Raw genomic sequence first — 57,671 nt, forward strand, 5'->3', positions numbered from 1 at the left:
GGAGCGGATTCATCATTATTCTGGATGGTCCGGGCAGGCTCGGGGCTGAGCTCCGCGGTCAGCATCGCTGCAAGGATGCAAAGACAGCCCAGTCCAGCGGATAAGCCCAATGTCTCGCCGCCGAAGACAAGCCCTGTGAAAGCGGCGAACACCGGCTCCATCGCATATATGATGGCTACCCGGGACGGCGTGGTGTATTTCTGGCAGGCCGTCTGAATCCAGAAGGCAAAGGCGCTGGTCGGTCCGATCGAAATCAGCAGCGCCCACAGCACATCCGGCTTCATGACCAGCTCAGCACTGTGCGCTAGAGGTGCGGTTCCGTCAACAATCAGTGAGGCAAGCGTACTGAGCAGGCCGACAAAAGCTAACTGCAGCGTTGCCAGCGGCAGGGCCGGATAACGCGGCGCATACACGCCGGTATAAGCGACCTGCAGGGCAAAGGCGATGGCACAGAGCAGGATCAGAGCGTCGCCTTTATTGAGCGAGAGCGCGGAGCCGGTGAAGGTGAGCAGATACAATCCTGCCACTGCAAGTCCCGCACTGAACCAGGTATACCGGGAGATGGAATGCTTCAGCAGCGCCAGAGACAGGAAGGGTACGATCACTACCGACAGGCCGGTGATAAAGCCGGTGTTGGAAGTGGTTGTATACAGCAGGCCCATCGTCTGGAAGCCGTAGCCCATAAACAGAAAAAGGCCCAGCAGCAGAGAGTGTCCCACCATGCGCCAGCTTAGCATTCTCCATTCATGGCGGTAAAAAACAGCCGTGATCAGGGCCAGCAGCAGGGCGGCTCCCGTAAACCGGATGCTGTTGAAGGCAAGCGGCGGCAGCACTCTGACGGCATGCTGGACAATCAGAAAGGTGCATCCCCACATCATTGCCACCAGGAGCAGACTAAGATCGGCTATTCGGGAGCGATTCACTGCGGTCATCCTTTCATGAAATACAGAAAACGTATCAAGTTGTCCAAATTGTATCCTAAAACCAGGGGAAGGACAAGCCAAAACTATGCCCGGGCCAAGCCGGTAACAGGATTCTTAATCCTACATAAATGTTCCGGCTGGACAAAAAAACGCTCTCTTGGTATACTTCGGTAACCGCACATTTGTTCTTATTTTGACATCCTAGAAAGGGGCGGTTTCCAAGATGATGGGCAAATCCCATTTAGTAATCAGCACCGGGGTTACGCTCTCTGTGATGAATCTGCTCGGATATGAAATCACGATCCCGGCGGTTGCCGTGGCGGCGGTCAGCGCTTTGCTGCCCGATATTGATGAGCCGAACTCGCTGCTGGTCCGCAAGGCTGTCCCCGAATCACTGCTGCGGCTTCTGCAGGTGACTTTGATTGGGGCAGCGGTTTATCTCTATTTTGCCGGTATCGCCGCTCCGCCGTGGAATATCGCCCTGGCTCTGCTGGTCGGCAGTGTGTCGTTTCTGCCGGGCCGCAGGCTGCGGCATCTGTTCATGCTGCTGATCGCCCTGGCGCTGTTCGCGTTCGCAGAAGATTACGATCCATGGAACTACATCGCTGCCTGCCTGCTGGTCGTATCCTCAGTGGTCCCGCACCGGGGAATTACGCATACGCTGTACGCGGTTGCCGGCTGGGGAGCGCTGCTCTACTTCGCCTCTCTCGGCATGAATGACGGCGGCAGCCTGTGGATCGCCGGAGGCATGTCGTACCTGCTTCATCTGCTGGCCGACTCGCTGACCCAGCGCGGGATTACCCCGCTGCCGCCGCTGCCCTTCAAGCTAAGGTTCAAGCTGATGAGCACCGGTACGAAGAAGGGCAGTAAGGTGGAGCATCTATGCATGGTGCTCACCTTGGCCTTGGCCGTTTATGTGTTTGTGCTTACCCCTTGAGGTAGAAGCGTCAAAAAAAGAAGCCCTGCTACTAACTGCGCAAGCTGCGCGGGAGGTAGCGGGGCTTTATTTAAATATAAGAATTCAGAAAAGCCGTTTCTTCTTATATACATTCCAGTTGGACAGCTCAGCCTATTCTTCCAGGAAAATAAGCCCGATAAAGTCCTCCGGCTCAATCCGCCCGAAATAATGCTTCAGGTCTAGCCCGGACAGGGCTTCTCTGACCTCTGCATTCTCATAACGTTTGCCGCGCAGTGCGTTCTCCACGTCAGCCACATCGCCGACGCCGAAGAAGTCACCGTAGATTTTGATATCTTTAATGTAGGAATCTTCAATGTCCATACGGATATCGACGAGCCCTGCCGGGAATTTGCGGGTGTGCTTCACATTGCTCTTCGGCGACAGGCCGTAGTTCCAGTCCCAGTTCTGGTAGTGCTCCTTGGAGATTTCTTCTATCCGCACCCAGTCATCCATGGTCAGCTTGTACTGCGGAACCTCAGAAGGCTCCATGCCGAAGATGGAACGCAGCAGCCCGTCGCGGAATTCCTCGATGGTCATGTCAGTGCCTAGCAGCTCTTTGATGTTGGCTACGCGGCTGCGCACGGATTTGGTGCTCTTGGATTTGAATTTCTCCGGATTGACGTTCAGGGATGCCTGCACATCGTCAAGGTTCAGGTCAAACATCAGGGTGCCGTGGCTGAACATGCGTCCGCGCGTGGAGAACTGGGCGTTGCCGGAGATTTTGCGCTCACCGACCTGGAGGTCGTTGCGGCCGCTCAGCTCTGCATTGACACCCATGGACTGCAGATAGTCGATGACCGGCTGGGTAAATTTCAGGAAGTTATGAAACGACTGGCCGTCGTCCTTGGTAATGAAGCTGAAGTTGAGATTGCCAAGATCATGATAGACAGCCCCGCCGCCGGACAACCGGCGCACGACCTGGATGTTGTTGTCTTTTACATACTCCTGGTTGATCTCTTCGATGGTATTCTGGTGTTTACCGATGATAATGGACGGACTGTTGATATAAAAGAGCAGGTAGCTGTCGTCCATCGGCAGATTCTTAAGCGCAAATTCCTCGATCGCCAGATTAATTGATGCGTCTGTGATTCCTGTGTTATCAATAAAAAGCATAGTGTATTCCTCCGCCTGTGCATGGTTAACTACTGCATTTATTCTAAACTATCTAAGCTGAATTTGAAAATAAACATGCAGGGAAAAGTGGCGGAGGGGAATTTGGGAATTGTGGGAGCGTTAGCTAAGGCCTGCAGATTTAAAATTGACAGTAAAAAAATCAGGAAATCTGTAGACGGCCAGCGGCCGGAAATCCCCTAAACATTCCCTGTAGTCACGGCAATCCCAAAATAGAAATATCACAAGTTCAATCTATATATGAGCCCGCATTTCACGTTAATAGAAAGCATTGACGTACTTCTGCGATAGAGGCAATAATTGGGTCAATGAGCTTAAATGCGAAAGAAGATTAAAGGGAGTGTAAGCATGCTTGAAAAATATGGCCACGGTGGCGATCTGCTAACGGCCGCGGAACTCTATGGTGCGGGGAACGGTTCTTTCCTTGATTTCAGCGCCAATATCAATCCGCTCGGTCCGCCGCCCGGTGTGCTGGAGCTGCTGCAGGATGCAGCGGCTGCTATTACAGCATATCCCGATCCCGGGCACCGCAGATTAAAGGCTCTGCTGGCCGGGGCGCTTGGGGTTGGCGCTGATTGGATCACTGTAGGCAACGGGGCTGCGGAATCGATGGCGCTGCTGCTGCTGGCCGTGGCTCCGCGCCAGGTGGGAATTGTAGAGCCCTGCTTCTCCGAGTACCGGCAGCTGTCCGAACAGTTCGGAGCAGAGGTGCTCTCCGTCCAGGGAACGGGGGAGCAGGAGTACCGGGCAGGGGTGGAACAGATCGCCGGGCTGCTGGAGCAGGTCGATCTGCTGTTCCTCGGACAGCCGAACAATCCGAACGGCGTCCAGTACGCTCTTGAGGATGTGCGGCTGCTGGCCCGCAAAGCGGAAGCCTGCCGCACAATCCTTGCCGTGGATGAAGCGTTCATCGACTTCATCCCGGAGGAGCGGCGGCAATCCCTGCTGCCGGAGCTGGGGGCTTACCGGCATACGGTGCTGATCCGCTCAATGACGAAGTTCTATGCCATTCCGGGGCTGCGGCTGGGCTTCACGATAGCAGCTCCGGAGCTTGCCGCAGCCATGACCGGCAAGCAGGTGACCTGGAGCGTGAACGGCCTGGCGCTGCTGGCCGGGGAAGCCTGCCTGCGCAGCGGGCGCAGCTACGAAGAGCGCACGCGCGGGCTGATCGCAGTGGAGCGGGAGCTGCTGCGCGAGGGGCTGCTGCGCCTCGGCTGCACTGTGCCGCCGGGCGAGGCGAACTTCCTGCTCCTGGAATTGCCCGCAGCGTGGAACGCTGCGGCTATGCAGGAGCAGCTTGGCCGCAGGGGCATCCTGGTGCGCAGCTGCGCCATGTACCCGGGCCTTGCAGCCGGACATCTCCGCGTTGCGGTTAAGGGGCATGAGGACAATGCCCGGCTGCTGCGGGAGATGGGAGAGATCCTGGAGGGTTGATTGTATTTTGTACAGCAGAGTACGCTCTGCAGAGGCAAATGATTCAGCATAAAGGCAGGCATGAAGTATTCTGTTGTATTTCGTACAACAGAATGTAAGCTGCGGACACATTAATTGAAATCTATTGCACTTTGTACAGTTGAAATCAGAGCAAAGTGCGATTTCTGAGTGATTTGCGGAAATCTAGTGTACGAAATACAGCAGAATGGATTTGGCGGGTGAAATTGGCCGGATCTGTTGTACAAAGTGCAGGCTTGTTCAGACGATGTTTTGAGGGGACGGAGACACAGCAGAAGTAGCGGGATTTTCTCCCGCTAACTCACTATAAAGGGAACGGAGACAGATTCTAGTGGGATTTTCTCCCGCTAATAGTTTCCCTATAGCTAGAAATACGTTCTTCTCTTGAAATTAGCTGGAGGTTTTCCCGCTATAGTCCGGTTTTAGGCGAAAATGAAAGAATTAGCTGGAAGTTTTCCCGCTATAGTTCAGCTAATGGGCTGGGGATAACATCAGATAGGCGGGATAGCATCAGATAGACGGGGATAGCATCCGATAGGCTGGGGCTAACATCAGATGGGCGGGTTAAGATCCGATTGACGGGGATAGCATCAGACATAGAGCGGATCGATTCTGCGCCAAGGCCAGATAGGCAGATCCCTGTAAGCACACAATGACAACACTATAGTTACGAAAGGAGCGGATTAGATATGGAAGTGAAGATTCCTTTTGAGCTTGCCGGAGGGTTGAGGGCGTATCGCTCAAAGGTCTGGCCGGGGCTGGCTCTGGAATGGAAACAGGAGCATCTGCTGCTGGAATTCCCGGCTGAGGCGGACAGTATATCGAGTGCGGTGTATGGCGGGGGAATGGGCCGGCTGAAGCGGGCCGTGAACCAGTACGTCAGCCGTGATTATGAGTGCAGCAATCCTGTGCGCGATATGGAGAACAAGCTGGCGGAATGGGGATATCCGCCGGAAGGCTGCGCGGGGCTGATGACAGCAGTGCCGCTTGAGCATGCGGCTGTAGCCGAAGAAGATACAGGCTCGGCAGGCATTTTCTGCTGCGTAACGGCAGCCGCAGGCAATGCGGCCCGGGCCGGGGTGGAGCGGAGCGTGCTGAAGGCCTACCGCCCGGGCACGATCAACATCATGCTCGGCATTGACGGCCTGCTGACACCGGCAGCGATGGTCAATGCCGTGATGACGGCAGCGGAAGCCAAAGCTGCCGCCCTGGCCGATCTCGGGATCACCGATCCCGAGAATGGCCTGATCGCTACGGGCACGACGACCGATGCGGTCGTGCTTGCGGCCAGCGGGAGCCGCCGCTACGGGGCGGAGCATGTCTATGCCGGCACAGCCACTGACCTTGGCGGCGCTGTCGGCAGGCTGGTCTATGCCGCTGTGACAGGCAGTCTCCAGTCGGTGAAGGCTGTGCAGGAGCAGGCAAGGAAGAACGGCGAATGAGGCCTTATCTGAGCCGGATGCGGATGAACGGGCCAATAGGCGCTGTGCTATGCCGGTCGTGGAGGGACCAGCCATGACAGTTGCTCTGCTATTACTGGCAGCCTATGTGCTGGACCGGATGGTCGGCGATCCCCGCAGCCTGCCCCATCCTGTGGTGCTCATGGGGAAGGCGATTACAGCACTGGAGCGGCTGATCCGCCGCCTCGTCCGGCAGCCGCGCAGCCTGAAGCGGGCCGGAGTGCTGCTGCCGCTGTTCGTTGCGGGCGGCAGCTGGCTGCTGACAGCAGCGCTTCTGTGGCTGCTGTCCGAGATCTCGCCTTGGCTGGCACTGGCGGCGGAAGCCTGGCTGATCTCCACAACTATAGCCGCCAAGGGGCTGAAGGATGCCGGGATGGCTGTCTATGTGGAGCTGCGCAAGGGAGATCTTCCAGCGGCCCGGCAGGCCCTGGGAATGATTGTCGGCCGGGACACGGCTTCGCTGGACAGTCCGGAAATTGTGCGCGGCACCGTAGAGACTGTTGCCGAGAATATCGTCGATGCGATTATCTCTCCGCTGTTCTACGCTTTGCTCGGCGGTGCGCCGCTGGCGATGGCCTATCGTGCCGTGAACACGCTGGATTCCATGGTCGGCTACAAGAACGATAAATACCGCGACCTCGGCTGGGCCTCCGCCCGGCTCGATGATGTTGCCAATTACATACCGGCGAGGATTACAGCGCTGCTGTTAACCCTATGTGCAAAGCTGCTGCGGCTGGACTGGCGCAGATGCTGGCGCACCGTGCGCCGCGACGCCCGCCTGCATCCCAGCCCCAACAGCGGCTATCCGGAATCAGCTGTAGCCGGAGCGCTCGGCATCCGGCTGGGGGGAGTCAACGTTTATCACGGCGTAGCCTCGTTCCGTGCCTATATGGGCGAACCGCTGCGCAGTCTGGAACCGGAGGATATTATCGTCACCTCCCGGATGATGATGCTGTCTTCTTCAATATTTGTAGTCCTTTGTGCAGCGCTGGCCCTCATAGGGACGGGGGGCTGAGAAGCATGGATAATTCCGGACGTGAGAAAGCAAGCAGTTTGGAGGAAGGACAGGCTACTGTACGTGCGGAGAAAGAAACAGAACAGCAGCAGTCCCGAAACCATGCAGAGCAGCAATATCAGTGCCAAACAGAGCTGGAGCTGGTATTGCTGCGCCATGGGCACACGAAGTGGAACAAGGAGAACCGTTATCTGGGCAGCAGCGATCTGCCGCTGCTGCCGGAGGAACGGGAGAAGCTGGCTGCACGAAGAGAACAGCCAGAACTGGCGGGCAGCTTCTGGCGTGTATACTGCAGTGATTTGCTCCGCTGCCGGGAGACTTTGCACTGCATCGCTCCCTCGCTGGAAGATGAAGCTGTCTATGATGCCCGCTTACGGGAGATGTGTTTTGGGACGTGGGAAGGCTGCACGTATGAGCAGCTGAAGAATAATCCGCAGTACAGAAGCTGGATTGATAATCCGGTGGCGGTTACGCCACCGGGCGGGGAACCCTGGGAGGCGTTTACCTCCAGGCTGGAGCATTTTATAGGCGGTTTGGTGCTCGAAGCGAAAGCCGGGGAGAGCTTATCAGGGAGTTCCGGCTCAGCTCAGCGGGAGAGCAATGAAGATACCAGCCCGGGAGCCGCTGTATACCGCGAAGAACCGCTGAAGCTGCGCGTGCTGATCGTTACACACGGCGGTGTCATCCGCCAATGGCTGGCGAAGGCCGGGTCCGGGTTGACGTTCCACACCGCAGCAGCACCGCCGCCGGGAACGGTGGCGGTGCTGCACCTGGTGTTACAGGCAGAAGGCTGGGCATTAAGCAGAACGGAAATGTGAATTTAAGCTGCTGCGTTCGGTGGGAGTCATGATGCAGGCGCTGTAAGCTCAATCAGGCTTCTGTTACCCCGCTGCCTTTTTTAACGCAGATTCATCTTTTACCATGGCTGCCTCCTTCCCGTCTGGCAATAACAGTGCCGGAAGGAAAGAGACCACAGCAAAACCGATCGACCACCAGAAGGCGACATTATAGGCCCCGGCAACGGTAAGGGCGCCCGAGGCAGCGTGGCTTGAGAGCTGATGCGATATGACGGTGGCCAGGATGGCGGCGCCGAAGGCTCCCCCGATCGTCTGGAAAATCCGCAGTGCAATGCTGGCATCGGCCACCTGGTCTTTGCGCAGTCCGACATAGGCGGAGACCATAACCGGGATGAGCAGGCCGTTCAGTGCCGCCCCCCGGAGCACGAGTGCAGCCGCGAGCAATATCTGATTGGTATCAGGACCGGCAAAGGCAAAGGGCAGTGTGGAAATAATAGTAACCGCAAGACTTAAGATCACGATGAGCCGTGAACCGATACGGTCGGACAGGCTGCCGATCCAGCTTCGGGTCAATAACATCCCGATTCCTTGCGGAATCAGCAGGACTCCGGTAAACAGCACGCTTTCACCCCGTACCTGCTGATAGTATAATGGCAGAAGCAGCAGGGCTCCGTTCATGACCATGCCTCCAAGAAACACGGTAGCATTCGAAGCGGAGAAAATACGGGATTTAAACAAGCGAAGATCAAGCAGCGGTGTTCGGTTAGTCCGTAGTGCGTAAACAATAAATGCAGCCATAAGCACAAGACCTATCACCAGCGGAATGCTGACTTCCTTGCTGTTCAAGCCGCCATATTGGCTGATTTGGGCAATGCCATATATTAGGATGGCGAATGCAGGGGACAGCAGCAGGAGGCCGGTAAGGTCGAGCGGCTGTTTGCGCGCAGAAGGCTGATCTGCAGGGATTCCCCGTGAGGCCAGCCACAGGGCGATTAAGCTGATAGGGATATTGACGTAAAAAATCCAGCGCCAGCTCAGGCCGTTAATAATTACCCCGCCCAGTACCGGGCCGAGAATCGGACCCAGCAGGGTCGGAATGCCGATAATGGATATGACGCGTCCAAGACTTTTGCCGGCGGACTGGACAAGCACGGTTTGCAGCGTGGGGATCAATATGCCTGCACCCACCCCCTGCACCAGCCGGAAGGCGATCAGACTGCCCGGATTCCAGGCGATCGCGCAAAGAATGGAACCGGCTAAAAATACGGTGAGTGAAAATAGATACACCCTTTTACCGCCAAAACGGTTAACCGCCCAGCCTGAGACCGGTATAGATATACCCATAGTCAGTACATATCCTGTTACCACCCATTGGATCACAGAAACAGTGCTGCCTAAGTCCAGGGTAAGCGTCTCGAGGGCTACGTTGACCATGGTCGAGTCAAAAAGCGGGGCGAGTGCACCGAATACCAGAATAAGAGCTACTTTTAGAATGGCCGGGTCGATTTTTTCAGCAGATTTACTTTTTGCCATGGAAATACTCCTCTCCTATCTCTATAGGGTACGGTACGTACCGTACTCTATGTGATTAAGATAGTTCAATTTGACTTGAAATGCAAGGATAAATTTATGAAAATAATGAAGGGGGGAACTAAATAATGGCCGAGAAAAAGAAGAACTCTTCTGCAGAGCCTGCAGACGGGGAAGAACAAACCACAGGCGGACGCCGCCGCGGAGATGTTCTGGAGAATGCCATTTTGCAGGCTGCGTGGGATGAATGGAATGAAGTCGGATATAACCGCCTGACCATGGAGAATATCGCGCTGCGGGCAAAAACCAATAAGAATGCGGTCTACCGCCGCTGGCCGAACAAGACTGCAATCGTCGCTGCCGCCATAGGCAAACATCTGGTGAAGCCGGACAGCTTCGGTGTTATACCGGATACCGGCGATTTACGCGGTGATATGCTAGCCCTGCTGCTTGGCATTGTGAAACCGATGGAAATGATCGGGGCCGAGACCATTCATGGTCTGATGACCGAATATTACGGGGGAAGTCTCATTGCTTCCCTGCCGGAAATGATGCATAGCCAGACTGAAAATAAGCTTACGGCGGCTATCCAAGCCATTCTGCAAAATGCCGAGAAACGCGGGGAGCTCAAGCTCGCAGACGTGAGTCCCCGCGTCATCTCGCTTCCTGCGGACCTGCTGGTGTATGAACTCCTTACCACCCATGAGCCGATAGCGGAATCCACGATTACAGGGATTATCGATGACATTTTCATGCCGCTTGTAAGGCCGAAGCAGTGATATGCATATGCTGAACACCCCTCCCTGGAGATAAGGAGGGGTGTTCATATTTACGGATTTCCGTAAGAGAGCTATTCGGTCCAGGAACGGTAGATGCGCCGCACCTCCCGGAATGACTGCTTAGGTTTGCGGTATTCATTAACAAGGCCCTTATTGTTGAAGCCGCGGGCGCGGTCACGGAAGCTCTTGCTGGTGCTCTTCAGATCGCCGCGGATGTCTGCAAACTGCCAGATGAAGGTTCCGCCGATCCGGGGATCGTTACGGAAGATCGCCAGTGCCCCGGTAACAATATAGGCCTGATAATCCTCGCTGAACAATCGGGGCTCCCAGCCTACATCGCCGGACAGCCCTGCACCGCCGAACTCGGTCATCAGCACCGGCCTGTCACCGGCTCCCAGCCGCTCTGCCCGCTCATGGAACTGCTCCAGCATGTCTTTAAAGCCTCCCACCTCACCTTCGTACCAGCCAAAATATTTATTAATGCCGATGACATCGAACAGGGGCAGCAAAATATCTTCCAGCGGGTGCATGGTCGCATAGGTAACCAGCCTGGAAGTATCGAGACTTCTCACCAGGCCGACCAGAGCCTGTGTGAAGACATAGGCCTCCTGTGTGCGGCTGTCAATCTCATTATGAACCGACCAGAAGATGACAGACGGATGATGAACATGCAAGCCGATCATTTCTTCAATCATGGTAAGTGCACGCTGCTGAAAGAGCGGCTCACTTACCGTTTCGTTCGGCAGGGCAGCTCCCCAGATCGGGATTTCGCTCCAGTACACCAGGCCGTGTTCATCGAGCAGATCAAGCCAATAAGAGCTCTGGGGATAATGCGAGCCCCGGACGGAATTGCAGCCCAGCTCCAGTATGATATCAAGCTCTTTGTGCATCAGCTTCGGGGGAAAGGCAAAACCCCACTCGGGATGCTCCTCATGACGGTTAACCCCCTTTAAATAGACCGGAGTGCCGTTAATTAAGATGCGCTGATCCTTCGTCTCAATCCGGCGGAAGCCGATCCGTTCGGTCTTGTCGTCTTCCTCTGTCCGTACCTGAAAGGAATACAGTTCCGGATGGCCGACATTCCACAGGCGCACCTCAGGCATGAGAAGTTTGAAGGTGTGGCTGAAGGTCTGGCCAGCCTCAATCCGGACTTCTTCCGAGTGCAATTCATGTCCGCCTTCGCTAAGTGTCAGTCTAGTCGACTGCTGCACCTGCAGGAATGAGCGGATCTGTACATGAACAGAGACATCGGCGTCCGCGCCATGGAGCGCATAGTCAATTTTCAATTGTTCAATATACAAATCGGGCAGATATTGCAGCTCGCAAGGCCGGATGATGCCGCCGTAATGGAACCAGTCCACCTGCTCGGTCGGAATCGTCAGGCGGTCCAGCGTGCTGTCCGTCCGGACGACAAGCTCATGCTCACCTGCGGCCAGGGAAGGAACAATGAATTCAAAGGGGGTAAATCCGCCGTAGTGGTAGCCAAGATGCCGGCCGTCCAGATACACATCAGAATGGCCCAGCACAGCATGAAAGATCAGCCGGACATGCTGCGCCGCCTGAATCTGCACTTTTTTCCGGTACCAGGCGACTCCTTCGTATTCGTACATACCCAGTTCATTATTCCAGCAGGAGGGTACATAGAGAGATTGTGAAGAATGTGGAAAACGCTCATACCATTGTTCTTGAATCCCTGCATTAAGCGGATCCTGCACAAAGTCCCAAGGCCCGTCCAGTAATTCTGTTCTGCGAATCTGATGCTGGCGAAAAGTCCTTAACAAGCCGATTCCTCCTCATTATTGTCCGGTGTATTGTCAAATACAGGCATCCTGATAATATGGATAGTAACATTCTGCGTTTCAGCATTGAATGGAAAAAAACGCTAATGTCTTGTATAAATCGCGCTTTAAGCTACAGGGGGAGACATGACTTGGAAGCGGCCGGCTACAACTTGAATGACCTCAACGTGCATATCCATTTCGTACTGGACAAGGTTACCTATCCGGGCTGGGAGGATATCCGCAATATGGTGAATGTGCATAGCCTGTACTGGGTTCATGAGGGAGCGGGCATTTTCCGGACCAATGTTGAACATCAGGTGCAGGCTGGAATGCTGATCTATTTGAAACCGGGCCTCCAGTTGTCCATGCGTTCGGAGATGGATGCTCCGCTCCGCATGACGATGCTGCTGTTCGATTGTGCAGAGCTCGGCTATGATGCGGTTTGGAAGGATGTGCAGCCCATCGGTACCCTGAGACTTCCCTTCTTAAGCCAGTACTGTGACCAGCAGGCAGAGGAATTAGGCCGGTTGTTCCGGGAGATTCATCAGGACTGGCTGCCCGGACTGACCGCCGGTACAGCCGTATCCCGGGCTAAATCGCAGATTCTGCTGCATAAGCTTCACCAGACCGTACAAGCCGACTGGAATCTGCCGGAGTCCGGAGCCTTCGCTGCCTTTGAACAGATTAAGAGTAAGCTCGAGAACGCTTATATGGAACATCACCGGATCGAAAAGCTAGCTGATGAATATGGCATTTCCGCTTCTTACTTGCGCAAGCTGTTCCTGAAGCATACAGGCATGGGCCCGAAGGAATACCATATGCATATACAGAACCAGCAGGCCTGCCGCTATCTCATATTTACCGGTTATCCGGTCAGAGAAATCGCCAAATTATGCGGCTTTTACGAGGAATATCATTTCAGCAAAATATTCAAGCAGTTAAACGGTGTCTCCCCGACCCTTTACCGCAGCAGACAGAGAAATGGAGAATAAATTACCTATAGAACCACAGGCGGAGAAAAAGCCGGGGCTGTGGTTCTTTTTTTACGGGAAAGACTATGCCATGATAGCTATGGGGGGCGACTTACGCATGTTTAAGGATTTCAAGCTCATTGCCGGACGGCCGGTATATATTCAGGTTAAGGATTATATGAAAAGCCTCATTCTGAGGGGCGCCCTCCAAGGGGAGCAGAAGCTGCCCTCTACCCGGGAACTGAGCCTGCTGCTGAAGGTGAGCCGCAATTCCGTCATTTCCGCCTACACGGCACTGGAGGATGACGGTTTCGCCTACACGGTGCAGGGGCAGGGCAGCTATGTGGCGCCTGCGGCGGCTTCGGACAGCACGGCAGCCTCGGCCTGGACGATGGACTGGAAGACCCGCTTGAGCAGCAGAGCGCTGCTGGCGGAGGAGCTGGATATTATGAAGCGCGGCATCCGCGCGGGCAAGGATACGATTTCTTTTACGAGCATCGCACCTGATGAAAGCCTGTTCGATCTGGACAATGTAAAACGGGCTTTTCTGGACCGGATGTCCGTGGAAGGCAATGTTCTGCTTAATTATGGATATGCCAAGGGGTATAAGCCTTTAATAGATTATTTGCGGCAATACATGGAGCACAAGGGCGTAGACATGCGCGGCAAGGATCTGCTGATTACGAACGGGTTCACGGAGGGCTTTGATATCGTGTTGTCTGCGCTGGGACAGCGGCACGGAGCGGTGCTCTGTGAGAATCCGACCCATCATACGGCACTCAAAAATCTGCGGCTGAACGGCTTTGACATCAGAGGAGTGGCTATGGAGCCTGACGGCATTCACCTGGGTGAGCTGAAGAGGGCGCTGGAGGAAGGGGAGGTTGACTGTGCGTACTTCGTACCTTCCTACCATAATCCTACCGGTATTGTGATGTCTCCCGAGAAAAGACAGGGACTCATGAAGCTGATGGCAGAATACAGGGTGCCGGTGATTGAGGACGGGTTCAACGAGGAGCTGCGTTATTCGGGCTCCCATGTGGCTCCGCTGATCGCAGCGGCCGGGAGCGGCAACAGTGTTGTCTACCTGGGGAGCTTCTCCAAGGTGCTGTTTCCCGGGCTTCGGGTAGGCTGGGTGCTGGCGGATCAGGAGCTGATCTATTATCTGGAAAGCGTCAAGCGGGCGCGCAGCATTCACACCTCGACGCTGGATCAGTCGATTCTGTATCAGTATCTGCTAGGCGGCCATTTGGAGAAATATCTGAAACGGGCCAGAACGGAGTATAAACGGAAATACGAGCTGACAATGGCCTGCTGCAAAGAATTTCTGCCCTATTCCCGGATAAGCGGAGATGGGGGCCTGCATCTTTTTGTGACCTTCCCCGAAGGCTTCAGTACAAGAGCGCTGCTGGCGGCCTGCCGGGAGCAGGGGGTTATTTTTACAGCGGGGGATATCTTCTTCACGGACGGAACCGGACAACATACGCTGCGGCTGGGCTTCTCCAGGGTAGCGGATGAGGATATACGCAGGGGAATTGAGATTATCGGCAGGACAGCACGGCAACTACTGGGATGAAGAGGGGTATGGAGATGTTAAAAGTAGGCGTAATTATGGGCGGGGTATCCTCTGAATATGAGGTGTCGCTGAATACCGGCAGAGAAATGCTGAAACACTTGGACCGGAGTAAATATGAGGCGGTGCCGGTAGTCATTACAGAGCGCGGACAGCTGATTGATCAGGTAAAAGGGCTGGATTTCGCACTGCTGGCGCTCCACGGCGCTTACGGCGAGGACGGAACGGTGCAGGGCACGCTGGAGACGCTCGGTATCCCTTATTCCGGGAGCGGCGTGCTGTCCAGCAGCCTGTGCATGGATAAACATCTGTCCAAAACCATCCTCAGAAGCAAGGGGATCCTGACCCCGGATTGGCTGTGCTGGGACAGCATGGATGATTATGCACCGGAAGCGGTGGAACGCCTCGGATATCCGGTCATGGTTAAGCCGAATTCGGGCGGCTCCAGTATCGGCATGTCGAAGGTGAACAATTCACAAGAGCTGCGGGGGGCGGTGGAAAAAGCTTTTGCCGCAGACCGTTCCATTCTGATTGAAGGATTCACCGAAGGGCAGGAAATTACCTGCCCGATTCTAGGCGGAGACCTTCTGCCGGTCATTGGTATCCGCTCGCTGGGTGCGGACTGGTTCGACTATAGCGCCAAATATGCGCAGGGCGGAGCGGATGAACGTGTAATCCAGCTGTCTCTGGGGACTCACGAACGGGTGCGTACGGCGGCATTTGCCTGCTATAAGGCGCTGAAGTGCTCTGTCTATGCTCGGGTGGATATGCTGCTGCAAAATGGCGTTCCCTATGTCCTTGAAGTGAACACCCTGCCGGGGATGACCGAAACCAGCCTGCTACCGCGAAGCGCACTCGCTGCCGGCTACACCTTCAGCAGCCTGCTCGATGCCATCATTGCCGGTTCGCTGCAGGTGCGGGGAGATCAAGCGGGGGAGGTGCAGGCGCCGAAGGAGGAAGAGGCAGGGCAAACAGGGCGGATACAGGCTGCGGGAGAATCAAACGAAGCGTGTGCGGAAGCCGGAGAGCAGGCAGCGCAGGCAGATGAAAAAATGCAGGAGGTGATAAGCCATGCTTAAAGAGTCTTCACTTCAGCGCACGCAAGGGCAAGAGTGGATTGCCCCGCGTGTGCGGGAGATTGCGCCTTCGGGCATCCGCGCTTTTTTTGATCTTACTGCCGGTAACAACGATATTATATCACTTGGTGTGGGAGAACCCGATTTCGCTACACCGGAGCATGTGAGAGCCGCCTGCATCCGGGCGCTTGAGCGCGGAGAAACCATGTATACGCCAAATGCCGGGCTGCCGGAGCTGCGGGAGGAAATTGCCCGTTATCTGCACAACGGGTTCGGGCTGCAGTATGATGCTGCAGACGAAGTGATCGTCACTGTAGGCAGCAGTGAAGCGCTGGATCTGGCACTGCGCGCCTTCACCGCTCCGGGCGATGAAGTTATTATCCCTTCGCCCAGCTATATCGCCTACTCCCCGATTGCCCATCTGAACGGGGGCACACTGGTAGAGGTTGAGACCCCGGCGGAGCTGGGCTTTAAGCTGACGGCCGAAGCGCTGGAGAAGGTCATCACCCCGCGCTCCAAGCTGCTGATGCTGAACTTCCCGAGCAATCCTACGGGCGCGGTGATGTCTTACGAAGACTGGCTGCCTATCGCCGAACTGGTGAAGAAGCATAACCTGCTGGTACTCTCGGATGAAATCTATGCCGAGCTGACCTATGACAGTAGACATGCCAGCATTGCCGCGCTTCCCGGCATGAAGGAGCGGACCATAGTGATCAGCGGCTTCTCGAAGGCCTTCGCGATGACCGGCTGGCGCGTAGGGTATGCCTGCGGCAACCGTGAGCTGCTGGCTGCAATGCTGAAGATCCATCAGTACACCGCGATGTGCGCGCCGGTGCTGGGGCAGATTGCCGCCCTCGAATCCCTGCGCAGCGGACTGCGCGACAAGGACCGGATGAAGGAGTGTTTCCGGCAGCGCAGAACGCTGTTTGTGGAAGGCCTCCGGACCATCGGACTCCACTGCCATGAGCCGCAGGGGGCATTCTATGCCTTCCCGTCGATTGCCCATACCGGAATGCAATCCGAGGAATTTGCCGTGCGGCTGCTGAGGGAAGCAGGCGTTGCCGCCGTTCCCGGGCATGTGTTCGGAAGCGGCGGCGAGGGGCACATCCGCTGCTCCTATGCGGCCTCTACGGCCAAGCTGAACGAGGCACTGGAGCGGATGGAAGGGTTTATGAAGGTTAGAATATAACGGATTCCATCACGGATTCAATAATGGTAAAAATGTAATTGTACGATCCTGTTATATCCCCTATAATCCTAAAGGAAGAAACAGGGATATGCAGTATAATAGCTTGCGGCAGCAGCATGGCAGCGATCGCCCCCTTCTTCGGAGAAGGGGCCTTTTTGCGTATGGAGCAGAAACATATGAACAGAGCCGGCGACAGTACTTGGAGCACCAAAATATGCGATTACACACCAGCACAGGAGGAATAATCAATGATCTCAGCAATTGAAGCAGTAATCGGACGGATTGCCCCGGCCGATCAGGAAGCAATCCGGCGCGCGGAGCAGCGGCTGGATATACTGACTAAGCCGCCGGGCAGTCTCGGCCGGCTTGAGACGCTGGCCGTGCGGCTGGCAGGCATCTCCAAGACGGAGCAGCCGGCTTACGGCAAACGCACGGTGGTGGTTATGGCTGCCGATCACGGCGTATGCCGTGAAGGGGTCAGCGCTTTTCCGCAGGAGGTCACAGTGCAGATGGCCTACAATATCCTCAGCGGCGGTGCAGGGGTGAATGTACTGGCCCGTCAGGCCGGTGCTGAGGTGAAGCTGGTGGATATCGGTGTGGGCGCGGACTTGAGCCATCCCGAGCTGATTGACCATAAAGTACGCTACGGCAGCGGGAATATGGCGCAGGGGCCTGCGATGAGCCGGGAGGAAGCGGAACGGGCTATTCTGGCCGGGATAAGCGTGGCGGAGGAAGCGGTGAAGCGCGGGACGGAGATTTTTATTACCGGCGAGATGGGCATCGGCAATACCACGGCCAGTGCTGCAGTTCTCTGCGCGCTGGAAGGCATTCCTGCAGAAACGGCAGTAGGCCGGGGCACAGGGATCGACGATGAGCGGCTGCGTCATAAAATCGCCGTTGTGGAGCGGGCGCTTCGGCTCAATGCCCCGGATGCTGAGGATGCCATCGATGTATTGTCCAAAGTGGGCGGGCTGGAGATTGCCGGTCTTGCCGGTCTGATTCTCGGTGCGGCAGCGGCCGGAGTTCCCGTCGTTCTGGATGGCTTCATCTCCGGCGCAGCGGCACTCGCTGCCAAGTCCCTTGCTCCGGAGTCCATCCATTATATGATTGCCTCCCATGTTTCCGGCGAGCAGGGCCATAAGCTCATGCTGGAACATCTGGGGCTGGAAGCGCTGCTCGATCTTGGGCTGCGCCTTGGCGAAGGAACAGGGGGAGTTCTCTGCCTGCATCTGATTGAAGCGGTCAGCCGGATTATGCGGGAAATGGCTACCTTCGAAAGCGCGGGGGTCTCCGGAGCGGAGAGCCGATGAGCATTCTCGTAACAGGCGGGGCGCGAAGCGGTAAGAGCAGCTTTGCTGAGCGCCTGACACTGTCGCTGGCGGATGAGGCGTTGTATGTAGCAACCGGGCAGGCGTTCGACAAAGAAATGAAGGCGCGGATAGCCCTGCACCGCCGGCAGCGTGAAGCAAACGGTGGCCAGTGGGAGACGCTAGAGGAGCCGCTTGATCTGCCGGCATTGCTTGAGCGCCTCTCCGGGGGAAAGGCGGTGCTTGTGGACTGTCTGACGCTCTGGCTCTCCAATGTGCTGCTGGACGTAGAGGGTGAGACGGACAGACAGGAACGGGTAGAACGGGAGATTGCCCGGCTTGAGCAGAGCGTAGCCGCTTTCGAAGGGACGCTCGTTCTTGTGACGAATGAGGTCGGTGACGGCATTGTGCCGGAATACGCACTCGGGCGGCTGTACCGGGATTTGGCCGGCAGGATGAATGCGCAGCTGGCCAGGCAATGCCGGCAGGTCTTTCTGGTCACCGCCGGGATTCCTATTGAGCTGAAGAGCAGGGAGTACAAGCTGTGAGCGCAAGGAGGGATGCCGCCGCTGCGTTTCAGTTTCTGTCCCGCTTCCCGGTTAAGGATGGCGGGGACTTCTCGCCGGAGCTGCTGCGGCGCAGCGTGGTCTATTATCCGCTGGTCGGTGCGGCAATCGGGCTTGTCACTGCGCTTGGTGCCGCCGCTGCTGCCTGGCTGCTGCCGGCCTGGCCCGCCGCTGTAATTACCCTCATCCTATGGGTGGGACTTACCGGCGGGCTGCATTTGGACGGCTGGATGGACAGCGCCGATGCGCTGCTCAGCTACCGTTCGCGGGAGCGGATGCTGGAGATTATGAAGGACAGCCGGGTGGGGGCTATGGGCGTGCTGGCCTGCGTGCTGCTCCTGCTGCTGAAGGCTTCCTTGCTGGCAGCCTTTATCGGAGGCAGCCATTATTATGCGCTGCCGATGCTGCTGCTGCCGCCGGTCTGGAGCCGCTGGTACATGGTGCGGGCGATGGCCCGCTACCCTGCTGCCCGCGGCAGCGAAGGCCTGGCAGCGGGCTTCGCCGCGCTGCCGCTGCGGCAGGAGCGGCGCGCGCTGCTGCTCGCCGCCCTGCTGACACTGCCCGCCGCCGCTGCGCCTTTGGCGCTTGGCGCGGGAGGCACGGCCTGGCCGCAGCAGCTGGCGGCGGCTTGCCTGGCGCCGCTTGCCGCCGTGGCCTGCGGCACCTTGGCGGCACGGCGGATCAGCAGCCGGCTCGGCGGGCTCACCGGCGACGTGTACGGCGCGCTGAACGAGCTGCTGGAAGCAGCGGTACTGCTGCTTCTTGTGCTGCTGCAGCACAACCTAATGTAGCTGGCGGCTTAGCCGCAAGCTACACCCCGCAAGCTACACGCCGCAAGCCACACACCGAAAGCAGGAAGAGAGCGTGGATCCATACATGGAACAACAAACTGAACTACAAACCAAGCAGCCAGCGGCTGTGCTGATGATACAGGGAACGGCCTCGGATGTCGGCAAGAGCCTCGTTACTGCTGCCATTGGCCGGATCCTGGTACAGGACGGCTATCGTACTGCCCCATTTAAATCCCAAAACATGGCGCTCAATTCCTATGTCACACTGGACGGCAAAGAAATCGGCCGGGCCCAGGGCATGCAGGCCGAGGCTTTCGGCATTACAGCTACCACCGACATGAATCCGATTCTGCTGAAGCCTTCAGGGGAGATGAGCGCACAGATTGTAGTACACGGCGTGCCGCATGCGGCGCTGAGTGCTCGGGAGTACCGCGAGAAGTTCCTTCCGGAGGCGAAGGAGACGGTGATGTCTGCACTCGGACGGCTGCGTGACAGCTATGATGCCGTGTTGATGGAGGGCGCCGGCAGTCCGGCCGAGATTAACCTGAAGGCGCGGGATATTGTGAATATGAATCTCGCAGGCTGGGCTGACGCTCCGGTATTACTGGTTGCGGATATTGACCGGGGAGGCGTCTTCGCATTTCTGGTTGGAACCCTGGAGCTGCTGGAGCCGCAAGAGCGGGCACGTGTCAAAGGCTTCATCATCAACAAATTCCGCGGTGATCTCTCACTGCTGCAGCCGGGGCTGGACTGGCTGGAGGCGCGCACGGGAATTCCGGTGCTCGGGGTGCTGCCGTTTCTGCCGCAGCTGCGAATTGAGGCGGAGGACTCTGTAGTTCTGGAAGGAACCTCGGGCCGATTGCAGCCCGGCAGCACCAGGGAGCTGGATATCGCGGTCATCCGCTATCCGCGAATCTCGAATTTCACCGATTTTGATCCGCTGGAGGATGAGCCGGATACGGTAGTTCGTTATGTGACCTCAGCTCTAGAGCTCGGCACACCGGATGCCATTATCTTGCCGGGCACGAAGAATACAGCAGCTGATCTTGTGTTCCTGAGACAGCAAGGATTCCCGGAGGCGATAGCGCATGCGCTCCGCCAGGGAACCCTCCAGCTCGCGGGAATCTGCGGCGGCTATCAGATGCTCGGGCAGAAGCTGCTGGATCCGGACGCCGTGGAGAGCCCGGAGCCGGGTGAAAGCAGCGGGCTTGGCTATCTCCCGCTGTCGACAGCTTTTCTGCAGCATAAAACGACCGTGCGGGTGAATGGTGTCCTGGCCGACGGCCATCCGCTGCAATTAAGCGGGATCTCTACGACGGCAGCGGCCCATACTGCTGTAAGCGGATATGAAATCCATATGGGAACAACGACGAATCTTGAGCCTGACGCTGTGCGCAGCCTGTTCCGGCTGGAAAGGGCGGATGGGCAGGAGCAGCTAGAAGGCTGGGGCTCACCTGACGGCAAGATATGGGGGACATACCTGCATGGCCTGTTTCATAATGATGAGCTGCGCCGCAGCTGGCTTGACGGCATGCGGAAGGCTAAGGGGCTGACACCGCTGGCAGCAACCTTCTCTTCGGCAGCGCTGCGTGAACAGGAGTTCGATAGGCTGGCTGCATCCGTACGGGAGAACCTTGATATGGAGGCTGTGTACACAATTATGGGGCTGTCCGTGAAAGAGGAATAAGGATGTTTATGGCGATTCTGCTGTAATGGTGGCCGGACTGGCCGAGATCGGCGGCGGATATCTCGTATGGCTCTGACTGCGGCTCTATGACTGGATCGGAGCAGGCATCTGCGTAATCGGAGTGTCGGTGATCCTCTGGGCACCAAGAAGCTAGTATTAGGAGTCTTGCCAAGAACAGGAAGATTCATGTGAAAAAAGGGACTCTCCGGAAGCCGGCAGCTTCCAGAGAGTCCCTTGGTTTGATTGCAGATGTTATGCTCGCGGCGGGGCTAAATTTTGAACTGCCGCACGGCTTCCTGCAGTCTGACTGCTTGTTCGTGCAGATGCTCTACGGTCAGTGCATGACCTTCAAGCTCCTGGTACTGCCGGGAAGAGTTCTCAGCCAGCGAGTCCGCGTTGGAGCGGGACTTGGCAGTAATCTGTGCGGCTTCCTCCACAGAGGCGCTGACTTCTTCGGTTCCGGCAGAGATTTGCTGAGTGGCTGCCGAGACGGACTGAATGCTGTGGTTGATGCTCTGAATAAGAATGAGCAGATGGTTGAAGGCATTTCCTGCTTCAACTACTTTGCTGACACCGGAAGAGACCTCCGAGTTTACGTGATTCATCTCTTCTACCGAACGGTTCATATCCTCCTGCAGACCCAGCAGGAAATCGCGGATTTGCTCATTGGATTCCTTCGACTGCTCGGACAGCTTGCGTACCTCTCCGGCAACAACGGCAAAACCCCGGCCATGCTCGCCTGCACGCGCTGCTTCAATCGAGGCATTCAGCGACAGCATTTGGATCTGTTTCGTAATCTCCGTAATTCCCTGGACAACCTCGCCAATCATTTGCGACCGCTCGTTCATGATGCGGAATTGCTCCAGTGAATGCACAGATGCGACCTCTACCTGGCGCATTTGCTCTACAGCACTCTGGGCAATCTCATTGCCGCCCGTAGCCTCTGCGGAAGCTTCACTGATCTGCTCGGTAACCTCGCCGGCGGCGGAAGCGATATGCTGGATACCGACATTGATTTCATCCATGGCCCGGGAATTCTCCATAGCACTGCTGGCAATCGTGGCGCTGCCTTTGCTGATCTCACTTACGGACTCGGAGGAACGCTGTGCCATTTCGTTCAGCACATCAACACGTGCTTTCAGATCATTGGCATCCGTGACGACTGTATTGGAGGTATCGAGAACCTGTCCGATCATATCCTTAAGCTTCTGACCCATGCTGCGGAAGCTTTCAGACAGCTGGCTGACCTCATCGTTTCCTTTAATCACCAGTTCCTGAGTAAAATCACCGCTGGCCATTTTGTTGCTGTATGCCGTAAGCTGGGAGAGCGGGCGGGTGATTCTGCGGCTCATGTAATAGGCGGCGGCAAGGCCGATAATCAGCGAAGCAAGTGTAATGGCTACACTGGTCCAGATGATGCTGTTGATTTTGTCCTGAACAAAACCTACATCATAACTCACACCAATAACCATCGTGCTTCCGGGAATGCCAATATAGGCAGTTTTATGTATACCGTGACTATCGCTATATGTATCGCTGAGTCCTGTTTTTCCTTTGGCGGCCTGCTGCATTGCAGAGGTTACGGTAAGGCTTTCTTCGGCCTTCAGCTTAGAGCCTTGGTCGGCAGTCAATACTGAAGCTTTACCTTCGGCCAGATTAATCAGAAAGACTGTTTCTACATCATGCTGCTCTTTTTTATCTTTAAAATAGAATTGAAGATTGGTTGCAGACTGTTCGCTTTTATTCAGGGTCTGCTGTGCATGTGTTGCATTGATATTCTTGAATACATCTTGGGCAGCGCCAGACAGGAGTTTATTAATCTGCGGCATGACGTAGTTGTCGATCGTATTCATGGAAATAAAGTAGAAGCTGACACTTAGCACAAGAGACGTAAGCAATAATACGACAAACAATAAGAGCGTGAACTTGCGGCTGATCGAATTTTTAAAACGTACCATTTCATTCTCTCCTTCTTTTGTTTGGATGCATCGTATATCCCATTGCCCATACTTCACAGCAGGGCAGGCAGCAATATATTCCGTAGGTCCAGGTCATATATCAGGCTATCGTTTTCCGGGAATCTGACTGATAACTATTCTATAGAATTAACCTCCGGTTGAATAGTGAAAAATTGAATTACAAAGCATAATTTTCAGAAAAATATGAATAATTATCGAAGGAAATGCTAGATTTACGAAAATAGGCGGACACCGCACTGGATTTACAGAAATTAAATTTCCATGGCTTGTTAGCTTTATATATGATAGAGTATTTATGTTTTTGTTTCTAACAAACTAAATAACCGCGGTTCGTAACCATCCCGCGTAACCAAAACTAGGAGGCTTCAGAGATATATGTTTAATTTGCTGTGGGGTATTTTGTTTGTGGTTGTCAATTTTGCTTTCTTTCTGCTCTGCTACCGCCTGTTCGGTAAAAAAGGCTTATATGCCTGGGTCGGAGTTGCGACGGTTATTGCCAATATTCAAGTGGCTAAGACAATTGAAATGCCGCTGGGAATTGTAATGACGCTCGGCAACACCATGTATGTCACGCTGTATATGACCAGCGATTTGCTTAATGAGAAATACGGGCGTTCAGAAGCTCGCAATGCGGTCTGGTTCGGTTTCTTCACACTGCTGATGACGACAGTGATTATGCAGATGGTTCTGAAGTTCGAGCCGCAGGAGACGGATATAGCCCAATCTTCCCTGGAGACTATTTTCGGCATGATGCCGCGTCTGGCATTGGGCAGTCTTACAGCCTACTTTATCAGTCAGTTTCTGGACGTGCGCCTCTACTCCTGGATACGTAAATATTTCAGCAGTTCACGCCAGCTCTGGATTCGTTCGAACGGCAGCACTATGATCAGCTCCTTTGTAGATACGCTGATTTTCTGCTTGATTGCTTTTGCCGGATTTTACGACCTAAGGGTATGGACCGAAATTTTGCTGACGACCTACTTATCGAAATTCCTGCTGACCGCTGCAGGTACGCCGATCCTTTATATTGCCCGTTCCTTCCGCTTTGCTGAAGAGACTGAGGCCCGCAGGGACACGGAAGCACGGATTGATTTATAGAACGGGTTTAGCGCCCAGATAGAAAAGCAGCAAGCCTCCGAAAGCGGGGCTTGCTGCTTTTTGATAACCCTAACAGCATTAACCGGCTGGCTACAAATGAAGAACAGTCAGTTCCTTTGGATAGCTGGTCAATGTGACCGGACCGTCAGCCGTAATTAACACATCATCTTCAATGCGCACGCCGCCCAGGCCTGGTACATAGATGCCGGGCTCGACAGTGAACACGTTCCCGTTCTCGATAATATCTTCATTTAAGCCGTGCAGTGAAGGATATTCATGGGTATCCATGCCAAGGCCGTGGCCGACCCGGTGCATGAAGTATTCACCGTAACCGGCAGCGTCAATGACATCACGTGCTGCCTTGTCGACCGAACCGAAGGTGGCTCCAGCTCTCGAGGCTGCGATGCCCGCCATATTGGCAGCGAGAACGGTGTTGTAAATTTCCACCAGCTTGGCATCAATTTCACCCACAGCAAAGGTCCGGGTAATATCGGAGGCATAGCCTGCGGCATACACGCCCATATCGAACATCAGCAAATCACCTTGCCGGATAACCCGGTCTCCGGGCACGCCGTGCGGCAAAGCCGTTTTCGGTCCGGAGAGCACCATCGTATCGAAGGAGGGGCCGGAAGCGCCAACCTTTTTCATCAGATATTCAAGCTCTGCAACCAGCTCGATTTCGGTGACCCCGCTCTTAATGTGGCTCAGGCCGCGGCGGAGGACTTCCTCCACGAGCTCAGCGGCATGCTTCATCCGCTCGACTTCCTCCGGCGTTTTCTTGGCCCGCATAGCCCGCAGCAGGTGTCCGATGTCGCTGAATTGTCCGGCCGGAACCGCCGCAGACAGCAGCTCGTAACGGCTCACGGAGAAGTGTTCCTTCTCGATGCCGAGTGTTCCCGGGGCAGTGCCGCCAAAACGCGACTTCAGCAGCTCATAAGGATTATCCGTATCACTGTGCGTTAGGATCGTGGTGACGGAGGAGGCTGCATGGGCAGCTTCGGCATCGAGCGCCGGCACAATCAGTACAGGCTCCTCTCCGCGGATCAGTAGCAGGCCCAGAAACCGCTCATGCGGGTTGCTGGAAAAACCGGTCAAATAGTATACATGCTTGGGATCAGTTACGAGCAGGGCATCCAGCCCGTTACCCGCCATTCCTTGCTCCAGGCTTTTCAGAGCCTCGTTCATTTCAGGTGTTCCCCTTTCGTCTACACGTTAAAAAAACAACGTTATCATTATAGATCATAACCCGGCGGGGTGCACCTGCCAGTGTAGTTGCCAGTGTCCGGACCAACGCTAAGCGTAAAAAAACTGCCCCGCCGCAGGAATCCCGGACGGGGCAGTAAGTGCAGACTCCTCTATGGGCGTAGTTGCCTACAGCGCCTCGGTCAACGACCCGATAAGCGCCTGCGGGCTGCCTTCATACAGCCCGCCGTGATAGCAAAGGACAGACCGGATGGGCAGGTCTTTCAGCTTCAGCAGGCTGCGGAGGGCCAGCGGCATGTCCGGTGTAGCGGCATCCCAGGGGCCTGCCAGCTTGCCGTCCACCACGCGCAGCTCATCGGCGGCGAGCAGCAGCTCCTGCTCCGGCAGGTAGAGGCAGATATGGCCCGGGGTATGGCCAGGGGTATGAATAATCTCAAGCCCTCCGCCCCAAGGCAAGTGCTCACCGTCATGCAGCTCCGTGATGTCTTTCAGCTGCTTCAGCTGCTCCAGGAATTGCTGGAACTCCTCTTGACGCGCCTCCGGCAGCTGGGCGACCCGTTCCGGGGTCATTTTGAGCATCGGCTGGCTCCCGTTAATGACAGGCAGATCACCGGGATGGGCGAACAACCCGACGTCCGGAAGGTCACGGGCCAGAGCAGGAAGATTACCGATGTGATCCGTGTCCTGATGGGTAAGGATAATCCGTTTGATGTCCGAAGGGGCTTCTCCTGCATCCTTGACCGCTTGAATCAGCGCATCGTACTGGTCGAACATGCCAGTGTCAATCAGAGTCAGACCATCCTCGTCCTTTAGCAGTACCGGATGAACCTCCGATGGGCCAAGAGGTATCGTAAGCGCAATAACATTGTGTCCTATATTCATCCTGAACTCCGGGAAAAGGATTCCCGGAAATCACCTCCTGAAACTTTTGTGGGCGATCCTTTTCTTCAACCCCTGATATGATGTAACATAATCTTAATACATCTGTTTATTAAAGGCCAGGCCAGGGCTGAAGCTGGCAGGTTCTGCGCACGGGAGGGGAATTCGGCCATGCAGGGAAAAACGGTACTCGTAACCGGCGGCAATTCCGGGATGGGACTGGCAACAACAATCGAGATGGCCCGCCGGGGGGCAAAGGTAATTATGGCCTGCCGCAGCCAGAGGCGCGGTGAGGAAGCACTGGTGGAAGCCCGGCGGCAGAGCGGTTCGGACGACATTACGCTGATGCTGTGCGATCTGGCTTCGTTCCAGAGTATCCGCAGCTTTGCCGAGCACTTTTTAACAGAATATCCGGTACTTGATGTGCTGATTAATAATGCCGGAGTCGTGACTGTCAAACGTGAGCTTACGGCAGATGGCTTCGAAATGGATCTCGGTGTCAATCATCTGGGGCATTTTCTGCTGACGAATCTGCTGCTGGATCCGCTGAAAGCAGCCGAGCAGGGCCGGATCGTTGTTGTAGCTTCAGGTGCCTATAAGATTGGCAGGCTGCATCTGGACAATCATACGTTATCACGCGGCTTCAATCCGGCTAAAGCCTATGCCCGTTCCAAGCTGGCTAATATTCTGTTTACCAGAGAACTGGCTGCCCGCCTGCAGGGAACTGCGGTTACGGCCAATGCGGTGCATCCGGGAGCGGTGGGGACAAGCATCGGAGTGAATCGCGAAACAGGGTTCGGCCGCTCCGTGCTGAAGCTGCTCTCGTATTTTTTCCTGACTCCTGAGCAGGGGGCAGACACAGCCATTTATCTGGCGACCGCACCGGAGCTGAGCAGAGTAACCGGACAGTATTACTACCGCCGCCAAATCCAGCAGCTGTCGCCAAGGGCGACCAATGAGCAGGAAGCAGCACATCTCTGGCAATGGAGCCTGGAGCAGACCGGATTGAGCCGGGAGCATAGCTAACCATAGGCAGACTGTACCCTATCAGGACAGACTTATATCTTTTGACGTAGATTACACTTTGGGAGGAATGGCAGAATGGCTTGGCAAAATTACAGCATTGAAGATGCCGCAATTGAAGATTTAGAGGCAATTGTGGAGATATATAATTCGACGGTAGCAGGCCGGATGGTCACTGCCGATCTGGAGCCTGTAAACGTAGAAGACCGGGTAAAATGGTTCCATGAGCATAACAGCCACCATCGTCCGCTATGGGTACTGAAGCAGGAGGGCGAGATTGCCGCCTGGTTCAGCTTCCAGTCGTTCTACGGGCGTCCTGCCTATAATGCAACCGCAGAGATCAGTGTCTATGTAAATGAGAAATTCCGCGGCAAAGGAGCCGGCAGCATTCTGCTGGCCAAGGCGCTGGAGGAATGCCCGCGCCTGGGTGTCGAGAATCTGGTCGGCTTTGTATTCGGCCACAATGAGCCTAGTCTTGCCCTGCTGCGGAAATTTGGCTTCAAAGAGTGGGGACTGCTGCCGGGTGTTGCCGTAATGGATGGCATCCAGCGGGATCTGGTAATTATCGGACGTAAGCTATAGCAGATAAGACTACTTTTTTAGAAGCAGGCTAAAAACTTAATGCGGTGGAACCGTTTCAGGACCGCAGTCGCCGGAATCAATCCATGATTCAGACCACTTTTCCAGATCGCGGATCACCGATTCCAGCCCCCGGCCTTTATCTGTCAGGGAATATTGAATTCTTACAGGTGTCTCGGGAAAAACTTCGCGGAGGACGATGCCCTCCTGCTCCAGCTCCTTCAGCCGCTCAGACAGAAGTCTGCCGCTGACGGGCAGCGCCGCCTCAATGGTACTGAAGCGCTGCGGTCCCTGGAGAAGCTGATAGATGATTAAGCCCGTCCAGCGTCTGCCGATAATATCCATGCTTTTCTGTAACTTTGGACACAGGTCTATGGATTTCATAAGGCTCACCTCTTACTGTACATTATAAACGAAAAGACCTATAACTAAAACAAATTTGAAGGATATGTAAGACCGAAAGGATGGTTGAAATGGCTAAAAAGAAGAAGACCGCAAGTGCTCCGCGTCCCGCTGCTGCGGATGCTCCGGCTACACTTAAGGACCTGCTGAGCAGCGATGTGCTGAACAAGCTGAAGGCGCAGTCCGATGCGCTCAAGGCCGAAGAAAATGACAAAAAGGAAGCGGCCCGTAAGGCCGTGGAGGATCAGCGCAAGGCCGAGCAGAAGCGGCTGGAGAATGATTTTGCGCATCTGCTGGAGAACAGCAGCCAGGACTGGCACAAATTTAAATAAACTAAACTTTACCAGATTTAGGGTTGACAATCTGCAGCAGAGCCATTTATTATTGGGTTTATCATTTAGAGAAGGGAGGCCGATGGGTCATGATTGGAACTAATAGTTTGAGAACGCCGCTAAGCCGCATGACAACCGCATATGAACAATCTGATCTCATCGCCTTCGTCCGGGAGACATGATGCGCAGCCCAGCCCATCAGTCACAACTGTATACGGGTGTGCTTTGAACTTGCGGAAGCTTGAATTCGAAGCTGCACCCAGCGCTCCGGGAGCCGTACGATCAGAACTGATCTGCGGCTCTTTTTGTGTTACCTGAAAACTAAAACTCATCTTACCACCCTGAGAGGAAATGAAAATCACTTATGAATACCATAGAACAGCAAGCGGGCTATGAGCCCCGCTACAAACATGAGGTGGCCCTTCCGGGCGGCGACCTCAAGGTATACGCCAGCGAGCAATTGTTTGGCTCACTTGATTACAAGGTCCTGGAAATGGCCAATAACAATCTGCAGATTCCGAATATCGAGTACATGAGCTACACCCCGGATGTACATGTAGGCGTCGGAACCTGCATTGGCACTACCGCGGTCTGGGATGCCGCATCAGGCTATGTATCGCCGTCCATCGTGGGCAGCGATATCGGCTGCGGCATGCGTGTGCATTTGACTAATCTGCACAAAGACGATCTGCGTGAGGTCAAGCTGCGCCGGAAGCTGGTCCGCGCCATTGAGAAATATCTGCCGATGGAAGCACAGCAGCGCGGCCATTACAGCGATATCCGGCTGGAGAACATTGTCCGCAAAGGGCTGCATGGCCTGCCGAACAAATATATTCCCGACAGCTATACCCCGAAGAAATCAAGTGCGCTATCCCGTGTGGAGATCAGCAAGCTCGCTTTTGACGAGGAGATTCTGAATGAGCTGCCCGATATGGCCTGGCACCGGGGGCACCGGCAGCTGGGTACACTCGGCGGCGGCAACCATTTCGTAGAGATTCAGGCGATTGAAATTGCTGAGGAGCAGCGGGAAGTGGCCGAAGCCTGGGGCCTTAAGGACGGTCAGATTGCCGTGATGATCCATTCCGGTTCCCGGGCCTGGGGCGGGATGGTCAACCAGTTCTGTACTCCCGCTTTTGCTAAGGTGATGGGACAGCTGGGTCTCGGCAGCGCCGATCCGCGGCTGATCTATGCCCCGCTTGACCATCCGCAAGGCCAGCGCTATGTCAATCTGATGTACTCCGCGCTGAATTATGCGGTGGTGAACCGCCATCTGATCGCTTACGGGGTCCGCGAGGCTTTCCGCGACGTGTTCGGCACGAAGTGCGAGCTGCGCACGCTCTACGATCTGATGCACAATTACGCCTGGAGAGAGGAGACTTCCTCCGGCACCAAATTTGTGCACCGCAAGGGGGCGACACGTGCCCTGCCGGCCGGTCATCCGGATAATCCGTCTGTCTATGCGGCAACCGGGCATCCGGCGCTGATTCCCGGCTCCATGGGCACGGCCTCTTATATCATGGTTGGCCAGCCCGGCGGGGAAGAAAATTATTATTCCATCTGCCATGGAGCAGGGCGCATCCGTTCACGCACAGCGACAAAACGGCTGGTGTCGGTCCATGAATTTTCCCGGTCGCTGAAGGTCGGCAAAGAAGATGAGATCGTAGTGAATCAGCATTCCCTGGAATCTATCATTGACGAATCCCCTCAGGCCTATAAGAATGTAGATGAGATCATAGAAAGCGTTACGGGCGCCGGCCTGGCTGCCGTTGTGGCCAAATGCAAGCCGCTCGCAGCGATAAAGGGGACGAAATAGGATGGAGCAGGAGTGCAAGAAACAGACTGTAATTTACCAGTACGATGAAGGTGCAAAAGGCCTGATCAAGGGGTACGATGTGTATGCCCGTCTCGTTGACGGTATCCTTGAAGCTCTGTACTCGCGCTATGGCGTCCGCTATGAGCTGTATGCGAGTGATGATCCGAACAGTGAATATTGGAAGCTGCTGCTAGATGATGTGCAGTCCGGCAATCCCGAGGTGGAGCATGTGGCGCGGATTTTTGACCGTCTGGAGGACCGGACTTTCATTTATGATGATGACAAGGAGCAGCCGGAGTACAATATCCATCTGTCCATCCGCAATAATGTGCTTGCTTATCCGGCCATGGGGGTAGCGCTTGCCCGGGTGCCTGTTTTTCAGGAGAACGGCATTAATTTTCAGGATTTCGTCTTTGCTGCATCGGATGAACAGCTGCAGGTGTTCTTAAGCAATGTGCGCAAGCGGCAGCGGGAGCAGAACATCAATAAGGTGACAGTGTTCACCGACAGACGAAACGGTATGTTCCGTGAAGACGAGCCGATTACCCGTTCTGTAGGACGGGATGATGTCGTATTGGATGCCGCAATCAAAAAAGAAATTTACCGCTCGCTCGACCAGTTTTTTGACGCAGACCGCAGTTTTTATGTCAAATACGATATTCCATATAAGCGGGGAATCCTGCTCTACGGCCACCCCGGCAACGGTAAAACAACACTCGTCAAATCCATCGCAGGAAGCGTCCCCGGACCTGTTGTGTACTGGCAGATTACTGAATACACCAGCAGTGAATCGGTAAACGAGGTGTTCGAGGCCGCAGCCCGGCTTGCGCCGATGGTACTGGTGATTGAGGATATTGACTCCATGCCGCAGGAGGTCCGCTCCTTTTTCCTGAATACGCTGGACGGGGCCACCTCCAAGGAAGGGATTTTCCTGATTGGCACCACCAATTATCCGGAGAAAATAGACCCCGGCCTCATGAACCGCGCCGGGCGCTTTGACCGGGCCTACGAGATCAAAATGCCTAATGAGGAGCTGCGGCTGGAGTATCTGCAGCTGCGCGGCTTCTCCGCTTTTGCCGGCGAGGAAGGGGTTGCCCTGGCTGCGCGCCTGACCTCGGATTTCTCGCTGACACAGCTTGGCGAGCTCTATGTCAGTGCCGCGCTGGAGTGGCATGAGAACGGCGCAGCCGATGTGGAGCAGCTGGTCCGCGGGATGCGCGGCGAGCTGGATAAGGGGCGCAAGCGGGAATGGATGCGGGATGCCTCATCCACGATCGGGTTTTATTGATAATATGGGCTAAGCACTCTAAGCCATGCCACCTGCTGAAGGTTCAGCGGGTGGTATGGCTATTTTTTGTTCAGAAGAGTGATTTGTAAGCCAGTGGAGGTGGCGTTAATGGACCGGAAAAACCTTACTTTCCCGGTGGGGTCCATTTTCTCAGGCTTACGGACCGTACCGTGCTTATTGCCTCAGTAATCTTGATTATCGGGGCGGAAATCCGCACATAAGTGAACTGGAGTCCGTTAGCCTTATCCAAAATGGATTCTGGCACAAATTAGCACGGTTGAGTCCGTTACGGATAAATGCGGCTGTTTTCCTGTTAAAGACGCTGTATAGTGAATCAATAATATGTCCGCGACCCATGTGTTGGAGAAATCTGTAACTTTTGGCCGGCTGGAACGTGGTTAGAGTGAGGGGGGAGGGAATGAAGTTAAATTCGCTGGATGATTATTATCAGAGCTATGTGCATGATATTTACCGGTACTTACGTTCCCTGTGCCGTAACCACCACCTCGCCGAAGAGTTAACGCAGGAGACCTTTTACCGTGCTTATTTGTATTTGGAGGATTGCCGCGAAGACAAAATCAAACCCTGGCTGTTCCGGGTAGCCTACAACGCTTTTATTGATCATACACGAAAAGCGCATCGCAGCATTACCAAAGAAGCGGACTATTTCAAGGCACTGCCTCATCCGGAAACCACCGAGGATGTGCTGCTGAGGCAGGAAGTGATGGAAGAAATGGCACTATTGGTGGAGGGGCTGCCCGAGGCCCAGCGGCATGCGCTATTACTTCATGATTTTCACGGATTGTCTTACCAGGAGGCGGCACACATCATGGATGTAGGCCTGTCCAATTATAAAATACTGATCTTCCGCGCCAGGCAAAAGCTGCGGGAGGCGGAGCGGAGGAGGAATGGGGATGAGTGAGGAATTCAAGGAGCATCTGCGCAAATACAGCGAAGGCAGCCTGCCGGAGGATGAGCGCACCGAAGTCGAGCGTGAGCTGGAGAAGCTGGAGGCCTATCAGGTGTATCTGGAGGAACTGATGGAGCAAGAGGATCAGCAGACCTCTCAGCGATTTATCATTAAACCGGATCTACCTGAGAAAAACACCTCCAAAAAAGCGAAAAAAACCGCTTCAAGAAAAGAAAAAAAAATCATCCGCCGGGGCAAATGGAAGGCGCGGTTTGCGAATACCTTTACGGTGCTGGCGGTTTTCCTGGCCTTCACAGTCATCAGCACTATCCTTACTGGGGTATTCTACAATAGTGGAGACCGGGTAGACAGATATAGAGATGTTCTAATTTCGGCGGTTGCCGTCTCACGTCCCAATACAAGCTTGAATCTGAATGCAAACGGGAAGTTTTTTTTCAGGATGGAGTTTTCGGGCAGGCTGCAGAAGCAAATCGGCAGTGAACAGGTGGACGTTGGAAGCTACTCCAGTAAGTTTCTGCTGGGGCTGGGCGGTATAGGCAATTACAACTGGACAGATCAGCAAAGCGGAAATACAGGGAGTTTTATTTTCGATTACCCGCAGGCAGCACAGAGTACCGGGGGACAGCGCAGTGACGCCCAGGAGTGGGAAAGGCTGGTGATGCTTCCTGAAGGCACAGTGGCCGAGGCTTACCTTTCCTTTGACCAGTTATATAGTACGGATGAGCTGCTGAGAAAACTTGAACCGCTGAATGTACTGCCAGTGTGGTTTGCAGTGGACGGAGGCCTGGCTGCCGATGAACGTTCCTTCAGTACCCTGCTCGGATTTCCGTACCAGCCGCTCTGGCATGCCGAAGATATGACGGTTAGGGAGATTTCCTCGGAAAAATGGGGCTGGTTCGGCAAAGTGACTTCAAGCAGCTCGAGCTCCCCTTCAGTCGAGTCCTACGGCAGCGGCGAACTCCGGGAGCAGAATTTCATCGAGACGCTGCAGCTGCTGCAAAAATACAAAACGATTACACGTAACGCTGCCCCATTTTTAAAAGTGGATGAATCCTTAAGTTATCTGGAGGAGCACGGTATTCATCTGTATGGTGCTGTGATTACAGGTCCGGTTAAAGAGCTGCTGAAGCTGCAGCAGAATTCCTGGGTCAGCAATATCCGGATCGGTGAAGTGCGGCTGTGGAACTGGAGGGACTGAGAGGACTGATGGGCTTGATGATAACGCATTACTTGCTTCTATCCCCTGCAAATCGTACAATTATCTGAAAATATGCATTCGCCTATGGGTGATAGATGTACGAGAATATGCAGATTAGGAGCTGAATAAGAGTGAGAATAGGAGTTGTATCGGATACCCATTTGCCGCGGTCGGCCAAGGCACTGCCGCAGGCGCTGGTGAAGGAATTCCGCCAGGTGGACCAGATTCTGCACCTGGGCGACTGGGTGGCCCTGGAGATCTATGATCTGCTGGCCGAGCTTGCGCCGGTAGAGGGAATTGCCGGCAATAATGACGGTACGGAGATTATCCAGCGGTTCGGGGAGCGCAAGATTGTTACCCTTGAGGGCATGCGTATCGGGCTGATCCACGGTCATGCCCCGTATTCCCGCAAAGGGACGGACGGGAACGCGCTGCTTGCTTTTGAAGGCGAAGAGGTGGACTGCATTCTGTTCGGCCATTCGCATCAGCCGCTAATGCGCCGGGAGAACGGTATATTGCTGTTCAATCCCGGTTCCCCTACTGACAAACGGCGCGAGAAGCAGTATTCCTTCGGACTACTCGATATTGAGGACGGCAAAATCAATGCCCGGCATGTCTTCTACGACTCCAGAGAGTAGGGGGAGGCCTACGCTCTTTTGTCCATATGAAACATCATTCTCTCCATGGTCAGTGCTGTGGCGGCTATTCTACAATATACGTAAACAGCCATTTGACGAAAAGAGGGAACCGGAATGATATCCTATCGTTTGGAACGTGCAACACTTCAGGACGCGGAGCTTATTGCTCCGCTGTTTAATGAATACAGGGTGTATTACGGACAGGAACCGGATCTGCCGGGGGCTTTACATTTTCTGCAGCAGAGATTGGAAGCAGGAGAATCGGCCATTTTCATGGCTGTGACGGGTGAAGGCGGTAGCAGATATGCCGGAGGGTTGGCCCAGCTATACCCTTCCTTCTCTTCACTGACGATGCAGCGGCTGTGGGTGCTGAATGATCTGTTCGTTGCAGAACAGCTGCGCGGGCGCGGGCTTGGTACGATGCTGCTGGAAGAGGTGCGGAATTTTGCCCTGAACACAGGGACTAAAGGTCTGACTTTGACGACCATGACTGACAACATATCAGCACAGCGTCTGTATGAAGCGCAGGGTTACGTCCGGGATCATGACTTTTATACGTATGATCTGTTTTTTGAAAAATGAAAGCTATAGTAAGGGGCGTTAAAGTGGATAACAGCAATAAACTGGCAGTATTTTTTGATCTGGATGATACGCTGTACGACCATTTGGTGCCGTTCCGTGAAGCGGTGCGCGAGGTGCTGGCGCCGGATGAGAGCGATTTGAATTATGCGGATTTATTCTATACCGTAAGGCATCACAGCGATCTGCTCTGGCCGAAGTATTTGCAAGGCGAGCTTGAGCTGGAGGAGACCCGGGTGCTGCGGCTGGAGCTGGCTTTTGCCGAATATGGGCTTGAGCTTAGCCGCGGGCAGGCCGAGCAGGTTCAGGCGGCATACATAGGCCGACAGTATACAATAGAGATGATTGACGGGGTAGAAGCGCAGCTGCGGCGGTTCATCGCCTTAGGGCACAAGGTCGGGATTATTACGAACGGGCCGGAGGAGCATCAGATGAACAAGCTGCGCGGACTTGGCATCGACAAGCTGATTCCGCCGGAGATGATCTTCATCTCGGATGCTGTCGGACTGGCGAAGCCGGACCCGGCGATCTTCGAGCATGTTAACCGGGTAACAGGGACAACCGCTGACAACTCGCTATATGTCGGGGACACCTGGGATAATGATGTGGTCGGCGCACTGTCGGCGGGCTGGAAGGTATGCTGGTACAATCCCCGCGGCAGACAGCCACGTACGGAGCATGTTCCAAGCCATACGTTTACGAACTACCAAGAATTTAGTGAGCTTCCGCTGATCTGAGGGAGTTTGCAGCAGAATATACAAAAGCGGCAGAGCCTCAGCTCTGCCGCTTTTTATTGCCCTTATAGGCAATTCTTTTTAATTCGCAAAGGTATACGTAGGATCCGTCAGGATAAGTCTGTCCTTGAGTCCCGAAGTGGCGTAGATTTTATTGTCATCGGTGATGAAGAAGGCATCAACCTTCTCAGGCAGGGATTCAAGATATTTCATGCCCTCTTCCAAGCCCATCAGGAATACGCCGGTAGACAAAGCATCCGCATCTGTTGCGTTCGGGCTCATGATGGTAATGCTTTTTAGGCCGTTTTGCGAAGGAAAGCCTGTACGCGGATCAAGAATATGGTGATAACGGACGCCGTCCTGCATGAAGAAGCGCTCATATACTCCGGAAGCATCGATGACTTCATCGGAGATTTTGATCGTGCCCAGCTGTGTGCCGCGGCTCTGGTCAGGGTCCTGCAGGCCGATATTCCAGGGAGAGCCGTTCGGTTTGTTGCCGAGTGCAATGATGCTGCTGCCGCCGAGATTAATCATCGCGCTGTCCAGACCCTGCTCCTTCAAATATTCAGCGATCCGGTCAGCAGCGTATCCTTTGCCGATCCCGCCCATATCCAGCACCATGCCTTCTTTGGCGAGCTTGATCGTCTTCGCGGCCTCATCAATAATAACATCCTTATAATTGGTCAGGCTTTTGGCTGCATCGATGTCAGCCTGGTCAGGCACATGTTCTCCGCCTTCGCCGATCGCCCACAGATCCACCAGCGGTCCGATCGTCGGATCAAACAGCCCGTCCATTTCTTCGGCATATTTAAGGGATTGTTTGACCACATCCAGGGTTTCATCGGATACGGTAACGGCTTCTTTGCCGGCTGCCTGATTAACGGCGTACAGCTCACCATCTTCTTTAGTGCGGCTGAATTCAGTATCCATACGTTCCAGTAACTGCTGGATATCATCCATATTTTGTTGAGTTGCTTTATCGCCGAACACTTTGATGTTAACGACGGTATCATAGATATAATAAGTCTGCGACAGGGCCTTGGTTCCGCCTTCTTCTGAAACGGTTGCGCCTCCGGAGTTCTCATTCGCAGCCGTATTACTGCTGTTGTCGTCTCCTTTGCTGCCAAGCGCCAGCCAGATGCCGACAGCTGCAACGATGACAATAACCAATGCGGCCAGGATAAGCGCCGATTTCTTGTTTTTAAACATTTTCCACCATCCATAAAGTAGTTTCTTGATCACATCCTTTTTATCATACCCCAGAAAGAATGGCAATGGATACTAATTTCATGACATTTTGCGCATAACAACAACAGGCATAGTCAATCTGCAACCGTTCCGCTTGAAATAAAGAGTTGTCTTCTTCATGCGGTCATGATAAATTGTTTTATGACTGGCTGACCGGAATTTAATTCTAGTCAATTGTTGGTGTGCTTTAGGAGGAAAGGAGTTTTATCTATGTCTATCGACCGCAAGTCGTTAATCCTGCAGGCGGCTTCAAAATCCTTTGTGCAATTCGGCTATAAAGCAACGACAATGGAGCAGGTATCCAAAATCGCGAATGTCGGCAAAGGCACGATCTATACCTTCTTCAAAACAAAGGAAGACCTGTTTGAGGAGATTCTGATTAAAGCTTCGCAGGAATTAACTTCTGTAATGAACCGCATTGCCACCGAAGATGACACCTTTATTCATAAGCTGTTTAATCTGCTTGATTCAATCCTGGAGTTCCGCTCCGATCATGAGCTGTTCGTTAAGCTGGCGCAGGAGGTACGTGACATCGGAACTGTTCAGGCGCTGGAAGGGGTCAAGCGGATGGAGGATTATGCGCTGGATTTCCTGAGACAGCAGATTGAGACGGCGATAGAGAACGGGGAAGTGAAGCCCTGCGATTCCAGTGTCGCCGCGTTCATGATCCTGCGTTTGTACCTGGCGCTGACCACGGAATGGAACAAAGCGCATGAACCGCTGGATGAAAACCGGATTAAAGAGCATATGATCCTGTTTATATCGAATGGTATCCTCAAATAAAGATGACAGCTTAAATTATAGAAAAAACTCCCGCTTGCCGAAAAAGATGGCAGCGGGAGTTTTTTTGAGGTTGGGCGTTGCTTGGGGGAGATCATGCTGCGGCAATGACTTGCGGAGATCATTCTAGTCCAGCATATACTCGCTATATTTGTTTTTGCGCGGATTTAATACAAACAGGATGCCGCTGGCGTAGCCAGTTACGGCATTGAAGTTCCGCTTCAGTGTAGACTTGGCCGTCAGATAGGTTAGCGTCCATAACAGGGCGGCATAATTCTTCACCGGTGCTTTGCGCAGATTCAGCAGATAATAATGATTCACCGCCGTCGCCCGGGCGACCCGTCCGGCCTTATCGCGGGAGCTTGGCGATTCATGATGGGTAATCTTCATATCGGGATTAATAACCAGCTTGCCGTATTTACTGGCCAGATGGCACATATAAATATCATCGGCTACCGCATAGCTGGTCATCCACGGGTAAGGCTTCATGTCCTTCAGCGACTCCCGGCGGAATGACATGTTGCAGCCGTGGAAAAAGTCCGTCTCAAAAATATTCTCGGTCTCACCCCAGAGCAGCAGAGACCCGGCGAGGGTGCTTGCCGACAGTCTGCCGGGCGAGTGTGACATTTGGCAGGTCAGCATACCCAGCAGCTTGCCGGACGGACTGCTGGAGAGGCCTTTGGCAATGCCGCCTACACCGACAATGGAAGGATCAGAGTCATAAGTGTCGAGCATCCGGCGGATGTAGAGCGGATCATCCAGCTCAGCGTCATCATCGAAGCTCAGCACAATCTCCCCGTCGATCAGTCCGAGCGCTTCATAGCGGGAGAGCCAGACGCCGGGTTTGGTTTTGCGGTAATAATGAAGCTCGGCACTAGGCATCTGCGCCAGCACTTTACGGAAATACTCCAGCACCTCTTCCTCAATTTCACCGTCATCAACAATCAGCAGCTCGATCGAGACTTCCTCCAGCTCAGTCTGCCTGCCGATGGATTCAATGCATAGAGTCAGATCTTTAATTCGGTTACGCGTGGGAATGACTATGGATACATCATGCATGCTGCTGCTCCTTCCGGGACGCCTGAATCGTCCGCCTCATTTAGATAAATAAGAAATCCACCGAAAATTCATGTTAATACCAGTGTACCCCCCCTTTGGAAGGCCGTATATACCACTTTCGTTTACTTTTTTTTATAGCGTTTACCATTATAATTGGTAGGAAATAAGTTGCAGTTATTTTTATGAAATATGAACTAGTTGGACAAAACCCGGGCCTAGGCCAGTTTTGCCGCAGTAAATCATAGCAGTATATCCTAACAAAACTTAAGTGCACGCTTTCGAAGCCAGTTTTGCCGCAGTAATTCATAGCAGTATATCCTAACAAAACTTAAGTGCATGCTTTCGAAGCCAGTTTTGCCGCAGTAATTCATAGCAGTATATCCTAACAAAACTTTAAGGAGGAGACGTTATGCATGTCGGGATCTTTATGCATACCAATTACTTTGAAGATTTCTTCGTAAAAGGCCTGGGTCTTACGGAAGAGGAATATGTACAGTCGTATCATAACGATTTTTCTTTCGACTATGCCCGTCTCTTGCATCGTAAAGGCATCCAAACCACCATCTATAATTTCACACGGACCGGGGATAAAGTCCGCACTTACCGTCACGGCATTGTGGATTGTACGATTAAGTTCATTCCGGTAGGCCTGCTCTACAGGTCCTATTGTCTGATTCCGCTGTCGCACCGCACGCCGATCGGTAAATTCATTTCACAATATGTATCAACCATTCAAAAAGATCTGGCTGACATTCTGCGCGGCGACGGAATCAGCCTTATTTATGCCCAGGAGTATGCCTCCGGAAGGTTTGAACGGCTGGCTGTAACCGCCAAGCAGCTGGGAATTCCAATTGTCGCCGCGTACCACGGGGGAAGTATTCATAAGTGGATTATGCCGATCAAGAAGCATACGCTGCACAAGGCGGCGTTTCTGACCACACTTAATGAAGATGAGCAGAAGAGCATGGTGGATCATTTTCCGGCGATGGCGGACCGGATCCGGCTGCTGCCCAATTTTGTGAACGCGGAGATTTTTTACCGGCGGGATAAGCAGCGGGCCCTTGCAGCACTGGGGTTGAACCCGGAGAACCGCTATATCATCACTGTGGGCCGGCTGTTTGAACACCAGAAAGGCCATTCGTTACTCGTTCAGGCAGCAGAGAAGCTGCGGCATATCCCGGATCTTAAGATCCTGATCGCCGGCGGCGGGCCGGATGAGCAGAGCCTGAAGGCCCTGATCCGCGAAAAAGGTCTGCAGGATACATTCATCCTTCTCGGTACAGTCCGGGACAAACATGTACTGGCTAACTATTATACGGCCTCCGAGATGTTTGTTCTGCCCTCGCGTTATGAGGGGTTACCGCTGGTCATTCTGGAGGCTGGTGCCTGCGGACTGCCCACGGTCGGATTTAACGTAATGGGGGTAAGGGGACTAGTGAAGCAAGGACTTAGTGGCCTGCTCACCGATGGACTTGATCCGGTGGGGCTGGCCTCCTCTATTGAAACCCTGCTCGGCAATCCGCAGTTATGCGCCGAGATGGGTGAAGCTGCCCAGGAGATTGTCCGGTCCAACTATTCAGAGGAGATCATCGGGACCCGATTGTATAAACTGCTGCACGAGAGCCTGGGGCTGGACCCGGCAGAGGCGGAAAAGCTGGCTGCTGTTACACCTCCGGATCTGGGCCCGCCTGTTCAGTTGTAATCCTATCTACTCCCCGTGCAAAACGCGCCGCATATTAGGGCATACTGTTCGTCAGACAACTGACGAAGCAGGCTGCCCTTTTTGTCGTATGGAAATGAGTAGACTCCCGCAGATAGTGTTTGTAATTTTCGGTTTATAACTATATAATTGTAAGTGACATATTTTTTGTTAATGAATTTGATGTCACTTATAAGTAGACTCTTTACTCAAGATACCTGACCATTAGGAGGAAATCACAATGAGAATAGATGTATGGTCTGACTATGCCTGCCCCTTCTGCTATATCGGCAAAAGACGGCTGGAGCACGCGCTCAGCCAATTTGCAGATCGTGACAAGGTGGAGGTAGTGTTCCGCAGCTTCCAGCTGGACCCGTCTGCCCGGACGGATGAAACCAGAGATATCCATGACATGCTGGCTTCCAAGTATGGAATGACCCGCGATAAAGCGCAGGCAATGAATGCACAGCTGGCGGACCAGGCCAGTGGCGTCGGTCTGCAGTTCAACTTTGATACAGTGGTTCCAACCAATACCTTTGACGCTCACCGTTTGAACCATTATGCAGCTACCAAAGGCAAAGCCAAAGAAATGACCGAACGTCTGCTTAAAGCGTACTTTACCGATTCTGTGAATATTGGGGACCACAAAGTTCTGGCCCTTCTTGCCGCAGAGGCGGGGCTCGATGCAGAGGAAGCTTCAGCAGTGCTGGAAAACGGTGCTTATGCAGATGAAGTGAACCAGGATATCGCAGCGGCTCAGCAATTAAACGTCACCGGTGTGCCGTTCTTCGTTTTCAATAATAAATATGCTGTATCCGGAGCCCAGCCCGGCCCGGTATTCACCGAGGTGCTCGACACCGTGTGGGCCGAGGAGCAGAAAACGCCGGAGCTGCAGGTTGTAGGACAGCCCAAGTCCCAGGCTCCTGACGCGGAAGGCTGCGATGACGGTTCCTGCAGCATCTGACCTGCGGATAGCTGCCTAGCTCAAAACGAAGAAAGCCCGTTCTCCATTCGCTGGAGGGCGGGCTTTTTGGCAATGCAGCTATCTTTCTATCTAAAAGAAGTCACGAGACCCGAAAGAAGTGTCCGCACATCATATTGATACTGATTGATCGGTTCAACAGGGCGGTTAACACCCATTAAGGTATAAACGGCGAGCCGCGCCGCTCTTACCGAATATTCCTCGGTGAACACGACATCATCCGGGATTTCGCAGAACTGGCTGATGAACGCCAGGTTGGTCGAGCCTTCCGGCACAACCTTCGGACGGTCGCTGTTCAGCCGCGGCATGAACTGGGATGTGATGTACGGCATCATGCAGGGAATACAGTTGGCGGTGGCCATAATTTCATCTTTGTGTGCTTCAAAATGCAGATGGCCGATCAGCTCCTGCATAATTTCTTCCCCGGTACAGTCGCACATTCTCTTCTTGACGAAATCGCCGACGTTATCCGGATACAGCCCGTAGCCCCAGAACACCGTGACATGCTCCGGCTGCCCCCGGAAATGCGGCTGGAAGGCCAGCACCACCGACATGAACCAGCTGGAATCCTTGAAGGTGACCAGTGCGCCGGTGCCTGCGCGGTTGCGGGTGAACTTCTCCATGAGATCGAAGAAGGCGGAATCCTGGAAGGTCACGGTGAAGGACTCCCATTTGGATTCATCGACATGATCATCGAAGGCGGAAGGATTGCCGAGTCCAGGCTTCTTGGCGGCGATGTTCTCCCATAGCTTCCATGAGCTGCCTTTGCCGTTCAGGCGGGGAGAGGAGGTCATCGATCCGAGGCTGGAACCTTCGGTCATCGAGCCGTTGGTGACAATGACGAGGTCGCCTTCCTGCACCTCAATAACATCCGGCACACCCTGGCGGGACACGTTCATTCCGGTAACCGTAATGCCGTCACCATCTTTGAACTGAAGATCGGTTACGGTACATTTCAAGGTGAAGTCCACACCGAATGGCTCCAGATACTTGTGCAGCGGCTGGATGATGGAGTCATATTGGTTGTACGGCGTGCGGGTTACCCCTTCCAGGGTTTGAATTCTCGGGAATTCATGCATGAAGCGGAGCATGTACCGTTTGAACTCGACCGCGCTGTGCCACGGCTGGAAGGCGAAGGTGGTGGCCCACATGTACCAGAAGTTTGTTTTGAAAAAGTGCGGGCCGAACCAGTCGTTGATCCGCGCCTTGCCCATGGCTTCTTCCGGTGTAATGATCAGCTTGCCCATCGCCAGCCGGTCCGCCATATCGAAGCCCATAGACAATACATCCTGCACTTCACCTTTGCTGTCGACCAGACGCGCATTGGAATGAGTCGGGTTAGCGTTGTCAAAGGCAATGATTTCTTCCCGCACCGATTGTCCCGGATGGTCAATAGACGGGATTGTATTTAAAAGCTCCCATAGATTCTCGTACGCTTCATCGTTAAGCATCCGTCCGCCGCGGATAACATATCCGTGCTCCACATCGCCTGCGCCGTCATTGCTGCCGCCGAGGATTTTCATCTCCTCAATAATGTGAATGTTCTGTCCCGGAAAATCACAGTCTCTGACGAGGTAAACCGCACCTGCAAGGGATGCAATTCCGCCGCCGACAAAATAAACCTGCTGGTTACCGTACTCTTTTTTCACAAAAGTCGCCTCCATAGGGTTGCTGATTACTGTTAACTCTGTTGCTGTCCCTAATGTAATACACGGGTAGCACATAAGGTATAATCAAAACCGCCGGAGTGTATGGATTTTGGTCATTTGGCAGAAAGTGTATAGTTTTTTGACAACAAGTTGAAACGCATAGCCGTCCTTTATGAGGCGTTATCCGTTTCTGCGAGAAATAGAAGGATAATTTATTGCGTAAGACAAATAAATTTTTATATTTAAAAAAGCCGCGCACCCCAAGGTTACGTCAGCTTCTTCTCGTATTTATGCAGCGCTCTGGTGAAGTTGCCCTCAATCAGCACGCTGAGCTGTTCAATCATATATTTCGGCTGATCCTTCATCCCTCCGCGCATCCACTGAATGACGAGACCGGTAAAGGCCAGGGTATAGAAATTGGCAATAAACCGCTTGTCCTCACCGCTGACCTCCATTCCGGCTGACAGCTCTTGAATCACACCCATCACGAGGTCGTTCGTCACATCATACAGGTAAGCGTCCAGATGGGTTCTGCCGAGTGAATCCAGTGTGTTGTAGCAGAAGGCTCTGTTGCTCTCGATATAACAGAAGATCCGGTAAAAGCCGTCCGTCCACGTGCTGTAGCTGCGGTACTTGGCAATGCTCTCCACCGCTTCTGTCCGGTAAATCCAGCCCAGGAGCTCGAAGATATCCTGAAAATGATAATAAAAGGTCTGACGGTTCAGCCCGCAATCGTCGACCAGATGCTTGACGGTAATTTTGTTCAGCGGGGTGTGCTCCATTAGCTGTTTTAACGAATGGGCAAGCGCATTTTTGGTCAGAAAGGAAGTGGACATGGCTTTTGATCACCTCATCTTGTAGTCCTGTAACAGACGCTAATGCAGTAAAAAAGGCTGGTTTATACCTGACGCCGGCGTTTGATCAGCAGATATACTCCTTCAGCAGCCAGGCCCAGGACGAACCCTCCCAGCATAGACATGCCGAAGGACAGAAATCCCGCCAGATCCTCCCAGCCGGACATATCCCTGTACGTATAGCTAGCCATTACAACAAATCCGAGAATAATGCCGGACGTAGAGCATAGCCAGAGCAGCCGGGCACCTAGCCAGCCCAAAAGATGGATCAGTCCGGAAACGACCAGGGCCGACAGGGCAAAACGCAGGGCAATCAGCGCATTAAACGGTTCGCCCAGCAGCAGAAAACGGTGCAGAAGCAGCAGCAGCCAGAGCAGGACGCCGTAGATGGCCATCCAGCGGAACCAGGAATTGCTTTTGACAGGCGGCAGGAAGTTCATGGCTAAAGGTTCACCCCATTCTTAGTTTATACCCCTTCCAGCTCTTCCGCGCTTTGCAGCAGATATTTCAGCAGGTCAGGAATGTCTTCCATTTGCGCTTCGGTAATTTGCCGGTTGAACGTCAGCTGGATACAGTTGTGGTAAGTGTCGCCTTCTGCACCATAACGGAAGCTGAGTGACTGCTCAGGCTTCAGATCAGGCCCCCAGATGCCGGAGAGAATGCGTTCAATCGCCGGACACTGAAGCGCCACATCTTCAATTTCCATATAAAAGCGGAGCAGGAGACTGCAGCCGGGATCGCTGCCCGGGGTTTCCAGGATTTCATCGCTCAAATCCTTCACCGACGAGAGGAGCACAACCTCAGAGGTTACTTTGTATCCGCCGCTCAGCTTGAACGACAATGTGAATTCCCTGGACATCAGCGCCAGATTGAGCAGGTCGGTGCGGTCTGTGATGATAAGGATTCCATCCAGATTGTCATAATCGTACAGCTGGTTCTCAAGGGAAACTTTAATATTGTCAAAAACAGTAGGATGGAACAAGGGCGCACCTTCTCGGCATTTCTCTTTATTGTACCATGACGCAAAAAGGAGTGAAAATGTTCCCGCATTTGATCTATTCTATAAGGAGAGACAAGTATATTCTTCTACTAAGATGAAGGAAGTGGAGTGCTTAAATGAGCTACAGTTACTTATCACATCTGGAATGTCCGCAGTGCGGAGACCACTACGAGGCGGAGAAGGTGCAGCAGCTATGCGTGTGCGGTTCACCGCTGCTGGTGCGTTATAAGCTGGACAAGCTGAAAGAGGACCTCCGCCGGGAAGAGCTGGACGGAAGAAAAGCCGACCTGTGGCGCTACCATGAGCTGCTGCCTGTAGTGGATGAGGCGAATGTGGTAACTTTGGGCGAGGGGATGACACCTTTGCTTGAATTGCCCCGTTTAGGTGATGACTACGGGCTTAGCAGCTTATTCATGAAGGATGAGAGCCTTGTGCCGAGCGGCAGCTTTAAAGCACGCGGTGCGGCGGTGGGCGTCTCGAAGGCCAAGGAGCTGGGCGTTAAGAAGCTGGCAATGCCGACCAACGGCAACGCCGGTGCTGCCTGGGCACTCTACTCCGCCCGTGCAGGCATTGAGGCGACCATTGTGATGCCGCAGGATGCGCCGAAGATCACACGCAGCGAAGTGGCGCTTGCCGGAGCACGGCTGTATTTGGTGAACGGCCTGATCAGCGACGCCGGTAAAATCGTCGCCCGCGAGGTTGCGGACAAGGGACTGTACGATGCCTCCACGCTGAAGGAGCCTTACCGCATCGAGGGGAAGAAGACGATGGGGCTGGAAATCGCCGAGCAGCTCGGCTGGGAAATGCCGGATGTCATTTTGTATCCGACCGGAGGCGGCGTAGGTCTGATCGGTATTTACAAAGCGCTGCAGGAGCTGAAGGAAATCGGCTGGCTAGAGGGCAGGCTGCCCCGGCTGGTGGCCGTGCAGGCTGAAGGCTGTGCGCCAATCGTCAAGGCGTGGGAAGAGAAGGCTGAACGGTCGGAGTTCTGGCCGGACTCTGAAACCGCCGCCTTCGGAATCAACGTGCCGAAGGCGCTCGGTGACTTCCTGGTGCTGAAGGCAGTTTATGAGACGGACGGTGCAGCCATTGCTGTATCGGATGCAGAGATGAGCCTCGAGCAGGCAAAGATCGCCCGGCTGGAAGGCTCGTTTATCTGTCCGGAAGGGGCGGCGGCTTTTGCCGCGGCACGCAAGCTGGCGCAGAACGGCTGGATTAAGCCTGATGAGCGGGTTGTTGTACTCAACACTGGTGCAGGGATTAAATATCCCGACTCGGTGCAGATAGATCCGCCGCTGCTGGAAATCGGCGAGTTTATCTAATATTTATGCGCATGTAAACAAGGGGTGTTCCGGCAGCGAAGCTGCAGGAACACCCCTTGTTTTTTAACACTAGTTCGTCGGCGCAGGTGCGGTGTACTTCAGGAATGTTTTTGGAATCGGGCTCTCGAAGGTCAGCAGGTCTCCGGTTGTCGGGTGAATGAAAGATAGGACACGGGCATGCAGGCCCAGCCGGCCGACAGCTTTGGTTTGTGCACCATATTTCTTGTCTCCGGCAATGGGATGGCCGATATCCGCCAGATGTACGCGGATCTGATTCTTGCGCCCGGTTTCCAGCCGTACTTCCAGCAGCGAGAAATGGCGGTTCGCCTGGATCAGCTTATAATGGGTCACGGCATGCTGGCCGTCGCCCTCGTGGGGGCTGGAATACATTTTGAGCGTGGAGGTTTCTTTCAGCCAGGAGCTGATTGTGCCTTCAGCTTTTTTTACTGCGCCTTCCACCAGTGCCACATAGGAGCGTTCCTTCACTGTATCCTTCCAGGTATTCTGCAGCTTCTGTTGAATCTGCTCGCTTTTGGCAAACATCATGACGCCGGAGGTGTCGCGGTCCAGCCGGTGCACTACAAAAATGCGGTTGCGCGGATTCGTAAGACGGACATGCTCCATCAGCTGGCGGTATGCCGTCTGTTCATTTTCTTCACCCGTGGCGATTGACAGCAGACCTGCATCCTTCTGGATTACAATCAGATCATCATCTTCATGGACGATAGTCAGTCCGACCATCTCTTTGGCCTGCACTTGCTTCTCCAGATCGACGGTTACCGTCTGACCGGGGTGGAGCTGGAAATTATGCTGGGTAACGGCTTTGCCGTTCACCGATACCTGTCCGCGGGCCAGCAGTGACTTAATGGAATTGCGTCCGCGGTTCGTAAGGGTCTTCAGCAGAAAAGGGAGCAGCTCGGCAGGCTCAGCTACGGCGTAGGTTTTGACTGGAACCGGTGTTTTCGCTTTAGCTGCTTGGCCAAGCTTGCCGGCGGGTTTATTAGAATGGCTTCTTGCACCTGGTTTAGACTGTGATGGGGAGGAGGCTCCTGGTTTGGCGCCGCGCTTGGACGCCTCTTTGGGATTTCTTCTCGTGTTCATGCATACATTCTCCGTCCTATAATAGAGTACTCCTCAATATACCATGGGCGGTGAAGAAATACTATGGAGCGGGTGGCACATGGGCTTCCCGGCTGAAGGAGGTACTACAGATAAATCAGCAGACCGGCCAAGATCAGCAAAGCTGCAACGGTGTAGCTCCAGCCCAGGATGGACGTAAGCCTCTGTTCCCGGGCCCAGCCGCTTGTCCTGTAGATGTTCCGGTCCACGGCCAGCAGCACCAGCCCGGCAAACAGCAGCACCATAATGCTCCAGGCTAATAATCGGATCATCGATATTCCCCCTTTGAATGGCTTCATTTTACCTGTCTTTCAGTCCTACCCGCCGCAAATGCATATGCAGCTTAGCCTCTACCTGAATCCCGCCATAGATTTCTTCCCAGTCCTTTTTCTCATGAATATGCTGCTTCCAGTACTGCGGATGGCGGGCCCGGATGATTTCACCCATCCCGAAAATATCGGAATGATCAGTCTGGGTGTGCCGGATCAGACCATCCACAACACCCTGTATCTGCTCGTTGAACTCCAGCTCGATCTCATGCAGGGCGGCAGAGGAATTGACTGGCTTTTTGCTGTCAAAGTGCTCATCCAAATCCCCCTCCAAAAAAAGCTCATACACAAGACAAGGTTTGCCGTCTTGAATGGTACTGGATACCTTTGTAAAGCGGCGGTTGGTTTTGATCATCACGATACCCATATTTTTGGTGGTGAACAAGGTCGAATAGCCGCCAGGGTCTATTCCCTGGACCGCCATGAATGCGCCGATTTCCAGCGGCTTCGTGGTGTTGACCATTTGATTGCCGCTAAAATAAGCCAAGCCGTTAATGAGAATGTTTTCTTTGTTACGCAGTGCCACATAAGGCAGATAGGCGCTTTGTCCCAACTTCGAATCTGCAGACCAGAACGTGCCGAGATAATCGCGGGGGAATTTCCCGCTGGTCACAGCCTTTTCCATCATGGACAGGATATATAGGGTAGGTACCCTCTGCAAAGGAGGATCTACATCCATGAATACTGAAGCTTTGCCCTCTGAGACCAGCAGCCAGGTTCTGCGCCTGATCTCGGGATTGCGCCGCAGATAATCATTCAGCTCTTCCATTCTTCCCCGCGCAATCTCCTCGCTGATGATGATCACCCGCAGATGAACGAGATAACGGGGATCAGCGATCTGCTGCTGCAGATTATTCATCGCATCATCCAGTGTGTGGCCCACCACGGTAACTACCCAGACCGGACTTGTCTTGGAGCCGCCGCTTGAACTCCCGCTCCCCGGACCCAGCGGTACACGGCCCGGGACAGCGATTTGTGCAGTTACAGTGATGAATTCTTTCGGCAGATGGTCTTCGTTCAGATGAGTGACCTTCTCCTCTTGTGCCATCTGTTCCGGAGAAGCAGCATCAATGGACAGTCCAAGCACCAGTGCGCGGTCCTCAATTTCAACCTGATCCCAGCAGCCTGCCAGAAGCAATGATGACATGATTAACACTGCAATTATTATGAGAAACCTCCGGATCAGCTTCATCCTGACGCTCCTTTCTTACGGAACCGGCGGAACAGGAACAGGGCCCACAGCAGAGCTACATATCCGGTCAATACCATGAGAGAAACATTCCCCAGGGTGAGCGACCAGGTGTAGGTCTCGAAAACATTAGACGGCAGCATGGCGGTGATAAAGACCAGAGGCAGCAGCACGGTAGAGGTACTCCGCTGATCCTGGAAGTTACATAAATTCTGCAGCAGGACAGCTGCTAAATAATAGGTGGTGTAAACAGTGGTGTAGACCGAAATGACCCACAGGACGATAAACAGTGCATCCAGCCGTTCCAGAAACCCTTCGCCAACGGCTGCGGAGCGGGCGGATTCCAGTGTCGGGTAGATCAGCAGCTTGGTCTCTTCCGAGCCGAACAATCCTACCGAAGCTATGACGATCAGGAGATAGAGGAGGCCGGCAACGGCAATGGCGAGTGCGCCTGCACGTACTGCCTGTTTCGGTTTTTGCATATAAGGAACCAGCAGGATGATCACAAAGGAGCTCTGAAACAGATAGCTGGCTTCCCGGGCGCCTCTCCAAAACGAAACCGAGGGCATCGTCAGCACCGGCTGCAGATTCAGCCAATCGATATTCCGCATGGAAATCAGCGTGATCAGAACAGTCGGGCCGATAATCAGCGGCAGATAGAAGAAATGAATATACGAAAACTTGATAATACTCCTTCTGGCCGACAGCTGGCAGATCAGCAGCATAAGGAAGATCGTGGCTTCAATTGGCGTTTTCTTGTACAGCACGGTGGTAGCTACATCTCCGAACTGGCGCACGGTAAGACCGGTGAGCAGGGTGAAAATCAGAAAAATCAGCAAAGTGAATACGAATGCTAGTGGGCGCCCGAGCAAGCGCCGGCTGAAGACAAACAGCGGCTCCCGGGGAAAGCGCCGGCACAGTGAAGCCAGCAGCCAGAAGCTGATGAAAGAAATAACGATGCCGCAGAAGGCAACAAAGGGAGCACTGCTGCCTCCGGCAACAGCCATATACCGGGGAAAGCTCAGAATCCCTACACCGATAATTGTGCTACTGATCACGGCTGCCGCCCGCAGCGTTGTGATCTGCCTTGGAGTGTTCATCCGCTTCACCTCCCTGCTGAAGAATCTGGTCTGCATAGGCTCCCGGAATGGAAGCGGGAAGTCTGGAGCTGTCCTGAATATGCAGAAAGCTGGGACGGCGGCGCATCCACCATAAAGGCACCCTCACGAGCGTGTCCTTCCAGTCGCGCCAGTTACCGGGAATAAACGGGGACATATAAGGCACACCGAAGGATTCCAGAAACAACAGATGGTTGATAATCAGGATCGTGCCAATCATGCCCCCGTACATACCGAACATCCCGGCCAGAATAATAAGTGGAAACCTCAGCATCCGCAGCGCTATCGCGGCGTTGTAGGCCGGAGTAGCGAAGGATCCGATGGTTGTTAGTGCTACAATGACGACAGTGATCGGACTGGCCAGCCCGGCAGCTACTGCAGCTTGGCCGATGACGAGTACACCCACTATGGACAAGGCTCCGCCGATCATCTGTGGCAGGCGGATGGTCGCTTCCCGCAGCACCTCCATCGACACCTCCATAATCAGCACCTCAATCACCGCCGGGAAGGGAACACCTGCCCGGCCCCCTGAGATTGCGACGGCGAAATCGGTAGGCATCAGCTCCGGATTGAAGGAAATCACGGAGACATATATGGCTGGGAAGAACAGGGAGAACGATAATGCGACCAGCCGGATCAGCCGGATCAGGCTGCCCATAATAAACCGCTCGGTGTAGTCATCGACGGTCTGGAAAAACTGGTTGAACAGGGCGGGGACCACAAGGGCAAACGGTGAGCCGTCAACAAGTATCGCCACCCGCCCTTCAAGAAGCGCAGCCACCGTTTTGTCCGGCCGCTCCGTACTCTGTACCTGCGGGAAGGGGGAGAGGGGCTGATCTTCAATAAACTGCTCGATATATCCGGCATCAATAATACTGTCTGTATCAATAATTGAGATTCTGCGCATGGCTTCGGCTACAAGCTGCGGATCGGCTACGCTGTCCAAGTAGCATAGGGCCACCCGTGACTGGGTCCGGGTCCCGAGCGGGCTGATTTCGATACGGAAATCCGTACTTTGCAGCCGGTAGCGCAGAAGTGCGAGGTTGTTTTCCAGCTTTTCCACATAGCCTTCCCGCGGTCCGCGGATCACCTGCTCCGTTTGCGGCTGTTCTACACCGCGCATGTCAATCTGCCGCATATCAAGCAGGAGAGCCTCATTCACTCCCTCAATCAGCAGGACCAGCTCACCCTTAACGATGGCGGGCGGCAGGGAAGAGATTAACTGCTCCGTAGTTCCCTGTGTTACTTGTACGGCCGTATTCCAGATATAATGAACCATATCCGCAAGGTTGTCCGTAAAGCCGGGATGCCCGGAAGGCCGGGCCATCAGCGGCTTCAGGATATGCTCCTGAATCTGCTCCTGGCTGACCAGTGAGGAGAAGAAGACCATCGAGGCCGGGTATTTTCCGAATAGCAGAAAATCACGGACCACCAGGTCGCCGCTTTGACCCAGTAGGGTCAGCAAAGACTCCAGATTGTCTGTCAGGCTATGGCTTAGGCTGTCAGAGCCGGGAGCAGACGGGGGGCAGGACTGCTGCTTTTGAACATATGAAGCATACTTTTCTTTCCAAGCTTCCAGATCGGCCGCCTCCTTAGACTGACAGTTTAGAAGATCACTATAAAGTGTTGCTTGGAATGGCTTTTTTTATGTAATTGGAATATGGAACCCGCAAAGAGAATGAGCTCATTTCTCCTTCCCGCGGTTGCTCAATACCCGGTTGCCCGGTAAACTAAAGAAAGAAACATGTGTATGCTTCCGAAGCTAGTTTTGTTGCGAAGCGTTTCCTCAGAAGCATATGTCAACAAAACTTTTAGGAGTTATGATAGAGATGAAGATGCAAGCACCTACTATGGAACAGGCGCAGGCTGAACTGCAAAAATATTACGGTTATCCCGATTTCCGGGATGGCCAGAAAAAAATCGTGCAGCATTTGCTGGAAGGCGGCGATACGCTGGGCATCATGCCGACCGGCGGAGGCAAGTCGATCTGCTACCAGGTTCCGGCACTGCTGATGCCTGGGCTGACGCTGGTCATTTCACCGCTGATTTCACTGATGAAGGATCAGGTGGACGCCCTTACAACAGCCGGGATCCCGGCTGCCTATATTAACAGCACCCTGAGCGGCAAAGAAGTGAATGAACGGATCCGCGCCGCTCGGCGGGGCGAGCTGAAGCTGCTGTATGTTGCACCGGAGCGGCTGGAGCTGGACTGGTTCCGCCTGGAGATGGCAGGCTTGTCCATTTCCTGCGTCGCTGTGGATGAAGCGCACTGTGTCTCGCAGTGGGGGCATGATTTCCGTACCAGCTATCTTGCGGTATCGCCGTTTGTAGAGGAGCTGCCGCAGCGGCCGATTCTCGCAGCCTTTACGGCAACGGCAACGCCTGAGGTCATGGAGGATATGGTCCGGCTTCTGCGTCTCCGCCAGCCCGGCGTGTTCATGACCGGCCTTGGCCGGGACAATCTGGCGATGTCGGTGCTGCGCGGAGAGAACAAACGAGAGTTTGTACTCGATTATACTGCCAGCCACTCTCACCAGCCGGGGATTGTATATGCTGCAACCCGCAAGGAGGTCGACGACCTGTACCAGAGGCTGCAGGCCTCGGGAATCTCCGCCGGACGCTATCATGCCGGAATGAGCGACCAGGAGCGGGCGGACAGCCAGGAGAAGTTCCTCTATGACGATATCCGTGTCATGGTTGCGACCAATGCCTTCGGGATGGGGATCGACAAATCCAACGTACGTTATGTTATCCACTACAATATGCCGAAGAATATGGAGGCGTATGTCCAGGAGGCCGGACGTGCCGGCCGGGACGGGGAGCCGAGTGAATGTATCCTGCTGTTCAGCGCACAGGACATTATGACACAGAAGTTCCTGATCGAGCAGAATCCGCAGGACCCTGAACGCAAAGCCAATGAATACCGCAAACTTCAGCAGATGATTGATTACTGCTACACCACCCGCTGTCTGCGCAGTGCGCAGCTGGAGTATTTCGGCGAAGACCACGGGGACAAGCCCTGCGGGATTTGCAGCTCCTGCACGGATGAGCGTGAGCTGGTGGATATGACAGTGGATGCGCAGAAGATTTTCTCCTGCATCCACCGGATGCGGGAACGGTACGGGGTGGCGCTGGTTGCTTCCGTGCTGAAGGGTTCACGTAACCAGAAGGTGCTGCAGTACGGTTTCGAGAAGCTGCCGACTCACGGTGCGATGTCCAGCAGGACGGAGAAAGAGATTACCGAGAGCATCAATGTGCTGATCTCGGAAGGTTATCTGGCGCTGTCGGAAGGCCAATACCCGGTCGTGCGGCTGCAGCCGCTGGCCGCCGAGGTGCTGCGCGGCCAGCGTGAGGTGCAGCAGCGGGTGGCCCGTCCGCTGCTTACCGGAGGTGCCGGCTCAGGACGGAGCCGCAGCCGGAGCTACGATCTTTCGCCGTCTGCGGTCAACGAGACGGTGTTCGAGCAGCTGCGCCTGATCCGCCGCGAGCTGGCGGGGCGCGAGCATGTGCCGTCCTATATTATTTTCAATGATGCTACTCTGCGTGAGATGAGCGTGGTTTGTCCGCAGACCGAAGCGGAAATGCTGAGGGTTAAAGGTGTAGGTGAAGTGAAATACCGGAAATACGGCAAGCCGTTTCTGGAGTTTTTTCAAAATGAAATGTAAAGAAGGTAATAAGGCATGAGAATCGTCCTGGCTACATTAAATGCCAAGTATATCCATACCTCACTCGCAATCCGCCTGCTTAAGGCATACAGTGAGCATGAGTTTCCGGATATTCTGCTGGCAGAATACACTATCAAAGATCCCGTGATGAATATCGTGTCTGACCTCTTTCAGAAGAAGCCTGATGTCATCGGCTTTTCCTGTTATATATGGAATATCGAGGAGACGATCAAGCTGGTCGGTATCCTCAAGCAGGTGCTGCCCGAGGTGGCGATTGTACTAGGGGGGCCGGAGGTTTCGTACGAACCGCTCTATTGGATGAAGCGTGAAGCCGGCGTGGATTTTGTCGTGAACGGGGACGGGGAGGAGACCTTTCACCATCTGCTGCAGGAACTGCGGGATGACCGCAAGTTCCATTTTGTCTACGGGGCTGCCTACCGCAAAGGCGAGGAGCTGATTGTCAATCCGCCGCGTCCCAAGAGCGACCTTAACACCCTGCCGACACCACACCGGTTCACAGAGGATTTGCCGGATCTCAGCAAGCGGATCGTCTATTTCGAGACCAGCCGGGGCTGTCCGTTCAATTGCCAGTTCTGCCTGTCGAGCATTGAGGTAGGCGTGCGTTACTACGATATTGAACGCGTGAAGTCCGATCTGCTCTATCTGATCAATAACGGGGCGAAGGTCATTAAGTTCCTGGACCGCACCTTTAACATTAACCGCAGCTATGCGATGGAAATGTTCCAGTTTCTGATCGACAACCATCAGGGCTGTGTGTTCCAGTTCGAGATTACGGCAGACATCATGCGTCCTGAAGTGCTGGATTTTCTGGCCGAGAATGCACCTCCGGGCATCTTCCGGTTCGAAATTGGTGTACAGTCAACTAATGACGAGACCAATGAGCTGGTCAAACGCCGCCAGAATTTCGCGAAGCTGTCCCGTACGGTGATGAAAATCAAAGCCAGCGGCAACATCGACCAGCATCTCGATCTTATTGCCGGCCTGCCGCAGGAGGATTACGCCACCTTCCGCAAAACCTTCAATGACGTATTCGCTATGGAGCCGGAGGAGCTGCAGCTCGGTTTCCTCAAAATGCTGCGTGGAACCGGCCTGCGCGCCCAGGCGGCCAAATACGACTACACGTACATGGAGCATGCGCCTTATGAGATTCTCAGCAGCCATGTCATGCCATTCTCCGATATTATCCGGCTGAAGCGGCTGGAGGATGTGCTGGAGAAATACTGGAACAGCCACCGGCTTGATCATACTGTAAAATATCTGATCCGCCATGTGTTCCCGTCACCGTTTGATTTCTTCCAGGCGTTTGGCGATTACTGGGAGGAGCGGGGCTGGCAAAAAATCGGCCACCAGCTGGAGGACCTGTTTACACGGCTGCATGCGTTCCTGACGGACAGCGGTACACCTTCCATGGATATTATCACCGGGCTGATGAAGCTGGATTATTTCCTGGGCCACAAGTACAAGCCGCGCAAAATCTGGTGGGATCATGCAATGGACAAAGGGGACTGGGCGCGTCATATGAAGGAGATAGCCGCTCATCCGGAGCGGGTATCCGCAGCGTTGGCTGAAGCGGGGTTCAACGAGCGGGAGCTGCAGAAGTTCACGGTTCTGGAAGTGCTGCCGTTTCATCTGGAAACGGTACTGGATTCGATCAGCGGATTGCGGGCGGATGCGGCTGACGCTGTTGAGGCTGTTGAAGCCGTTGGAGCAGGTGGAGCTGATGCTGATGCGGTTGCTCCGGAGTTTATGACCGAACCCGCAGGGAAGCCGCGCTCACAAGGGGATAGTGCATTAGCAGTTGCTGCAGCAGGCAGCGGAACATCTGCAGCCGTCGCTGAGGCCCTGCCGGAAGCAGGAGGCAGCACTCTGCTCATCGTGCTGTACCAGCAGGATGAGAGCCAGCGTGCGCAGTATTACACCCTGCCGTTAAATTAATATCTGCTGCACTCTACAGAGTGGAAATCGGTGGCAGGTGATTTTGATCCGGGGGACCGTTTGCCCGGAGAAAAATTCCCCCCTGCCCTTTTCAGAATGATGAGCTGCATTGAAAACGATTGTTTTGCGGAACAGGGACACAATAATGGGATTTCCTCCACCTAAATTCCTCTGGGCGGGACGAAGATGAATATGAGCGGGAATTTCTCCCGCTAATTTCCCCCTATAGCTCAAAATCTGTGTTTTAAGAGAAATTAGCTGGAGGTTTTCCATCTAAAGTACGATCTTAGGCGAAAATGGAAGGTTTAGGTGGAGATTTTCCCGCTAGGGCATCCGGCATAAATACTATAGGTTCAGTTTTAATCCATATAATTTCTAGAAGCAAGGAGAGATGCGGCGGTGGGAGAGGCCGGGCGGATTTCACTGGTTTTGTATGAAGAGAACTTCAAGGAGCAGCTTATGGCGTTTCAGCTTCCCCCGGAGCAGGCGGAATTTACCGCATTGCCGTCAGAGACATTGGACGCTGCGTTAAGTGATCCGGACAAACTTGCAGTAGTCATTGCGGAGGACGGTCAAGCCGCGGGATTTTTTATCCTGCATACCGGTAAGCGTATCGCTGAGTTCTACAAGGATTACCAGTGGGCGGTGCTGGTACGGGCATTCCTGGTGGATTATGCCAGCCAGGGGCGGGGGATCGCCAAGGCTGCCATGACGTTGCTGCCAGCCTTTGTCCGCACCCATCTTCCGGCAGTTCATGAAATCGTGCTGACCGTCAACGAGCGGAATCTTCCCGCGGGTCATCTCTACCTCGGCGCCGGATTTCGTGATCACGGGCTGCGCCGGACCGGGAGCAAAGGGCCGCAGAAGATTCTGCAGTATGAGCTTGGCCTGCCGCAAGATAACCCGGATGAAGAGCTCCTGCTCCGGGGGCGCCTGACCGGTATTTTCTCCCGGAGCCGGCTGCTGATGGACGTCTTTCGCAAGGCTCAGTTCATGGAGCCGTACCCGTATTACATCGGAGCGGGCTGTCTGGTGCAGACCGTATGGAATGAGCTAACCGGCCGGGCTCCGGATTACGGCATCGGGGATATCGATCTCATCTATTTTGATCCGGATGATCTGAGCTTTGCAGCAGAGGATCATCTCATTACTAAGGGGCGGGAGTACTTTTCCGGGATTGCTATCCCGGTGGATATTAAGAATCAGGCCCGCGTCCATCTCTGGTATGAGGATAGGTTCGGAGTCAGGCTTCAGCCTTATCCCAGTCTGGAGGCTGCCATCGACAGCTGGCCGACAACGGTGACTGCGCTCGGGGCCAGGCTGGACGGGAACGGAGAGTGGCACATCTACGCCCCGTTTGGCCTGAAGGATTTGTTCAGTCTGACCTTAAGACCGAATAAGGTGCTGATTAGTGAAGAGATTTACCGAAGCAAGACAATCAAATGGCAAAAGAAATGGCCGGAGCTGCAGGTCATGCCCTGGGAAGACTAGCTCCCTGCCTGTTATTTCCGGGCAATCGCCAGCATATGCGGACTCATTCCCAGCAAGCTCTCTTGTTCTTCAACAAGGGAGCTTATTTGCATTAGTGCTTCCCGGCTGCCGGGGTCGTTCCACTTTTCACTGAATGCCGGCACGATCCAGACTGGTCCTTCGACAGCAGCTGTAGACAGATGAGTGAGACCGGCATCGGTCAATTCGCTTTTTAATTCTGAGGGCAGATGAAAGAAAGCTCTTGAGATGAAATGCGGATATTCCTCAGGTCGGATATGCTGTCCTTCGGTAAGTTCCCGTCTGATCATCCCGAAGAATACCGAATCATCGATGAATTCATTCTTCGCGCCAAAAACGGACAGACCCCATAACGTGGAGCTGAATCTGGAGATCCCGGCAGCAATCAGGATTCCGCCTGGTTTGAGCACTCTTGCAGCTTCGCGGATCGCGGCAATCCGCTCCTCCCTGGCCGTCAGATGATAGAGCGGCCCCATGAGCAGCACAAGGTCGGCGCTCTCATCCGGCCGAAGCAGCTGACGGGCATCCGCCACC

53 protein-coding genes and 1 pseudogene (2 of these 54 cut by a window edge) are annotated in these 57,671 nt (G+C 54.1%); 33 read left to right on the top strand and 21 right to left on the bottom strand.

Features of this window, described 5'->3' with window-relative positions; all coding sequences use genetic code 11:
- Positions 1-923 carry the 5' portion of a DMT family transporter gene (locus QU597_RS06050; RefSeq protein ID WP_310831813.1) on the bottom strand. The gene continues 19 nt to the left of window position 1, outside the view, so 923 of the gene's 942 nt are visible here — the first part of the coding sequence; its start codon is at positions 921-923; its stop codon lies beyond the left edge, outside the window.
- A gap of 223 nt (positions 924-1,146) precedes the next feature.
- Between QU597_RS06050 and QU597_RS06055 the strand changes: the two genes are divergently transcribed.
- Complete coding sequence (locus QU597_RS06055) at positions 1,147-1,860, top strand: metal-dependent hydrolase (protein ID WP_310831814.1); 714 nt, start codon at positions 1,147-1,149, stop codon at positions 1,858-1,860.
- A 132-nt stretch (positions 1,861-1,992) separates the two neighbouring features.
- Here the strand turns inward: QU597_RS06055 and lplA are convergent, their stop codons facing one another.
- Entirely contained in the window at positions 1,993-2,994 is a 1,002-nt protein-coding gene (gene lplA, locus QU597_RS06060; RefSeq protein WP_310831815.1) for a lipoate--protein ligase, read from the bottom strand.
- Positions 2,995-3,360: 366 nt separating this feature from the next.
- On the opposite strand from lplA, the gene cobD reads away from it, so the two are divergent.
- The 4 genes from cobD to QU597_RS06080 all read left to right on the top strand — a co-directional run bounded on the left by cobD (position 3,361) and on the right by QU597_RS06080 (position 7,757).
- A complete protein-coding gene (gene cobD, locus QU597_RS06065; protein WP_310831816.1) occupies positions 3,361-4,446 on the top strand; it encodes a threonine-phosphate decarboxylase CobD in 1,086 nt (361 codons plus the stop codon).
- A gap of 707 nt (positions 4,447-5,153) precedes the next feature.
- On the top strand, positions 5,154-5,906 hold the full coding sequence (locus QU597_RS06070; RefSeq protein ID WP_310831817.1) for an adenosylcobinamide amidohydrolase: 753 nt from the start codon (positions 5,154-5,156) through the stop codon (positions 5,904-5,906).
- Between the two features lie 73 nt (positions 5,907-5,979).
- Positions 5,980-6,939, top strand: a complete 960-nt coding sequence (cbiB, locus tag QU597_RS06075) for an adenosylcobinamide-phosphate synthase CbiB (protein WP_310831818.1) — start codon at positions 5,980-5,982, stop codon at positions 6,937-6,939.
- Positions 6,940-6,944: 5 nt separating this feature from the next.
- On the top strand, positions 6,945-7,757 hold the full coding sequence (locus tag QU597_RS06080; protein ID WP_310831819.1) for a histidine phosphatase family protein: 813 nt from the start codon (positions 6,945-6,947) through the stop codon (positions 7,755-7,757).
- 63 nt (positions 7,758-7,820) lie between these two features.
- On the opposite strand, the gene QU597_RS06085 is transcribed toward QU597_RS06080, so the two are convergent.
- A complete protein-coding gene (locus QU597_RS06085) occupies positions 7,821-9,269 on the bottom strand; it encodes an MDR family MFS transporter (RefSeq protein ID WP_310831820.1) in 1,449 nt (482 codons plus the stop codon).
- 125 nt (positions 9,270-9,394) lie between these two features.
- Between QU597_RS06085 and QU597_RS06090 the strand changes: the two genes are divergently transcribed.
- Positions 9,395-10,045: a TetR/AcrR family transcriptional regulator gene (locus QU597_RS06090; RefSeq protein ID WP_310831821.1), complete on the top strand. Its 651-nt coding sequence runs from the start codon at positions 9,395-9,397 to the stop codon at positions 10,043-10,045.
- A gap of 71 nt (positions 10,046-10,116) precedes the next feature.
- On the opposite strand, the gene QU597_RS06095 is transcribed toward QU597_RS06090, so the two are convergent.
- The gene (locus QU597_RS06095; RefSeq protein ID WP_310831822.1) at positions 10,117-11,826 is read right to left on the bottom strand and encodes a glycoside hydrolase family 2 protein; all 1,710 of its coding nucleotides are present in this window, start codon (positions 11,824-11,826) and stop codon (positions 10,117-10,119) included.
- Positions 11,827-11,975: 149 nt separating this feature from the next.
- On the opposite strand from QU597_RS06095, the gene QU597_RS06100 reads away from it, so the two are divergent.
- The 9 genes and pseudogenes from QU597_RS06100 to QU597_RS06140 all read left to right on the top strand — a co-directional run bounded on the left by QU597_RS06100 (position 11,976) and on the right by QU597_RS06140 (position 21,137).
- Positions 11,976-12,818, top strand: coding sequence for a helix-turn-helix transcriptional regulator (locus QU597_RS06100; RefSeq protein ID WP_310831823.1), 843 nt, complete (start codon positions 11,976-11,978; stop codon positions 12,816-12,818).
- A gap of 97 nt (positions 12,819-12,915) precedes the next feature.
- Positions 12,916-14,370, top strand: a complete 1,455-nt coding sequence (locus QU597_RS06105; protein ID WP_310833243.1) for an aminotransferase-like domain-containing protein — start codon at positions 12,916-12,918, stop codon at positions 14,368-14,370.
- A gap of 14 nt (positions 14,371-14,384) precedes the next feature.
- Positions 14,385-15,446, top strand: a complete 1,062-nt coding sequence (locus tag QU597_RS06110) for a D-alanine--D-alanine ligase (RefSeq protein ID WP_310833244.1) — start codon at positions 14,385-14,387, stop codon at positions 15,444-15,446.
- Positions 15,439-16,632, top strand: a complete 1,194-nt coding sequence (locus tag QU597_RS06115) for an aminotransferase class I/II-fold pyridoxal phosphate-dependent enzyme (RefSeq protein ID WP_310831824.1) — start codon at positions 15,439-15,441, stop codon at positions 16,630-16,632. The genes QU597_RS06110 and QU597_RS06115 overlap by 8 nt, the downstream gene beginning before the upstream one ends.
- 248 nt (positions 16,633-16,880) lie before the next feature.
- Positions 16,881-17,942: a nicotinate-nucleotide--dimethylbenzimidazole phosphoribosyltransferase gene (gene cobT, locus QU597_RS06120; protein WP_310831825.1), complete on the top strand. Its 1,062-nt coding sequence runs from the start codon at positions 16,881-16,883 to the stop codon at positions 17,940-17,942.
- Entirely contained in the window at positions 17,939-18,487 is a 549-nt protein-coding gene (gene cobU / locus QU597_RS06125) for a bifunctional adenosylcobinamide kinase/adenosylcobinamide-phosphate guanylyltransferase (RefSeq protein ID WP_310831826.1), read from the top strand. The genes cobT and cobU overlap by 4 nt, the downstream gene beginning before the upstream one ends.
- Positions 18,484-19,296, top strand: a complete 813-nt coding sequence (cobS, locus tag QU597_RS06130; RefSeq protein WP_310831827.1) for an adenosylcobinamide-GDP ribazoletransferase — start codon at positions 18,484-18,486, stop codon at positions 19,294-19,296. Before cobU ends, cobS begins: the two co-directional genes overlap by 4 nt.
- A gap of 85 nt (positions 19,297-19,381) precedes the next feature.
- Entirely contained in the window at positions 19,382-20,983 is a 1,602-nt protein-coding gene (locus QU597_RS06135) for a cobyric acid synthase (protein ID WP_310833245.1), read from the top strand.
- A gap of 2 nt (positions 20,984-20,985) precedes the next feature.
- Positions 20,986-21,137, top strand: a pseudogene (locus tag QU597_RS06140) (YnfA family protein).
- A 115-nt stretch (positions 21,138-21,252) separates the two neighbouring features.
- Here QU597_RS06140 and QU597_RS06145 read toward each other — a convergent pair.
- Positions 21,253-22,941, bottom strand: coding sequence for a methyl-accepting chemotaxis protein (locus QU597_RS06145; protein ID WP_310831828.1), 1,689 nt, complete (start codon positions 22,939-22,941; stop codon positions 21,253-21,255).
- A gap of 396 nt (positions 22,942-23,337) precedes the next feature.
- Here QU597_RS06145 and QU597_RS06150 point away from each other — a divergent pair, with 396 nt between their 5' ends.
- On the top strand, positions 23,338-24,060 hold the full coding sequence (locus QU597_RS06150) for a queuosine precursor transporter (protein WP_236336308.1): 723 nt from the start codon (positions 23,338-23,340) through the stop codon (positions 24,058-24,060).
- Between the two features lie 90 nt (positions 24,061-24,150).
- Here QU597_RS06150 and QU597_RS06155 read toward each other — a convergent pair whose 3' ends face one another.
- Complete coding sequence (locus tag QU597_RS06155; protein ID WP_310831829.1) at positions 24,151-25,245, bottom strand: M24 family metallopeptidase; 1,095 nt, start codon at positions 25,243-25,245, stop codon at positions 24,151-24,153.
- Between the two features lie 186 nt (positions 25,246-25,431).
- Positions 25,432-26,145, bottom strand: coding sequence for an MBL fold metallo-hydrolase (locus QU597_RS06160; protein ID WP_310831830.1), 714 nt, complete (start codon positions 26,143-26,145; stop codon positions 25,432-25,434).
- A 168-nt stretch (positions 26,146-26,313) separates the two neighbouring features.
- On the opposite strand from QU597_RS06160, the gene QU597_RS06165 reads away from it, so the two are divergent.
- Positions 26,314-27,168: an SDR family oxidoreductase gene (locus tag QU597_RS06165; RefSeq protein WP_310831831.1), complete on the top strand. Its 855-nt coding sequence runs from the start codon at positions 26,314-26,316 to the stop codon at positions 27,166-27,168.
- A 75-nt stretch (positions 27,169-27,243) separates the two neighbouring features.
- Entirely contained in the window at positions 27,244-27,747 is a 504-nt protein-coding gene (locus QU597_RS06170) for a GNAT family N-acetyltransferase (RefSeq protein ID WP_310831832.1), read from the top strand.
- Between the two features lie 36 nt (positions 27,748-27,783).
- Here the strand turns inward: QU597_RS06170 and QU597_RS06175 are convergent, their stop codons facing one another.
- Entirely contained in the window at positions 27,784-28,128 is a 345-nt protein-coding gene (locus QU597_RS06175; RefSeq protein ID WP_310831833.1) for a winged helix-turn-helix transcriptional regulator, read from the bottom strand.
- An 89-nt stretch (positions 28,129-28,217) separates the two neighbouring features.
- On the opposite strand from QU597_RS06175, the gene QU597_RS06180 reads away from it, so the two are divergent.
- Positions 28,218-28,478 (top strand): YqkE family protein, encoded by a 261-nt coding sequence (locus QU597_RS06180; protein WP_310831834.1) that lies wholly within the window; start codon positions 28,218-28,220, stop codon positions 28,476-28,478.
- A gap of 119 nt (positions 28,479-28,597) precedes the next feature.
- Here the strand turns inward: QU597_RS06180 and QU597_RS06185 are convergent, their stop codons facing one another.
- Positions 28,598-28,810 (bottom strand): hypothetical protein, encoded by a 213-nt coding sequence (locus QU597_RS06185; RefSeq protein WP_310831835.1) that lies wholly within the window; start codon positions 28,808-28,810, stop codon positions 28,598-28,600.
- 32 nt (positions 28,811-28,842) lie between these two features.
- Here QU597_RS06185 and QU597_RS06190 point away from each other — a divergent pair, with 32 nt between their 5' ends.
- The 7 genes from QU597_RS06190 (at position 28,843) to QU597_RS06220 (ending at position 35,662) form a co-directional block, all read left to right on the top strand.
- Entirely contained in the window at positions 28,843-30,291 is a 1,449-nt protein-coding gene (locus QU597_RS06190; RefSeq protein ID WP_310831836.1) for an RtcB family protein, read from the top strand.
- A gap of 1 nt (position 30,292) precedes the next feature.
- On the top strand, positions 30,293-31,579 hold the full coding sequence (locus QU597_RS06195; RefSeq protein ID WP_310831837.1) for an AAA family ATPase: 1,287 nt from the start codon (positions 30,293-30,295) through the stop codon (positions 31,577-31,579).
- A 418-nt stretch (positions 31,580-31,997) separates the two neighbouring features.
- The gene (locus tag QU597_RS06200; protein WP_310831838.1) at positions 31,998-32,501 is read left to right on the top strand and encodes a sigma-70 family RNA polymerase sigma factor; all 504 of its coding nucleotides are present in this window, start codon (positions 31,998-32,000) and stop codon (positions 32,499-32,501) included.
- Positions 32,494-33,708 carry an anti-sigma factor gene (locus QU597_RS06205; protein WP_310831839.1) on the top strand — a complete coding sequence of 405 codons (1,215 nt, stop codon included), beginning with the start codon at positions 32,494-32,496 and terminating at the stop codon, positions 33,706-33,708. Before QU597_RS06200 ends, QU597_RS06205 begins: the two co-directional genes overlap by 8 nt.
- 131 nt (positions 33,709-33,839) lie before the next feature.
- Positions 33,840-34,346, top strand: coding sequence for a metallophosphoesterase family protein (locus QU597_RS06210; RefSeq protein ID WP_310831840.1), 507 nt, complete (start codon positions 33,840-33,842; stop codon positions 34,344-34,346).
- A gap of 114 nt (positions 34,347-34,460) precedes the next feature.
- Complete coding sequence (locus QU597_RS06215) at positions 34,461-34,928, top strand: GNAT family N-acetyltransferase (protein ID WP_310831841.1); 468 nt, start codon at positions 34,461-34,463, stop codon at positions 34,926-34,928.
- 23 nt (positions 34,929-34,951) lie between these two features.
- The gene (locus QU597_RS06220; protein ID WP_310831842.1) at positions 34,952-35,662 is read left to right on the top strand and encodes an HAD family hydrolase; all 711 of its coding nucleotides are present in this window, start codon (positions 34,952-34,954) and stop codon (positions 35,660-35,662) included.
- A gap of 78 nt (positions 35,663-35,740) precedes the next feature.
- Here the strand turns inward: QU597_RS06220 and QU597_RS06225 are convergent, their stop codons facing one another.
- On the bottom strand, positions 35,741-36,868 hold the full coding sequence (locus tag QU597_RS06225; RefSeq protein WP_310831843.1) for an FAD:protein FMN transferase: 1,128 nt from the start codon (positions 36,866-36,868) through the stop codon (positions 35,741-35,743).
- 249 nt (positions 36,869-37,117) lie between these two features.
- Between QU597_RS06225 and QU597_RS06230 the strand changes: the two genes are divergently transcribed.
- Positions 37,118-37,690: a TetR/AcrR family transcriptional regulator gene (locus QU597_RS06230; protein ID WP_236336329.1), complete on the top strand. Its 573-nt coding sequence runs from the start codon at positions 37,118-37,120 to the stop codon at positions 37,688-37,690.
- A gap of 123 nt (positions 37,691-37,813) precedes the next feature.
- Here the strand turns inward: QU597_RS06230 and QU597_RS06235 are convergent, their stop codons facing one another.
- Entirely contained in the window at positions 37,814-38,746 is a 933-nt protein-coding gene (locus QU597_RS06235) for a glycosyltransferase family 2 protein (RefSeq protein ID WP_310831844.1), read from the bottom strand.
- A 409-nt stretch (positions 38,747-39,155) separates the two neighbouring features.
- Here QU597_RS06235 and QU597_RS06240 point away from each other — a divergent pair, with 409 nt between their 5' ends.
- Entirely contained in the window at positions 39,156-40,448 is a 1,293-nt protein-coding gene (locus tag QU597_RS06240; RefSeq protein ID WP_310831845.1) for a glycosyltransferase family 4 protein, read from the top strand.
- A 238-nt stretch (positions 40,449-40,686) separates the two neighbouring features.
- The gene (locus tag QU597_RS06245) at positions 40,687-41,409 is read left to right on the top strand and encodes a DsbA family oxidoreductase (protein WP_310831846.1); all 723 of its coding nucleotides are present in this window, start codon (positions 40,687-40,689) and stop codon (positions 41,407-41,409) included.
- Positions 41,410-41,495: 86 nt separating this feature from the next.
- On the opposite strand, the gene QU597_RS06250 is transcribed toward QU597_RS06245, so the two are convergent.
- The 4 genes from QU597_RS06250 to QU597_RS06265 all read right to left on the bottom strand — a co-directional run bounded on the left by QU597_RS06250 (position 41,496) and on the right by QU597_RS06265 (position 44,912).
- Positions 41,496-43,076 carry an oleate hydratase gene (locus tag QU597_RS06250; protein ID WP_310831847.1) on the bottom strand — a complete coding sequence of 527 codons (1,581 nt, stop codon included), beginning with the start codon at positions 43,074-43,076 and terminating at the stop codon, positions 41,496-41,498.
- A 266-nt stretch (positions 43,077-43,342) separates the two neighbouring features.
- Entirely contained in the window at positions 43,343-43,912 is a 570-nt protein-coding gene (locus QU597_RS06255; RefSeq protein ID WP_310831848.1) for a TetR-like C-terminal domain-containing protein, read from the bottom strand.
- A gap of 62 nt (positions 43,913-43,974) precedes the next feature.
- Positions 43,975-44,370, bottom strand: coding sequence for a hypothetical protein (locus QU597_RS06260; RefSeq protein ID WP_310831849.1), 396 nt, complete (start codon positions 44,368-44,370; stop codon positions 43,975-43,977).
- 26 nt (positions 44,371-44,396) lie between these two features.
- Positions 44,397-44,912: a hypothetical protein gene (locus tag QU597_RS06265; protein ID WP_310831850.1), complete on the bottom strand. Its 516-nt coding sequence runs from the start codon at positions 44,910-44,912 to the stop codon at positions 44,397-44,399.
- 134 nt (positions 44,913-45,046) lie between these two features.
- Between QU597_RS06265 and QU597_RS06270 the strand changes: the two genes are divergently transcribed.
- Entirely contained in the window at positions 45,047-46,252 is a 1,206-nt protein-coding gene (locus QU597_RS06270) for a threonine synthase (protein WP_310831851.1), read from the top strand.
- A 69-nt stretch (positions 46,253-46,321) separates the two neighbouring features.
- On the opposite strand, the gene QU597_RS06275 is transcribed toward QU597_RS06270, so the two are convergent.
- The 5 genes from QU597_RS06275 to QU597_RS06295 all read right to left on the bottom strand — a co-directional run bounded on the left by QU597_RS06275 (position 46,322) and on the right by QU597_RS06295 (position 51,586).
- Positions 46,322-47,353, bottom strand: coding sequence for an RluA family pseudouridine synthase (locus tag QU597_RS06275; protein WP_310831852.1), 1,032 nt, complete (start codon positions 47,351-47,353; stop codon positions 46,322-46,324).
- A gap of 104 nt (positions 47,354-47,457) precedes the next feature.
- Positions 47,458-47,643, bottom strand: coding sequence for a CLC_0170 family protein (locus QU597_RS06280; protein ID WP_310831853.1), 186 nt, complete (start codon positions 47,641-47,643; stop codon positions 47,458-47,460).
- Between the two features lie 28 nt (positions 47,644-47,671).
- A complete protein-coding gene (locus tag QU597_RS06285) occupies positions 47,672-48,892 on the bottom strand; it encodes a Ger(x)C family spore germination protein (RefSeq protein WP_369698839.1) in 1,221 nt (406 codons plus the stop codon).
- Positions 48,889-49,989, bottom strand: coding sequence for a GerAB/ArcD/ProY family transporter (locus QU597_RS06290; protein ID WP_310831855.1), 1,101 nt, complete (start codon positions 49,987-49,989; stop codon positions 48,889-48,891). The genes QU597_RS06285 and QU597_RS06290 overlap by 4 nt, the downstream gene beginning before the upstream one ends.
- Positions 49,937-51,586 (bottom strand): spore germination protein, encoded by a 1,650-nt coding sequence (locus QU597_RS06295; protein WP_441295344.1) that lies wholly within the window; start codon positions 51,584-51,586, stop codon positions 49,937-49,939. Before QU597_RS06295 ends, QU597_RS06290 begins: the two co-directional genes overlap by 53 nt.
- 250 nt (positions 51,587-51,836) lie before the next feature.
- On the opposite strand from QU597_RS06295, the gene recQ reads away from it, so the two are divergent.
- The 3 genes from recQ to QU597_RS06310 all read left to right on the top strand — a co-directional run bounded on the left by recQ (position 51,837) and on the right by QU597_RS06310 (position 57,119).
- On the top strand, positions 51,837-53,672 hold the full coding sequence (recQ, locus tag QU597_RS06300) for a DNA helicase RecQ (RefSeq protein ID WP_310831857.1): 1,836 nt from the start codon (positions 51,837-51,839) through the stop codon (positions 53,670-53,672).
- Between the two features lie 15 nt (positions 53,673-53,687).
- Positions 53,688-55,628 carry a B12-binding domain-containing radical SAM protein gene (locus tag QU597_RS06305; RefSeq protein ID WP_310831858.1) on the top strand — a complete coding sequence of 647 codons (1,941 nt, stop codon included), beginning with the start codon at positions 53,688-53,690 and terminating at the stop codon, positions 55,626-55,628.
- 399 nt (positions 55,629-56,027) lie between these two features.
- Positions 56,028-57,119 (top strand): nucleotidyltransferase family protein, encoded by a 1,092-nt coding sequence (locus QU597_RS06310; RefSeq protein WP_310831859.1) that lies wholly within the window; start codon positions 56,028-56,030, stop codon positions 57,117-57,119.
- Between the two features lie 11 nt (positions 57,120-57,130).
- Here the strand turns inward: QU597_RS06310 and QU597_RS06315 are convergent, their stop codons facing one another.
- Positions 57,131-57,671, bottom strand: the 3' portion of a protein-coding gene (locus QU597_RS06315; protein WP_310831860.1) for a class I SAM-dependent methyltransferase. Its footprint extends 317 nt past the window's final position; 541 of the gene's 858 nt are visible here — the last part of the coding sequence; its start codon lies beyond the right edge, outside the window; it ends in the stop codon at positions 57,131-57,133.

The organism is Paenibacillus pedocola, assembly GCF_031599675.1.
GTDB classification, from domain to species: Bacteria; Bacillota; Bacilli; order Paenibacillales; family Paenibacillaceae; genus Paenibacillus_AQ; species Paenibacillus_AQ pedocola.

Excerpts from the sequence above, each read along its gene's own strand:
- QU597_RS06280 (WP_310831853.1), bottom strand. The coding sequence starts at position 47,643 with ATGATCCGATTATTAGCCTGGAGCATTATGGTGCTGCTGTTTGCCGGG.
- QU597_RS06275 (WP_310831852.1), bottom strand. The coding sequence starts at position 47,353 with ATGAACACGAGAAGAAATCCCAAAGAGGCGTCCAAGCGCGGCGCCAAA.
- QU597_RS06305 (WP_310831858.1), top strand. The coding sequence starts at position 53,688 with ATGAGAATCGTCCTGGCTACATTAAATGCCAAGTATATCCATACCTCA.
- QU597_RS06230 (WP_236336329.1), top strand. The coding sequence starts at position 37,118 with ATGTCTATCGACCGCAAGTCGTTAATCCTGCAGGCGGCTTCAAAATCC.
- QU597_RS06115 (WP_310831824.1), top strand. The coding sequence starts at position 15,439 with ATGCTTAAAGAGTCTTCACTTCAGCGCACGCAAGGGCAAGAGTGGATT.
- QU597_RS06255 (WP_310831848.1), bottom strand. The coding sequence starts at position 43,912 with ATGTCCACTTCCTTTCTGACCAAAAATGCGCTTGCCCATTCGTTAAAA.
- recQ (WP_310831857.1), top strand. The coding sequence starts at position 51,837 with ATGAAGATGCAAGCACCTACTATGGAACAGGCGCAGGCTGAACTGCAA.
- QU597_RS06085 (WP_310831820.1), bottom strand. The coding sequence starts at position 9,269 with ATGGCAAAAAGTAAATCTGCTGAAAAAATCGACCCGGCCATTCTAAAA.
- QU597_RS06165 (WP_310831831.1), top strand. The coding sequence starts at position 26,314 with ATGCAGGGAAAAACGGTACTCGTAACCGGCGGCAATTCCGGGATGGGA.
- cobT (WP_310831825.1), top strand. The coding sequence starts at position 16,881 with ATGATCTCAGCAATTGAAGCAGTAATCGGACGGATTGCCCCGGCCGAT.
- QU597_RS06260 (WP_310831849.1), bottom strand. The coding sequence starts at position 44,370 with ATGAACTTCCTGCCGCCTGTCAAAAGCAATTCCTGGTTCCGCTGGATG.
- cobU (WP_310831826.1), top strand. The coding sequence starts at position 17,939 with ATGAGCATTCTCGTAACAGGCGGGGCGCGAAGCGGTAAGAGCAGCTTT.
- QU597_RS06105 (WP_310833243.1), top strand. The coding sequence starts at position 12,916 with ATGTTTAAGGATTTCAAGCTCATTGCCGGACGGCCGGTATATATTCAG.
- QU597_RS06175 (WP_310831833.1), bottom strand. The coding sequence starts at position 28,128 with ATGAAATCCATAGACCTGTGTCCAAAGTTACAGAAAAGCATGGATATT.
- QU597_RS06090 (WP_310831821.1), top strand. The coding sequence starts at position 9,395 with ATGGCCGAGAAAAAGAAGAACTCTTCTGCAGAGCCTGCAGACGGGGAA.
- QU597_RS06170 (WP_310831832.1), top strand. The coding sequence starts at position 27,244 with ATGGCTTGGCAAAATTACAGCATTGAAGATGCCGCAATTGAAGATTTA.
- QU597_RS06285 (WP_369698839.1), bottom strand. The coding sequence starts at position 48,892 with ATGAAGCTGATCCGGAGGTTTCTCATAATAATTGCAGTGTTAATCATG.
- cbiB (WP_310831818.1), top strand. The coding sequence starts at position 5,980 with ATGACAGTTGCTCTGCTATTACTGGCAGCCTATGTGCTGGACCGGATG.
- QU597_RS06110 (WP_310833244.1), top strand. The coding sequence starts at position 14,385 with ATGTTAAAAGTAGGCGTAATTATGGGCGGGGTATCCTCTGAATATGAG.
- lplA (WP_310831815.1), bottom strand. The coding sequence starts at position 2,994 with ATGCTTTTTATTGATAACACAGGAATCACAGACGCATCAATTAATCTG.
- QU597_RS06195 (WP_310831837.1), top strand. The coding sequence starts at position 30,293 with ATGGAGCAGGAGTGCAAGAAACAGACTGTAATTTACCAGTACGATGAA.
- QU597_RS06080 (WP_310831819.1), top strand. The coding sequence starts at position 6,945 with ATGGATAATTCCGGACGTGAGAAAGCAAGCAGTTTGGAGGAAGGACAG.
- cobD (WP_310831816.1), top strand. The coding sequence starts at position 3,361 with ATGCTTGAAAAATATGGCCACGGTGGCGATCTGCTAACGGCCGCGGAA.
- QU597_RS06240 (WP_310831845.1), top strand. The coding sequence starts at position 39,156 with ATGCATGTCGGGATCTTTATGCATACCAATTACTTTGAAGATTTCTTC.
- QU597_RS06225 (WP_310831843.1), bottom strand. The coding sequence starts at position 36,868 with ATGTTTAAAAACAAGAAATCGGCGCTTATCCTGGCCGCATTGGTTATT.
- QU597_RS06160 (WP_310831830.1), bottom strand. The coding sequence starts at position 26,145 with ATGAATATAGGACACAATGTTATTGCGCTTACGATACCTCTTGGCCCA.
- QU597_RS06205 (WP_310831839.1), top strand. The coding sequence starts at position 32,494 with ATGAGTGAGGAATTCAAGGAGCATCTGCGCAAATACAGCGAAGGCAGC.
- QU597_RS06185 (WP_310831835.1), bottom strand. The coding sequence starts at position 28,810 with ATGAGTTTTAGTTTTCAGGTAACACAAAAAGAGCCGCAGATCAGTTCT.
- QU597_RS06290 (WP_310831855.1), bottom strand. The coding sequence starts at position 49,989 with ATGAACACTCCAAGGCAGATCACAACGCTGCGGGCGGCAGCCGTGATC.
- QU597_RS06235 (WP_310831844.1), bottom strand. The coding sequence starts at position 38,746 with ATGCATGATGTATCCATAGTCATTCCCACGCGTAACCGAATTAAAGAT.
- QU597_RS06270 (WP_310831851.1), top strand. The coding sequence starts at position 45,047 with ATGAGCTACAGTTACTTATCACATCTGGAATGTCCGCAGTGCGGAGAC.
- QU597_RS06190 (WP_310831836.1), top strand. The coding sequence starts at position 28,843 with ATGAATACCATAGAACAGCAAGCGGGCTATGAGCCCCGCTACAAACAT.
- QU597_RS06145 (WP_310831828.1), bottom strand. The coding sequence starts at position 22,941 with ATGGTACGTTTTAAAAATTCGATCAGCCGCAAGTTCACGCTCTTATTG.
- QU597_RS06155 (WP_310831829.1), bottom strand. The coding sequence starts at position 25,245 with ATGAACGAGGCTCTGAAAAGCCTGGAGCAAGGAATGGCGGGTAACGGG.
- QU597_RS06070 (WP_310831817.1), top strand. The coding sequence starts at position 5,154 with ATGGAAGTGAAGATTCCTTTTGAGCTTGCCGGAGGGTTGAGGGCGTAT.
- QU597_RS06180 (WP_310831834.1), top strand. The coding sequence starts at position 28,218 with ATGGCTAAAAAGAAGAAGACCGCAAGTGCTCCGCGTCCCGCTGCTGCG.
- QU597_RS06215 (WP_310831841.1), top strand. The coding sequence starts at position 34,461 with ATGATATCCTATCGTTTGGAACGTGCAACACTTCAGGACGCGGAGCTT.
- QU597_RS06135 (WP_310833245.1), top strand. The coding sequence starts at position 19,382 with ATGGAACAACAAACTGAACTACAAACCAAGCAGCCAGCGGCTGTGCTG.
- QU597_RS06055 (WP_310831814.1), top strand. The coding sequence starts at position 1,147 with ATGATGGGCAAATCCCATTTAGTAATCAGCACCGGGGTTACGCTCTCT.
- QU597_RS06200 (WP_310831838.1), top strand. The coding sequence starts at position 31,998 with ATGAAGTTAAATTCGCTGGATGATTATTATCAGAGCTATGTGCATGAT.
- QU597_RS06150 (WP_236336308.1), top strand. The coding sequence starts at position 23,338 with ATGTTTAATTTGCTGTGGGGTATTTTGTTTGTGGTTGTCAATTTTGCT.
- QU597_RS06245 (WP_310831846.1), top strand. The coding sequence starts at position 40,687 with ATGAGAATAGATGTATGGTCTGACTATGCCTGCCCCTTCTGCTATATC.